The organism is Rhizobium sp. WSM409, assembly GCF_057653825.1.
Window position 1 is genome coordinate 624,422 of the sequence record NZ_JBYGKP010000002.1, and the last position, 55,776, is coordinate 680,197.

The 55,776-nt window shown below is 62.1% G+C and carries 54 protein-coding genes and 1 pseudogene (2 of these 55 only partly in view); 23 read left to right on the forward strand and 32 right to left on the reverse strand.

Features of this window, described 5'->3' with window-relative positions:
- A protein-coding gene (locus tag AC25BC_RS26500; protein WP_128439875.1) for a type II toxin-antitoxin system RelB/DinJ family antitoxin crosses the window boundary here: on the forward strand, positions 1-53 show its final stretch. 256 nt of this gene lie to the left of the window's left edge; 53 of the gene's 309 nt are visible here — the last part of the coding sequence; its start codon lies off the left edge, out of view; its stop codon occupies positions 51-53.
- The gene (locus tag AC25BC_RS26505) at positions 50-343 is read left to right on the forward strand and encodes a type II toxin-antitoxin system RelE/ParE family toxin (protein WP_128439754.1); all 294 of its coding nucleotides are present in this window, start codon (positions 50-52) and stop codon (positions 341-343) included. Before AC25BC_RS26500 ends, AC25BC_RS26505 begins: the two co-directional genes overlap by 4 nt.
- 192 nt (positions 344-535) lie before the next feature.
- Here AC25BC_RS26505 and AC25BC_RS26510 read toward each other — a convergent pair whose 3' ends face one another.
- Positions 536-796 carry a helix-turn-helix domain-containing protein gene (locus tag AC25BC_RS26510; RefSeq protein ID WP_128439753.1) on the reverse strand — a complete coding sequence of 87 codons (261 nt, stop codon included), beginning with the start codon at positions 794-796 and terminating at the stop codon, positions 536-538.
- Positions 797-914: 118 nt separating this feature from the next.
- On the opposite strand from AC25BC_RS26510, the gene AC25BC_RS26515 reads away from it, so the two are divergent.
- Together AC25BC_RS26515 and AC25BC_RS26520 are read left to right on the forward strand one after the other, a co-directional pair.
- Positions 915-1,805, forward strand: a complete 891-nt coding sequence (locus tag AC25BC_RS26515; protein WP_128439752.1) for a LysR family transcriptional regulator — start codon at positions 915-917, stop codon at positions 1,803-1,805.
- 269 nt (positions 1,806-2,074) lie between these two features.
- Positions 2,075-2,995 carry an ArdC family protein gene (locus tag AC25BC_RS26520; protein ID WP_128439751.1) on the forward strand — a complete coding sequence of 307 codons (921 nt, stop codon included), beginning with the start codon at positions 2,075-2,077 and terminating at the stop codon, positions 2,993-2,995.
- 63 nt (positions 2,996-3,058) lie between these two features.
- Here the strand turns inward: AC25BC_RS26520 and AC25BC_RS26525 are convergent, their stop codons facing one another.
- From AC25BC_RS26525 to AC25BC_RS26535, 3 genes are all read right to left on the reverse strand, one after another.
- Entirely contained in the window at positions 3,059-3,304 is a 246-nt protein-coding gene (locus tag AC25BC_RS26525) for a WGR domain-containing protein (protein ID WP_128439750.1), read from the reverse strand.
- Positions 3,305-3,400: 96 nt separating this feature from the next.
- Positions 3,401-5,098: a type IV secretory system conjugative DNA transfer family protein gene (locus AC25BC_RS26530; RefSeq protein WP_128439874.1), complete on the reverse strand. Its 1,698-nt coding sequence runs from the start codon at positions 5,096-5,098 to the stop codon at positions 3,401-3,403.
- Complete coding sequence (locus AC25BC_RS26535) at positions 5,098-5,403, reverse strand: mobilization protein (protein ID WP_487778566.1); 306 nt, start codon at positions 5,401-5,403, stop codon at positions 5,098-5,100. Before AC25BC_RS26535 ends, AC25BC_RS26530 begins: the two co-directional genes overlap by 1 nt.
- 278 nt (positions 5,404-5,681) lie before the next feature.
- On the opposite strand from AC25BC_RS26535, the gene traA reads away from it, so the two are divergent.
- Complete coding sequence (gene traA, locus AC25BC_RS26540) at positions 5,682-8,978, forward strand: Ti-type conjugative transfer relaxase TraA (protein ID WP_487778567.1); 3,297 nt, start codon at positions 5,682-5,684, stop codon at positions 8,976-8,978.
- Between the two features lie 264 nt (positions 8,979-9,242).
- Positions 9,243-9,578: pseudogene (locus AC25BC_RS26545) on the forward strand (methyl-accepting chemotaxis protein); the annotation flags it as partial.
- Positions 9,579-9,748: 170 nt separating this feature from the next.
- On the opposite strand, the gene AC25BC_RS26550 reads toward AC25BC_RS26545, so the two are convergent.
- Entirely contained in the window at positions 9,749-10,600 is an 852-nt protein-coding gene (locus tag AC25BC_RS26550; protein ID WP_128439664.1) for a sugar phosphate isomerase/epimerase family protein, read from the reverse strand.
- 345 nt (positions 10,601-10,945) lie between these two features.
- Between AC25BC_RS26550 and AC25BC_RS26555 the strand changes: the two genes are divergently transcribed.
- The 4 genes from AC25BC_RS26555 to AC25BC_RS26570 are packed head-to-tail and all read left to right on the forward strand — an operon-like array spanning position 10,946 to position 14,754.
- On the forward strand, positions 10,946-11,833 hold the full coding sequence (locus AC25BC_RS26555; protein WP_012755374.1) for a sugar phosphate isomerase/epimerase family protein: 888 nt from the start codon (positions 10,946-10,948) through the stop codon (positions 11,831-11,833).
- A gap of 59 nt (positions 11,834-11,892) precedes the next feature.
- The gene (locus AC25BC_RS26560; protein ID WP_003562969.1) at positions 11,893-13,062 is read left to right on the forward strand and encodes a mandelate racemase/muconate lactonizing enzyme family protein; all 1,170 of its coding nucleotides are present in this window, start codon (positions 11,893-11,895) and stop codon (positions 13,060-13,062) included.
- Between the two features lie 2 nt (positions 13,063-13,064).
- Positions 13,065-13,754, forward strand: a complete 690-nt coding sequence (locus AC25BC_RS26565; protein ID WP_003562968.1) for a FadR/GntR family transcriptional regulator — start codon at positions 13,065-13,067, stop codon at positions 13,752-13,754.
- A 25-nt stretch (positions 13,755-13,779) separates the two neighbouring features.
- Positions 13,780-14,754 (forward strand): hydroxyacid dehydrogenase, encoded by a 975-nt coding sequence (locus tag AC25BC_RS26570; protein WP_128439665.1) that lies wholly within the window; start codon positions 13,780-13,782, stop codon positions 14,752-14,754.
- A gap of 79 nt (positions 14,755-14,833) precedes the next feature.
- Here AC25BC_RS26570 and AC25BC_RS26575 read toward each other — a convergent pair whose 3' ends face one another.
- The 7 genes from AC25BC_RS26575 to AC25BC_RS26605 form a co-directional block, all read right to left on the reverse strand.
- A complete protein-coding gene (locus AC25BC_RS26575; protein WP_017996410.1) occupies positions 14,834-15,910 on the reverse strand; it encodes an ABC transporter ATP-binding protein in 1,077 nt (358 codons plus the stop codon).
- Entirely contained in the window at positions 15,910-17,019 is a 1,110-nt protein-coding gene (locus AC25BC_RS26580) for an ABC transporter ATP-binding protein (protein WP_012755377.1), read from the reverse strand. The genes AC25BC_RS26575 and AC25BC_RS26580 overlap by 1 nt, the downstream gene beginning before the upstream one ends.
- On the reverse strand, positions 17,016-17,219 hold the full coding sequence (locus AC25BC_RS26585; RefSeq protein WP_003562960.1) for a hypothetical protein: 204 nt from the start codon (positions 17,217-17,219) through the stop codon (positions 17,016-17,018). The genes AC25BC_RS26580 and AC25BC_RS26585 overlap by 4 nt, the downstream gene beginning before the upstream one ends.
- Complete coding sequence (locus AC25BC_RS26590; RefSeq protein WP_003562958.1) at positions 17,216-18,175, reverse strand: carbohydrate ABC transporter permease; 960 nt, start codon at positions 18,173-18,175, stop codon at positions 17,216-17,218. The genes AC25BC_RS26585 and AC25BC_RS26590 overlap by 4 nt, the downstream gene beginning before the upstream one ends.
- Before the next feature lies 1 nt (position 18,176).
- A complete protein-coding gene (locus AC25BC_RS26595; protein ID WP_003562956.1) occupies positions 18,177-19,082 on the reverse strand; it encodes a carbohydrate ABC transporter permease in 906 nt (301 codons plus the stop codon).
- Between the two features lie 155 nt (positions 19,083-19,237).
- The gene (locus AC25BC_RS26600) at positions 19,238-20,548 is read right to left on the reverse strand and encodes an ABC transporter substrate-binding protein (protein WP_003562954.1); all 1,311 of its coding nucleotides are present in this window, start codon (positions 20,546-20,548) and stop codon (positions 19,238-19,240) included.
- Positions 20,549-20,916: 368 nt separating this feature from the next.
- A complete protein-coding gene (locus AC25BC_RS26605) occupies positions 20,917-21,555 on the reverse strand; it encodes a TetR/AcrR family transcriptional regulator (protein ID WP_017996408.1) in 639 nt (212 codons plus the stop codon).
- A gap of 99 nt (positions 21,556-21,654) precedes the next feature.
- Here AC25BC_RS26605 and AC25BC_RS26610 point away from each other — a divergent pair, with 99 nt between their 5' ends.
- Genes AC25BC_RS26610 through AC25BC_RS26625 form a run of 4 tightly spaced genes read left to right on the forward strand, consistent with a single transcriptional unit; the run spans position 21,655 to position 25,366 of the window.
- Positions 21,655-22,851: a Tm-1-like ATP-binding domain-containing protein gene (locus tag AC25BC_RS26610; RefSeq protein WP_128439667.1), complete on the forward strand. Its 1,197-nt coding sequence runs from the start codon at positions 21,655-21,657 to the stop codon at positions 22,849-22,851.
- An 11-nt stretch (positions 22,852-22,862) separates the two neighbouring features.
- Positions 22,863-23,705, forward strand: coding sequence for a phosphoenolpyruvate hydrolase family protein (locus AC25BC_RS26615; protein WP_003562947.1), 843 nt, complete (start codon positions 22,863-22,865; stop codon positions 23,703-23,705).
- A 24-nt stretch (positions 23,706-23,729) separates the two neighbouring features.
- Positions 23,730-24,143 (forward strand): cupin domain-containing protein, encoded by a 414-nt coding sequence (locus AC25BC_RS26620; protein WP_128439668.1) that lies wholly within the window; start codon positions 23,730-23,732, stop codon positions 24,141-24,143.
- 32 nt (positions 24,144-24,175) lie between these two features.
- The gene (locus AC25BC_RS26625) at positions 24,176-25,366 is read left to right on the forward strand and encodes a M24 family metallopeptidase (RefSeq protein WP_003562945.1); all 1,191 of its coding nucleotides are present in this window, start codon (positions 24,176-24,178) and stop codon (positions 25,364-25,366) included.
- A gap of 71 nt (positions 25,367-25,437) precedes the next feature.
- Here AC25BC_RS26625 and AC25BC_RS26630 read toward each other — a convergent pair whose 3' ends face one another.
- On the reverse strand, positions 25,438-26,031 hold the full coding sequence (locus AC25BC_RS26630; protein ID WP_003562944.1) for a DJ-1/PfpI family protein: 594 nt from the start codon (positions 26,029-26,031) through the stop codon (positions 25,438-25,440).
- Positions 26,032-26,087: 56 nt separating this feature from the next.
- A complete protein-coding gene (locus AC25BC_RS26635) occupies positions 26,088-26,786 on the reverse strand; it encodes a GntR family transcriptional regulator (RefSeq protein ID WP_003562942.1) in 699 nt (232 codons plus the stop codon).
- Positions 26,787-26,882: 96 nt separating this feature from the next.
- Here AC25BC_RS26635 and AC25BC_RS26640 point away from each other — a divergent pair, with 96 nt between their 5' ends.
- Genes AC25BC_RS26640 through AC25BC_RS26655 form a run of 4 tightly spaced genes read left to right on the forward strand, consistent with a single transcriptional unit; the run spans position 26,883 to position 31,505 of the window.
- Positions 26,883-27,917 carry an Ldh family oxidoreductase gene (locus AC25BC_RS26640; RefSeq protein WP_128439669.1) on the forward strand — a complete coding sequence of 345 codons (1,035 nt, stop codon included), beginning with the start codon at positions 26,883-26,885 and terminating at the stop codon, positions 27,915-27,917.
- A complete protein-coding gene (locus AC25BC_RS26645; RefSeq protein ID WP_128439670.1) occupies positions 27,914-29,143 on the forward strand; it encodes an iron-containing alcohol dehydrogenase in 1,230 nt (409 codons plus the stop codon). Before AC25BC_RS26640 ends, AC25BC_RS26645 begins: the two co-directional genes overlap by 4 nt.
- A 14-nt stretch (positions 29,144-29,157) precedes the next feature.
- Complete coding sequence (locus AC25BC_RS26650) at positions 29,158-30,645, forward strand: NAD-dependent succinate-semialdehyde dehydrogenase (RefSeq protein WP_128439671.1); 1,488 nt, start codon at positions 29,158-29,160, stop codon at positions 30,643-30,645.
- 11 nt (positions 30,646-30,656) lie between these two features.
- The gene (locus AC25BC_RS26655; protein WP_003562935.1) at positions 30,657-31,505 is read left to right on the forward strand and encodes an alpha/beta hydrolase; all 849 of its coding nucleotides are present in this window, start codon (positions 30,657-30,659) and stop codon (positions 31,503-31,505) included.
- Positions 31,506-31,618: 113 nt separating this feature from the next.
- On the opposite strand, the gene AC25BC_RS26660 is transcribed toward AC25BC_RS26655, so the two are convergent.
- Positions 31,619-32,944, reverse strand: a complete 1,326-nt coding sequence (locus tag AC25BC_RS26660) for an NAD(P)/FAD-dependent oxidoreductase (RefSeq protein WP_128439672.1) — start codon at positions 32,942-32,944, stop codon at positions 31,619-31,621.
- A 233-nt stretch (positions 32,945-33,177) separates the two neighbouring features.
- On the opposite strand from AC25BC_RS26660, the gene AC25BC_RS26665 reads away from it, so the two are divergent.
- Complete coding sequence (locus AC25BC_RS26665) at positions 33,178-33,654, forward strand: Lrp/AsnC family transcriptional regulator (protein WP_003562931.1); 477 nt, start codon at positions 33,178-33,180, stop codon at positions 33,652-33,654.
- Positions 33,655-33,988: 334 nt separating this feature from the next.
- On the opposite strand, the gene AC25BC_RS26670 is transcribed toward AC25BC_RS26665, so the two are convergent.
- The 10 genes from AC25BC_RS26670 to ltnD all read right to left on the reverse strand — a co-directional run bounded on the left by AC25BC_RS26670 (position 33,989) and on the right by ltnD (position 45,546).
- The gene (locus AC25BC_RS26670; RefSeq protein ID WP_128439673.1) at positions 33,989-35,644 is read right to left on the reverse strand and encodes an ABC transporter ATP-binding protein; all 1,656 of its coding nucleotides are present in this window, start codon (positions 35,642-35,644) and stop codon (positions 33,989-33,991) included.
- The gene (locus AC25BC_RS26675; RefSeq protein ID WP_003562928.1) at positions 35,641-36,507 is read right to left on the reverse strand and encodes an ABC transporter permease; all 867 of its coding nucleotides are present in this window, start codon (positions 36,505-36,507) and stop codon (positions 35,641-35,643) included. The genes AC25BC_RS26670 and AC25BC_RS26675 overlap by 4 nt, the downstream gene beginning before the upstream one ends.
- Positions 36,504-37,454: an ABC transporter permease gene (locus tag AC25BC_RS26680; protein WP_012755388.1), complete on the reverse strand. Its 951-nt coding sequence runs from the start codon at positions 37,452-37,454 to the stop codon at positions 36,504-36,506. Before AC25BC_RS26680 ends, AC25BC_RS26675 begins: the two co-directional genes overlap by 4 nt.
- Before the next feature lie 89 nt (positions 37,455-37,543).
- Positions 37,544-39,154 (reverse strand): ABC transporter substrate-binding protein, encoded by a 1,611-nt coding sequence (locus AC25BC_RS26685; protein ID WP_003562925.1) that lies wholly within the window; start codon positions 39,152-39,154, stop codon positions 37,544-37,546.
- A gap of 63 nt (positions 39,155-39,217) precedes the next feature.
- Entirely contained in the window at positions 39,218-39,931 is a 714-nt protein-coding gene (locus AC25BC_RS26690; protein WP_003562924.1) for an HAD-IA family hydrolase, read from the reverse strand.
- Between the two features lie 213 nt (positions 39,932-40,144).
- Complete coding sequence (locus AC25BC_RS26695; protein WP_487778568.1) at positions 40,145-41,521, reverse strand: aminotransferase class III-fold pyridoxal phosphate-dependent enzyme; 1,377 nt, start codon at positions 41,519-41,521, stop codon at positions 40,145-40,147.
- A 13-nt stretch (positions 41,522-41,534) separates the two neighbouring features.
- Entirely contained in the window at positions 41,535-42,371 is an 837-nt protein-coding gene (locus AC25BC_RS26700; protein WP_003562921.1) for a GNAT family N-acetyltransferase, read from the reverse strand.
- A 155-nt stretch (positions 42,372-42,526) separates the two neighbouring features.
- Positions 42,527-43,807 carry a 3-oxo-tetronate kinase gene (gene otnK, locus AC25BC_RS26705; RefSeq protein ID WP_017996398.1) on the reverse strand — a complete coding sequence of 427 codons (1,281 nt, stop codon included), beginning with the start codon at positions 43,805-43,807 and terminating at the stop codon, positions 42,527-42,529.
- A gap of 3 nt (positions 43,808-43,810) precedes the next feature.
- Positions 43,811-44,587, reverse strand: a complete 777-nt coding sequence (gene otnI, locus AC25BC_RS26710; RefSeq protein WP_128439675.1) for a 2-oxo-tetronate isomerase — start codon at positions 44,585-44,587, stop codon at positions 43,811-43,813.
- Positions 44,588-44,601: 14 nt separating this feature from the next.
- A complete protein-coding gene (ltnD, locus tag AC25BC_RS26715; protein ID WP_128439676.1) occupies positions 44,602-45,546 on the reverse strand; it encodes an L-threonate dehydrogenase in 945 nt (314 codons plus the stop codon).
- Between the two features lie 254 nt (positions 45,547-45,800).
- Between ltnD and AC25BC_RS26720 the strand changes: the two genes are divergently transcribed.
- From AC25BC_RS26720 to AC25BC_RS26735, 4 genes are all read left to right on the forward strand, one after another.
- Positions 45,801-46,799: a LacI family DNA-binding transcriptional regulator gene (locus AC25BC_RS26720; protein WP_012755396.1), complete on the forward strand. Its 999-nt coding sequence runs from the start codon at positions 45,801-45,803 to the stop codon at positions 46,797-46,799.
- Positions 46,800-46,815: 16 nt separating this feature from the next.
- Positions 46,816-47,490 carry a 3-oxo-tetronate 4-phosphate decarboxylase gene (gene otnC, locus AC25BC_RS26725; RefSeq protein WP_003562910.1) on the forward strand — a complete coding sequence of 225 codons (675 nt, stop codon included), beginning with the start codon at positions 46,816-46,818 and terminating at the stop codon, positions 47,488-47,490.
- A 171-nt stretch (positions 47,491-47,661) separates the two neighbouring features.
- On the forward strand, positions 47,662-48,330 hold the full coding sequence (locus AC25BC_RS26730; RefSeq protein WP_128439677.1) for a haloacid dehalogenase type II: 669 nt from the start codon (positions 47,662-47,664) through the stop codon (positions 48,328-48,330).
- A 13-nt stretch (positions 48,331-48,343) separates the two neighbouring features.
- On the forward strand, positions 48,344-49,618 hold the full coding sequence (locus AC25BC_RS26735) for an NAD(P)/FAD-dependent oxidoreductase (protein ID WP_003562907.1): 1,275 nt from the start codon (positions 48,344-48,346) through the stop codon (positions 49,616-49,618).
- Between the two features lie 63 nt (positions 49,619-49,681).
- On the opposite strand, the gene AC25BC_RS26740 is transcribed toward AC25BC_RS26735, so the two are convergent.
- From AC25BC_RS26740 to AC25BC_RS26770, 7 genes are all read right to left on the reverse strand, one after another.
- Entirely contained in the window at positions 49,682-49,987 is a 306-nt protein-coding gene (locus AC25BC_RS26740; protein ID WP_003562905.1) for a DUF982 domain-containing protein, read from the reverse strand.
- Between the two features lie 77 nt (positions 49,988-50,064).
- A complete protein-coding gene (locus AC25BC_RS26745) occupies positions 50,065-50,313 on the reverse strand; it encodes a hypothetical protein (protein ID WP_003562903.1) in 249 nt (82 codons plus the stop codon).
- 9 nt (positions 50,314-50,322) lie between these two features.
- Positions 50,323-51,075 (reverse strand): ThiF family adenylyltransferase, encoded by a 753-nt coding sequence (locus AC25BC_RS26750; protein WP_260686088.1) that lies wholly within the window; start codon positions 51,073-51,075, stop codon positions 50,323-50,325.
- Positions 51,076-51,266: 191 nt separating this feature from the next.
- Complete coding sequence (locus AC25BC_RS26755; RefSeq protein WP_128439679.1) at positions 51,267-52,850, reverse strand: aKG-HExxH-type peptide beta-hydroxylase; 1,584 nt, start codon at positions 52,848-52,850, stop codon at positions 51,267-51,269.
- Positions 52,851-52,954: 104 nt separating this feature from the next.
- Entirely contained in the window at positions 52,955-54,649 is a 1,695-nt protein-coding gene (locus tag AC25BC_RS26760; protein WP_017996392.1) for a S8 family serine peptidase, read from the reverse strand.
- Positions 54,650-54,682: 33 nt separating this feature from the next.
- Entirely contained in the window at positions 54,683-55,711 is a 1,029-nt protein-coding gene (locus AC25BC_RS26765; protein WP_128439680.1) for a phosphatase PAP2 family protein, read from the reverse strand.
- A 41-nt stretch (positions 55,712-55,752) separates the two neighbouring features.
- Positions 55,753-55,776 carry the 3' portion of an SARP family transcriptional regulator gene (locus tag AC25BC_RS26770; protein WP_128439681.1) on the reverse strand. 1,935 nt of this gene lie beyond the right edge of the window, so the window shows 24 of its 1,959 coding nt (coding positions 1,936-1,959); the start codon falls outside the window, past its right edge; its stop codon occupies positions 55,753-55,755.

The window sequence follows — 55,776 nt, forward strand, 5'->3', positions numbered from 1 at the left end:
TCGCGGAGCGCCGGGCGACAGCGCGCGTCAAAGCGGGTGCCGCCAAGTCGTGAAGCTAACATGGTCTGCGTTCGCGCTGTCGGATCGCGACGCCATATTCACCTATATTGAGGCAGACAATCCTTCAGCCGCTATCATGATCGACGAACGGATCATGGCCGCCACGCGCCGCTTGGTCGATTTTCCAGCAAGCGGTCGCGTTGGAAGAATTACTGGGACACGCGAACTGGTGATCAACGGAACGCCATATATCGCTGCATATGCCGTTACCGAAACAGCAGTTCGTGTCCTGCGCGTCCTTCATGGTGCGCAGGAATGGCCAGAGACCTTGCCCAGCAGCTAAGTTTCCGGGCTACGCGCCAGGCTACGTCTGAGACAATTGCCGGCTTCACCCCAAACTACAGTGCGGCCAACGAGACCACACTGGGTCCGAGCCGTGTAACCGTAGTCGCTAAGTCGTGCTGAAAAATCAAGGCTTAATGCTCGGAAAGCGACGAGTCGGCGGTTCGAGTTGGTTCAAGGCGGCCATATGTGCTCAGGCCCGGGAACGTCGCCCGCTCTTAAGTGGCTTAATTGAAATGCCATCGGGCAGCGGCGCCAAAAGCTCCGAAACATCGCAGGCCAATGCCGTCGCGAGCTTCTCGAGAGTTGTGACGGTCGGATTTTTTCCGCCGCGCTCCAGATGGCCGGCGTACGAGCGCTCTATGTTTGCCGCGAGCGCGAGATCGTCCTGCGAGATTCCCTTCGAAACCCGCAAACGTCTCAAATTCAGTGCTACTCGCTGCCGTGCGTCCATCGCCGGAAACACAACATTTGACAAATTATGAAACCACGTATTATAGAACTATGAAAGGAATCTAGGTCGGAATAATGCTGGGGCATCCGACTTTGCGCCTGATAATCGGATGGCCCTCATGGAATTACGCCAGCTCTCCTACTTCGTCGCCGTGGCCGAGGAACTGCATTTCGGTCGGGCGGCCGCCAAGGTGCGCATCGCCCAGCCTGCGTTGTCCAACCACGTGCAGGCGCTTGAACGGGAGCTCGGCTGCGCGCTGTTCATCCGCTCGACCAGACGGGTGGAATTGACCAGGGCAGGGGAGATCTTCCACGAGCGCTGCGTCGGGATCCTCAGCGAGGTCGATCTGAGTGCCGAGATCACCAGGGCGGTGGCCGGCAAGACGATCCGGCAGATCAGGATCGGCACCGTCTATCCGGCGACCACCGGCGTGCTGCCGGCGTTCCTTTCAAAGATCGCCCGCAAGTACCCGGATATCCGCATTCATATCTCAAGCGGCAATACCGGCGACATCATCCGCGGCCTGGAGAACGGCCAGATCAATCTCGGCTTCATCCGGCCGGTGGAAAACATCGGCTCCTTGCGCTTCTCCTCGATCGCCCATGAACGTTATCTGCTGGCGGTGGCCAGGACCAACCCACTGGCGGAGCAGGCCGAGATTGGCATCGACGATCTGCGCGGGGAGAAGATCATCGCCTTCAATCGCAAGAACCTCTCCTACACCGAGCGGTACTTCAACGAGAAGTTCGAGGAATACGATCTGACCCGCAACATCGCCTATAGCTGCGACGACACCTATTCGCTGGTGTCGTTGGTCTCGGCCGGCCTTGGCATCGGCTTTGCGCCGGAATGGACCGAGGGCCTGCCGAACCGGGCCTTCGAGCTGAAAGCGGTGAGGGGCATCGACTTCCGGATCGGGCTTGGGGTTGCCTGGAGCAAGGACGACCCAACCGCCTCGCGCGACGACATCGTCGATATCGCCCGCTCGCTGGCACGGCCGGCCAGGTAAACGATCTGCGCTTCGGTCAGCTGTGACGTGAGCGGCGTGACGCCGTCTCGCGGATTTGCTACGTCCGCCTGCGTCAAAACCTCCCACCTAGACTTCGGCCATCGCGTCCTGCCCCGGCTTTGGGTCCTGCCAGGCTCGCGTCGCCGGCAACGGCTTTGCCGTCCTCCACTGCGTTGCGGCCCCGCGGGGTGCAGGCAGCGCTTGCAGCCCGGCTTTCGGACCGCCGTAGCAGGTCGCGATGGCCGCGACCTCGAAACGGAGGTTTAGACATGAGCAGGCAGCAATCCAACCAACGAACCGATATCCACAGCCGCATCACCAACACGATCATCGCCGATCTCGAAGGCGGCGTGCGGCCATGGACCAAACCCTGGACGACGGGACATGCGGCAAGTGAGGTCGGCCGGCCACTGCGCCACAACGGCCAGCCCTATTCCGGGATCAACGTCCTGCTGCTGTGGTCCGAAGCTATCGCCCGTGGCTTTGCCTCATCACGCTGGATGACGTTTCGCCAGGCCATCGAACTCGGTGGCGCGGTGCGCAAGGGCGAAACCGGCACGACCGTGGTCTTTGCCAGTTCGTTCATCCGCACCGAGGCGACAGACACGGGCAGCGAGATCGAACAGGATGTTCCATTCCTCAAGGCCTACACGGTGTTCAACACCGATCAGATCGCCGGTCTTAACGGCCGCTTTGACGACATCGCACCTCACCAGGATCCGATGAGCCGCATCGGCGATGCCGGCCGCTTCTTTGCCAATACCGGCGCACTGATCCGCCACGGAGGATCGGCTGCCTATTATGCCGCTCAGCGTGATTACATCCAGATGCCATGCCTGGATGCCTTCAGGGACGATGCCGCCTATGTCGCCGTCCTCAGCCACGAGATCACGCACTGGACCGCCGCACCGCGACGCCTTGATCGCGATCTCAGCCGCTACGCGAAAGACCGGAGCGAACGCGCCCGCGAAGAGCTGATTGCCGAACTCGGCAGCGCGTTTCTCTGCGCCGATCTCGGCATCGTTCCCGAGCTCGAACCACGCCCCGACCACGCCAGCTATCTCGATGGCTGGCTCAAGGTTCTCGACCACGACAAGCGCGCCATCTTCTCGGCGGCAGCACATGCGCAGCGCGCCGTCGACTATCTGCATTCCTTGCAGCCGGAGCTCGATGAGGAGGAGGCGGCGTGAGCCGTCTCTTCCTTCACTCAACTGTCTCTTCCTTCGCTCAGGCATGAGAGACGCGGATGCCGATCACCGCAGGACCCGATAGCCTCTCGACCGCTTCCTGCGCAAAAGGCTGAGCAGGAGATCGACGGCTTTTGCCTCGCTGTCGAAGACATGGATCTTCTGCTGCCCGCGACTGCCGATGCGTCCCCAGCTGCGCACCAGCGAGGTCTCGCCGAAGAGGTTCGGCTCGATCGACAGCGCATAAAAGCGGGCCATGTTCTTCGATGGATCGATGCGTTCGATGTAGAGACGATAGGGCTGAACTGTCATGCGGGCAGAATTGCAAAGAACGGTTCACTGCGTCCAACGACATTTGTGAATTGATGAGGCCCAATCGATTTATCGGAGTGATGTGAACCGCCTGGTTCATCTCTCCTGCCTTACTCTGTCCTGCTTGCCAAACAATCCGGCAAATTCCGGATCGGCATAATAGCGCAACTTGGTCGCAACGATCGGCCGCTGGCCGGCGATGAAGAGCAGCTCGGTCCCGGCATGCAGGTTGCGCACTTCGTCGGGCGTCAGCAGCGGGCGGCCGACATGCTGCTCGGCAAAGGAGAGGCCGGTCTTTTCCGAATCGAGTGCACGTGCCGCGGTGTTGAACACCACGGTCTCCTGGCCAAGCAGATCGGAGACCAGACGGGCGCTGTCGTGATCGTTGACGCCGAACACCTGCAGCACGCCGGCGTTGGACAGAAACGTGCCGGCACGCTGGCGATAGGTGGCGCGCAGCTGATGAATGTCCTGGACGATCGGCCAGAGCTGCACACCGTAACCGGCCATCAATCCCATGGCCCGTTCGATCGGCGCCAGATGACCAAGGGCGGCGAACTCGTCGAGCAGATAGAGAACCGGTGGCGCAGATGGTTGCGGCGAGGGTGGCGTTCGTGCCATCTCGGTCAGGCTCTGGGCCACCAGCAAACGCAGCCAACGCGAATAGGCCGCAAGCCTGTCTGGCGGCAAGACCAGAAACACGGTCGCCTTGTTTGCCTTGAGGTCACCGAACCGAAAATCCGATCGTGACAGCACCCCGGTCATGCGCGGACTGTCGAGGAAATGCGTGTGTCGCTGCGCAGCCGACAATACGCCGCTGGCTTCGCGATCCGACTTGCCGAGATGGCGATTGGCGGCCCGCGCGATCAGTCCGTTCACCGCGTCGCTTCTCTGCATCTCGCCCAGCACGACACGGAAGGCTTCCGGTGCCAACGTCAGCAAATGCCTGAGCGTGGTCAGCGTGCGCCTGTCGCCTGGCTGGCTGGCGATCACGTGAAGCAGCAATCCAGCGATCAGTGCCTTTGCTTCCTCGTTCCAATGCGCATCACCTGACAAGCCTGGTTCGTCGAACACCAGTGCGTCGGCAAGTGTCGTTGCATCCTCGGCGACATCGACGTTGTTTGGATCAACGCCGTCCATCGGATTGAAGGCTGCCGTTGGTTTGCCGGTGATGCCGAACGGATCGAGGATATGAACCGGCCCGAACTTCTGCCGTGCATCACCGGCGATCTTCGCGTTCTCGCCCTTCGGATCGATGCAGATGATCGAGCGGTCGGCGGTCAAAAGGTTCGGGATGATGGTGCCGACACCCTTGCCGCTGCGCGTCGGCGCCATGGTGAGCAGATGAGCCGGTCCGCTGTAGCGAAGAAGCCGGCCAGAATTGTTCGCACGGCCGATCAGCAAACCGCCTTCCGCCTTTGTCAGCGGCGCGATCTCTCGTGTACCTGCGAACCGAGCCGTGCCGTGCGTGTCGTCCGCCGCCGATCCAAAATGCGTGATCAACGGTACCGACAACAGCCGAATGAGCAGCACGATGGCAAAGGCCATCACCACCCAATCGCCGACATGCCAGATGACGTCACCCCTGTGGCCGCCGAGCATCACGCGTCTGAGGTAGTCGATCCCGAAGTAGACGGTGAACACGACAAGCAAATAGCCAAATGCACCCATGACAAACGACTTGGCATATCGCAGCGGAAAGGTGATGAACGCGACGATCGCCCAGAGCGGATCGCGGGCCGCCATGCGCATCATGTTTGCGAAGGCAATCTTGATCTGGTTGGCATGGATCATCATACTGCACTCCCGCTGCCGACACTGCCGATATTTGCCCGCGGCTTCAGCAGATCGTCGAACAGGTCCCGGTCGCCATCGCGGGTGAGAAACTTTGGCAGTTCCGATCTGAGCCAGGCTGCCAGTCCGCCGCCGATCTGCACATCGCGATCACTCTCCAGCCGATGCAGCACAAGTGCGCCGATCAACACCTTGCGGCGCGTATCGATGGCGCGCTCCTGCTTGCCGAGACGGATCTGCAATGTCTTTCGCTGGGCTTCCAGCTGCGCCAGCCGTTCGCCGATGGTTTTGCGTGCCACTGTCATTGTCTCCCTGTTCCACAATCAGCGATCGGCCGAACGGCATCAGGACAATGACCGCACACGATCGCATGCGCGGATGCTGCGACGATGGGTGGCATGTCGGCTACCCGCAAATCTGCGCGTGGAAGCGACCGGCTGAACGGCTTACGAGGTCATCGGGCGATTGCCGCGTGCTCCCACCAGTGCCCGAAGGCGCGAAGCGACGAAGGCACAAGGGCGCACTTACGAGTTGCTGGGCAACTCAAAGCGCGGGCCGGCAGCCCGCTAACAAAGGGATGGCGATGGCGATCTATCATCTCAGCATGAAGCCGATCGCCCGCAGCGCTGGCCGTAGCGCTGTCGCGTCCGCCGCCTATCGTGCGGCTGAGCGGCTGACCAACGAGCGTGATGGGCTAACCCATGATTTTAGCAACAGGAAAGGTGTCGAGCATGCCGAGATCGTCTTGCCGGTTCGCTCTTCTGCCTATTGGGCGATGAAGCGATCGGCCTTGTGGAATGCCGCCGAGCGTGCCGAGAAGCGAAGTGACGCCCGGATTGCCCGGGAATTCGAAGTCGCCCTGCCACACGAATTGAGTTCCGACCAGCGACTGGCGCTGACGCGGGCCTTTGCCGAAGATCTGGCCAATCGCTATGGCGCTGCCGTCGACTTCGCGATCCATCGGCCGGGTGAGGGAAGCGATATCCGCAACAGCCATGCGCATCTGATGATGACGACGCGTGAGGTGAGGGAAACCGGTCTTGGCGACAAGACGCTGCTCGAGCGGGAAAACAGATGGCTTCTCGCCAATCACCTGCCGCCATCGCAACTGCAGCTGAAGGATCTCAGACAGGCGTGGGAGCATCTGGCCAACACGCACCTTGAGAGGGCCGGCCTCGATATCCGTATCGACAACCGTTCGCATCTGGAAGCCGGGATCACGATCGAGCCGAGCGAACATGTCGGGGTCCATGCCACTGAGATCAATCGGCAGGGTGGGGCAGTCTCGCGCGTCCGCATCTCACCGCAATCGGCCGATCGCAATGCCGAGATCATTCGCCGGCGACCCGAAGAGATATTGAAGCTGATTACCAACGAGAAAAGCGTCTTTAACCGTTATGACATTGCCAGGGCTCTGCATCGCACTATCAATGACGATCCGCAGACCTTCCAGAACGCCTTTGCATCGGTGATGGCGTCAAAAGCCCTCGTCGAGCTGAGGCCCGACAGTTCGAGTGTTCGCGGCCGCGATGGAGAGGCACGCTATTCGACGGTCGAGATGGTGGCGATCGAGGGTGCGATGGCAACAGCCACTGTTGCGATGAAGACGCGCCAAAACCACGGTGTGGCGAAGCGCAATGTCGATGCGGCCATCGCCGATCAGGACAGATCGATCCAGGCGGGAAATCCTTCACCGGGGCAGGGGCTGTCGGCGGAACAGCGCCAGGCGATCGAGCATGTCACGGGTCCCGGTCAGATCGCCGTGGTGATCGGCTTTGCCGGTGCCGGCAAGAGCACGATGCTGGCGGCTGCCCGCCAGGCCTGGGAAGCGCAAGGTTATCGCGTTCATGGCGCGGCGTTGGCCGGCAAGGCCGCGGAAGGCCTGGAGCAATCGTCCGGCATATCGAGCCGCACATTGGCGTCCTGGGAATACAGCTGGCAGGCCGATCGCGGTCGGCTGAATGCTCGTGACGTGTTCGTCATCGACGAGGGCGGCATGGTCGGCAGCCGGCAGCTCGCCCGCTTCGTCGACGAGGTCAAACGGGCCGGCGCCAAGCTCGTCCTGGTCGGCGATCATGAACAGCTTCAGGCGATCGGAGCGGGCGCGCCGTTCCGGGCGATTGCCGAAGCCGTCGGTCACGCGCAACTGTCGGAAGTGCGCCGGCAAAAAGCCGATTGGCAAAAGCAGGCCTCGATCGACTTCGCCTCGCATCGGACTGCCGACGGGCTTGCTGCCTACCAAGCACATGGCAACATCCAGCTGAAAGCAAACCGCGACGACGTGCTGAAGGCGATCATTGCCGATTACGTCGCTGACCGATCGGCCAATCCCAACGACACGCGCATTGCCATGGCCCATCGGCGTGACGACGTCCGTGCCATCAATGCCGGCATTCGTGCTCGGTTGCAGGAGCGCGGTGAGCTGGCAAAGGGTAGCCACCAGCCTGGTGATAAAGGTGAGGAACTCACCTACCAGACCAGCAATGGGAAGCGATCCTTTGCGCGCGGCGACCGCATCGTCTTCCTGGAGAACGATCGTGATCTCGGCGTCAAGAATGGCATGCTGGGCGAGGTGATCGCCGTCCAACCGGACGCAATACAGGTTCGGCTTGACGGCAAGGCGCAGACGCAAGATGGGCAACGCCAGGTGACCGTACCGGTCAATCGTTACCAAGCCTTTGATCACGGCTACGCCACGACGATCCACAAGACGCAAGGCGCTACCGTCGACCGGAGTTTTGTTCTCGCGTCGACGACGATGGACCGGCATCTGACCTACGTGGCGATGACCCGTCATCGCGAGGCGGTACAGCTCTATGCGGGGCTGGATGCGTTCAAGACGGAGCGATCCCTGACAGAGGCACTGAGCCGCTCAGGCGTCAAGGAGACGACGCTCGACTATACCCATGACTTCGCCAATCGGCGCGGCATGGAGGATCGCCGGGGGCAGGGCGAAGGTGAGGTCGCACCTGCGGTAATCACCAAGGAGGCGGAGCGCATCGCGGACACGACGGTTCCCAAGCCAATGCAAGAACCACGGCCGCCGACACCGCTCGCGGCCCGCAGCATCGCCGATGGCGGCTCTTCGCACCAGGACCCCAATGTCGATGAACGTCGCGATGAACGCCGCGTGCTCGTTGCGGCGGTTAAGACCTATGCGATGAGCGTCGAAGCGGTCGGACGGTCAAAGGCGATGCCGGCATTCGAACGAGATTGGGCCGCGGCAAAGCAGCTTGCGCCGCAGGTGTTCAAAGACGCGCCAGCGGCCATGGACGTGTTGCGCGGCCGCATCCTGGATGAGAATGCAGATCCGGTCGCGCTCGCCAGTCAACTCAGCACTTCGCCCGAGACGATCGGTGCGCTCGCCGGCAAAACGGGCCTGTTCGGAGACAACGCTGAACGCAAACACGCGCTTTTGCGGATCGATGCGCTGGCTTCACATGTTCGCCAATCCGCCAACAGCTGGCAGCGTCGCCTTGCGGCTGAATGCGGCTCGGAGCGCTGGAAGCGGGAAAAGCAGGACGTCGTCGAGGTTCTGGGGCCGAGCCGCCGGAGCGAGGCGCTGCTGCGCCAGCTCGACGATCTTCCCTATAGCGACAAGGCCAAGTTCGTCGAGCAATTGGCGGGAACACCGGAGGGTCGTCGAGCGCTTGCCGAGGCGAATGACATCGTCAGCGCGATCGAAACGCGCTTCGGTCGCGCCGATCCCGCAGATCTCGCGGATCAGCTGAAGCGAGTGGGACCGGATCGGGATGGTGACGTCGAGCGTATCCGCCAGGTTGCCCGCCTTGCCGATCGCAGTCATCGCGCGGAGCTCACCCAGCAGATGGAGTTGAAGCGGTCGCTGAAGCGCGGCAAGTCCTTGGGCCTTGGGATGTAGGGCGTTGGCTCAAACCAGGGATTTCGAGGAGGCTCAGGCTACCTCTTAGAGACTCTGGGCTTACATCCTGAGCGTTGGGGTTTGAGCTTCATCGCTCACCTGCCAGAGCGCTTCTGCTGGTCCACACCGCGACGTCCGAGGAATTGGCGGGCGATCCCGAAGCCTATTGCTTGAATTGGCTGCTGGAGGAGGTGTCGACGTCGAGCAACATGGTGGCTGCCCGCGGCAATGCAAGCCTTATAGCCATCAGCTGAGTGACAAGACGCATCGCAGGTCGGCACAGGCGTCCAGCTCGTCGAGGAGACCGGCCAGGCGCTTTCATCCATCATGGAACACTTCACCTCGATCAATGGGCTGGTGCACGTCATCTCGTCTTCGACGACCATGCAATACAAGGGGATCGACGAGGTCAACAATGCCGTTCGTGATGTCGAACACATCACCCAGCACAATGCCGCCATGGTGGAGGAAAACACCGCGGAGATTCATCGGCTCCGGCATCAGGTGGAAGTGTTGAACGAAAGAATCTCCCACTTTCAGACCACCGATATCCGCAAGGCATCGCCCGCCGCCCGCCCGCCGATGTCCCTGGTTTCCTGACGGGATGTCTCCTGAGCGGGCGCCTTCGGAAATCTCTTCGATGTGCAAGGGAATCGGAGCGCTCGATGAGAGCAGGCAGAAGGTGATTGCTCAGGCGTAAGGCGTGGCCTGCCAGTGCAGCGTTCAGCCCGATGGTTCCCTGATCGACCGCGGCGAGAATCGGTTGGTATTCATGCCGCCGCGTGCCATCCATCGCGGATATGGCGGTAGCCTTCGCGATAGACCGCTTCCGGTGTCTCGGAAAAGTCGCGCCAGACCTTTGTCGCGGCGGCGAGTTCCTTGAGCGCCCGACCGAAGGCCTCGATTGTCAGCCACCCATCATAGCCGCTCGCGCGTAGCGCCTGGAACGTCTCCGCCCAGGGGATGTTGCCGCGCCCGGGTACGCCGCGGTCGTTCTCCGAAATGTGGACATGCACGATGCGGTTACTGTTACGCATGAACGCGCTAATGGGATCGGCTTCTTCGATATTGCTGTGGAACGTGTCGTACATGGCGCGGATATGCGGATGTCCGACCGCGTCGATATGGGCCGCAAGATCGTCCATCGTGTTGAACAGGTAGCATTCGAAGCGGTTCAGCGCCTCAAGCCCGATCGTGATGCCATGCTTTGCCGCATGATCGCCGATCGCGCGTTGCGAGGAAACCGAGCGCTTGAGTTCGGCCCCGCTCGGCCCGCTTCCCGAAAATTTGCCGAGCGTCGAATGTAGCGGGCCGCTCAGCATCGTCGCGCCGAGCGCATCGCTGCAGTCGATGGCCCATTTCATGTAGTCGATGCCGCGCCTGCGGGTCGCGCTGTCGGCGGCGATCAGGTTCATCTGCGGATCGCCCATGGCGGAAACGGCGGTCCGTTCCAGGCCGATCCGGTCAAGTATGTCCGCCAGCCGATGGTAGTCGTCGGGTGTGCCCGAAAAGATCGGGATCTCGACACCGTCAAACCCCGTGTCCTTGATATCGCGTAACAGTGCCTCGTGTTTCCGGCCGACACTTGTCGTCCAGAGGAACATGCACATGCCGATCTTCATCTCCCCTCCACTTGGCCTGCGGCCACTCCGAGATGCTTTCAACGTCCTATCACTTTTCCAGATCTGGTCATACCAAATCTTCGAATCTGGTCAAGCCAGTTTATTACGCGCTTGGGGTGCCGGATTTGTACGTAAGCGAGAAATTCGAGATTAAATACCGACCGGCTAAAGAAATATCGACCTTCTGGCTCCGTCTTGCAGAGGTTCAAGAATTGAGCTAGAGCTTTAAAATAACGAGAATTGGCCAAACCAGATTGCCGAGGATGGCGAGAGCGGCCAACGATAACACAACATTTTGCCGCCCGATTGGCGGTGGACCGTGCTGCAACTGTCTGGGAGGACCTCATGCATCTTTCGACACATAACTGGATGCGGGCCGAGCCGCTCGCCGTCACGCTGAAGCGCATCAAGAAATATGGCTACGAAAGCATCGAGATATCCGGCGAGCCGGCGCAGTACGACGTCAACGAGACGCGGGCGCTGCTGAAAGAGCATGGCATCCGCTGCTGGGGCGCCGTTACGCTGACGCTCGGCGAGCGCAATCTTGCCGCCAGGGATGAAGGCCAGCGCGCCAGGTCGGTGGACTATGTCAAGAGCGTCATCACCATGGTCAGCGAACTCGAGGGCGAGATCGTCACCCTAGTGCCGGCGACCGTCGGCAAGGTGGTGCCGGATGGCACCGAGGAGGAAGAGTGGACATGGGTGGTGGACGCTACCAAGGAATGTTTTGCCCATGCTCAGAAGAGGGGCGTGCGCATTGCCGTCGAGCCACTCAACCGTTTCGAGACCTATTTCTTCAACCGTGCCGCCCAAGCGCTGGCGCTCGCCGATGCCGTCAGCCCCGAATGCGGGGTTTGCCTTGATGCCTTCCACCTGAACATCGAGGAGGAAGACATGTATGAAGCGATCCGGCTCGCTGGAAAGCGCCTGTTCGATTTCCACGTCGCCGATAACAATCGTTTTGCCGCCGGCCTCGGACAGCTCGACTGGCCGAAGATCATCGGCACGCTGAAGGAGATCGGGTACGACGGCGCCGTCACCAACGAATTCGTCGCTCCGGTCGACCGCACGCCGGCCTCAAAATATCCGGACATGGTCGAGCGCAACCCCGTCGATATTCCCCCGGAGCAACTGAAATTTATCCAGGACCACGGCTCGAGTCTTCTCACTGAGAAGTTCTACGACGATCAGATGCGGATCACCGCCGAGACGATCCTGCCGCTGATCAAGTAACGAACGGAAAGACAAATGCCCTGCGGCTCGCGGGCCGTGAGGGGCAGGGGATCCGAGACATGCGCATCAAGACCGTAGAGGCCTGGTGGATTAAAATTCCCATCGAGGCGAGCCGTCAGCACCGCAGCGACTTCGGCCGTCTGACGACCTTCGATAGTGCGATCCTGCGGATCGAAACGGACGACGGCATCGTTGGCTGGGGAGAGGGCAAGAATGCCGCGGGCAGTTCGGGCACCTATGGCACGCTGGTCCACATGCTCAATCACGAGATTGGGCCGAAGCTCATCGACCGCGATCCCGCCGACATCTCCACCATTTGGGAGATGCTCTATAACGGCGTACGCCACGAGACGGCGGCGAGTTCGGGTCACGCCATGCCCGAGATCGCGCGGCGCGGCCTTTCCGTCGCGGCGATCAGCGCGGTCGACATAGCGCTCTGGGACATTCTCGGCAAGTCGCTCGGCGTCCCCGTCTGGAAGCTGCTGGGTGGGCGCAAGGCGGACAGGTTGCCCGCCTATGCCTCGGGCGGTTGGGAGAGCGTGGACCGGATCGGCGAACAGCTCCGGTCCTATGTCGCGGCCGGTGGTTTCAAGTCGGTCAAGATGCGTGTCGGTGCGATGGATCGTGCGCTGCATGTCTCGGCATCGCGCGTGCGGGCGGCTCGCAAGGCAATCGGCCCCGACGTCGACCTGATGGTCGATGCGCACGGCACCTATACTGTTGCGGAGGCAAAGCGCTTCATCCAGATGGTCGCCGATTGCGACCTCGCCTGGTTCGAGGAGCCGGTGATAGCGGATGACAAGCCGGGCATGGCGGAGGTGCGCGCGGCTGGGAACGTGCCGATCGCTGCGGGCGAGAGCGAGGCGACGCGTTTCGCTTTCCGAGATCTTGCCATGCTTCGGGCCGCCGACATATTCCAGCCGGATCCCGCCTTCTGCGGCGGCATTACGGAGGCGATGCGCATCAGTTCGCTCGCCAGCGCCTTCAACCTCCGTTTCGCGCCGCATCTTTGGGCCGGCGCGCCCTGCTTCTTCTCCGGCCTGCACTTGTGCGCGGCCTCCCCGGCAAGCTTCATCATCGAATATTCGCTCGGCGCCAATCCGATGATCCACGATCTTGTCGAGGACACTGTGTCGGTGAAGGACGGTATGGTAGAGATCCCGGACAGGCCTGGCCTGGGCTTCACGATCAATCAGCGGGTCCTGGAGACTCACGCGCAAAGACAGTGACGATGAAAGAAAACTCCCTCCTCTCCGATCTCGCAGCCCACCTGTTCTCGAACTCGAGCGGCAACGGCCGTACGCCTTCGGAGCGAGAGCTTGCGGAGCATTTCGGCGTCAGCCGGGGCCAGGTTCGCGAGGCACTGGCCATTCTTGAGGCAATGCGCATCGTCGAGCGCCGGGCCAAGTCGGGTATTTATCTGACGACCACGGAGGCGAGCGTGGAGGCAATGGCACTCTTTGCCCGCGCCGGCGTGCCACTTGACCCTATCCTGATCTACGAGACCGTGGAGCTTCGCAAGATCCATGAGATCAAGGCCGCGGAACTCGCATGCAATCGGGCGACGGAGGAGAATTACCAGCACTTGCGCGATATCCTCGCCGCGTCGGAGGCGAAGCTGGCCGCCGGCGAGGGGCTGGCGCGCGAGGACCGGGATTTTCATTTGGAGATCGTCCGGGCCACCAAAAATAGCGTCTTCCATCGGGTGTGCAGCGTCTATTACGTCATGGGCGAGCACCGCCTGCCGATCTATTTTGCCGACGCCGCCCGCAGCCGGCGCTCGCATGAGGAGCATATCCGCATCTACGAGGCGCTGCTTGCCCGAGACGGCAATCTCGCCCAGGCGCTGATGAGCGCGCATCTTCAAGGTGCGGAAAGCTATTGGAAGGGCCTTATCGGCGGTCCAGCGACGGCAGCTTGATAGGCGTAACCGGCGGGGAGGGCCGATAAGCTTCATCTTTTCCACACATCCCCTGCACCCTGCGGCCAGGTCCATGCTCGAGGCTGCGGGTGATCTGCGCGTCGCTTCCGCGCCCGATCCCGAAACATTGCTGCGAGAAGGCCGCGGCGCGGGCATCCTCGTCATACGAGCGCCGATCCCGCCGGCCTTCTTCGAGGATGCGCCGGCGCTTCGCGCGGCGATCCGCCATGGTGCCGGGCTCGACATGGTGCCGATGGATGCAGCGACCCGCGCCGGCGTGCTTGTCGCCAATGTCCCGGGCGCCAATGCCTCGACTGTCGCCGAGCACGTCTTCCTTGTGACACTGGCCCTGCTTCGGCGCTTCCGCCTGATGGACCGCGAACTGCGTCAGAACGGCTGGGTGGCGGGCCGCGCCCGATCGGACGCGGCCGTCGACCTCGCCGGCCGCACCATCGGCATCGTCGGCATGGGCAATGTCGGCAAGGCGATCTTCAAGATCGCGAAGTTCGGCTTCGGCTTGGAGGTGGTGGCCACGAGCCGGTCGCCGGAAAGCGTGCCGGACGGCGTGCGTTTCCTGACGATCGATGAGCTTGTAGCGACGGCCGACATCGTGGTGCTCTGCTGCCCGCTGACGCCGGAGACGACCGGCTTGCTCAACGCCGGTCGCATCGGGCGCATGAAGCCCGCGGCCATTCTGGTCAACGTCTCGCGCGGCCCGGTGATCGATGATGCGGCGTTGGTCGAGGCGCTGCGCGATGGTCGCGTCGGCGGAGCCGCGCTCGACGTCTTCGCAACGCAGCCGCTGCCGCTCGACCATCCCTATTTCGGCTTTGACAACGTCATCGTCACGCCGCATCTGGCTGGTCTGACGGAAGAGAGCATGATGCGCATGGGAACAGGCGCGGCGAGCGAAGCCCTGCGCGTCATCAAGGGCGACTTGCCCGTCAATTTGTGCAATCCCGAAGTGGTAGAACACTACCGCCGGCGCTTTCCCGCATAGCGCCTCGTCGCGACAACTCGAAACGCTCGCTGCCCCTGCCGTGCCGCCGAGGCCGCTGGCATCCTTCGGACCGATCAGGTCAGCCCGCGTGCCGCAGGCTTACACCGCTTCCGGCGTCAAACAGCACGACCTTTTCCGGATTCCACGAAAAGCGAACCTCATCCTCGATCCGAAGCGCCGTCTGTGTCGGCACGGTCGCGTGGATGAACCTCTCGCCGGTGCGCAGCGTCACGATCTTTTCGACACCGTGATTTTCCACGTCGTGGACCCGTGCTTCGCCGGGCGCGCCGCTGTCGAGAAAAATGTCCTCGGGACGGATGCCGAAGGTGAGCGGGCGACCGTCTGTCGCGATCCCGTGTCCTTTCCCGAGGGGCAGCCGGTAGCCCTCGCTCGCCACTGCTTCGCCGCCGGCAAGCGTGCCGGCGATCAGGTTCATCGGCGGCGAGCCGACCGCGCGCGCGACGAAGGTGTTGACCGGGTTTCCGTAGATCTCCTGCGGCGTACCCGTCTGCACCAGTTGGCCATTGTTCAGGACGCCGATCTTGTCGCCCATCGACATGGCCTCTATCTGGTCGTGAGTGACGAAGAGGAAGGTCGCGCCGAGGTTCATCTGCAGGTTTTTCAGCTCGGTGCGAAGTGCTTCGCGAAGCTTCGCGTCGAGCGCCGAAAGCGGTTCGTCCATCAAGAAGACCCGCGGTTTGCGCACGATGGCCCGGCCGATCGATACGCGCTGCATCTCGCCTCCCGACAGCCGGTCCGTCTTGCGGTCGAGCAGATGCTCGATGCGCAGGGTCTTTGCAACGCGGTCGACGCGCTCCTTGATTTCTCCGGGCTCAACGCGACGGATACGGGATTTCAATGGAAATTCCAGGTTCTCCCGTACCGTATAGCGCGGGTAAAGTGAATATTGCTGGAGCACAAGGGCCACATCGCGCTCCGCGGCACCCCAGTCGGCAACGTCCTGCCCGTCGATGAAGACCTGGCCTGCGGTCGGCTTTTCGAGACCGGCGATCAGGCGCAGCGTCGTCGTCTTGCCGGCGCCGGTCTGCCCGAGCAGCACGAAGAACTCGCCGTCAGCAATGTCGATGTTCAGGTTTTTCAGCGCCGTGTGGTTGCCGAAGGTCTTGGTGATGCCCTTGAGTTCGATATGCGCCATCAGAGTCTGATCCCCAGCGACGAGCCGGTCGCGGTGTTGAAGAAATGTGCCTGGGCGGGGTCGATGCGCGCCCAGACGGCTTCGCCGGGACCAGGCACGAAACCGCTCTTGGTGCGTGCCCTGATCATCTGGCGACCGACCTTCAGGTCCACGATGTCGTGCGAGCCGAGAGGCTCGATGATATGCGCCTCGACCGGCATGAAGCCCTCGCGGGCCTCCCGTGAAACAAGCACGCCCTCGGGCCGGACCCCGAGTGTCAGCTTGCCGTTCTCGGCTCTTGCGTCAGAGAGGCGGTTGGCCAGCACGGCGGGGAACTCGAAGCCAGTCGTCCCGTCGCCAATCTGCACGCTGGTATGGCTGCCCGTTTCGCTTATAGTCGCCGGCGCCATGTTCATGACCGGGCTTCCGACGAACTGGGCGACGAACGTGTTGGCGGGTTGCGCGTAAACCTCTTCCGGCGTGCCGACCTGCTGAAGGATGCCCTCGTGCATGATGACGATGCGGTCGGCGAGCGACATGGCCTCCACCTGGTCATGCGTCACGTAGATGGTGGTTGAACCCTGCTTGATATGCAAACGCTTGATTTCCGCCCGCATCTCCTCGCGCAGCTTCGCGTCGAGCGCACCGATCGGCTCGTCCATCAGCATGGCCTTTGGCCGCCGCACCAGCGCACGGCCGATTGCGACCCGCTGCATGTCGCCGCCTGACAGCGCCGAAGGCTTGCGGGCCAGCAGACCGGCGATGCGCAGCACACCGGCGATCTCGCGGACCGACGCATCGACATCGGCACGGCTCATCCGGGTAGCGCGGAGCGGGAAGGCGATGTTCTCGTAGACCGTCATGTGCGGATAGAGCGAGAAGGATTGGAACACCATGGCGATGTCCCTGCCGGACGCCTTGATATGCTGCACCGGCTGCCCGTCGATCAGAATGTCGCCTTCGTCGATCGTTTCCAGCCCCGCGACGGCGCGCAATGTCGTCGTCTTTCCGCAGCCCGATTGTCCAAGGAGCACGATGAATTCATTGTCGGCGATGGCGAGATTAAGGTCTTTGATGACCTGGACGGCACCGAAATATTTCTGAATTCCGCGAAGTTCGATCTGCGTCATGAATGGTTGCCTTCGTCTGGTTGCGCGTCCCGCGGGATTTTGGTCGTCACCATGAAGGCGATCAGTCCGACGAGCGTCATCGTCATGCCGTAGCGATGCAGAAACAGGTTCCAGGGCTGGCAGAGCGCGATAATGCCGAGGATCATCAGATACTGTGAAGCGGGTTCGAGATATTTCTGGTTCAAGGCGCGGAAAGTCATTTGCGGATCGCTCCGAAGCTCATGCCGCGCAGGAGATGGTTCCTGAGCAGGAAGGTGAAGATGGCGACCGGTAGCAGGAACAGGAACGTGCCGGCCGCAATGACCGTCCAATCCGGCAGGCCTGAGCCGACCTGGCTCGGGATGAAGGGTGGAGCCGTTTGCGCGCGTCGGTTGGTCATAATTAGCGCAAATGCATATTCGTTCCAGGCCGTGATGAAGCAGAAGACCGCGGTCGCGGCGATTCCGGTCGCTGCTTCCGGGATGACGATCTTGAAAAAGGCCTCCATCCGCGTGTAGCCGTCGACGAGCGCGGCCTCCTCGTATTCCTTCGGGATCTCGTCGATGAAGCCCTTCATCAGCCAGACGGAAAAGGAAAGGTTGAAGGCGGTGTAGAGGATGATGAGGCCCCAATGCGTGTCGTTGAGGCCGACGACGCGGTACATGAGGAACATCGGGATTGCCACGACGACGGGCGGCAGCATGCGCGTCGACAGGATGAAGAAGAGAAGGTCTGCCTCCCCCTTCACTTTGAAGCGCGAGAAGCCGTAGGCTGTGAAGGTTCCCATGCCGACGGCCAGCACCGTGGACGTGATGGCGACGATCAGCGAGTTCATGAAGCGGTTCGGATAGCCGGAGGGCTGCACCTCGCCGCGGCCGGAGCGAACGATCTTCTCGCCGCCGTCGAACACCATCCGCTCCCACCAGGGGGCGGCGGCATATTCTTCAGGGCTCGGCGCCCCGCGCAGTTGCGAGCGCTTGGTGAAGAGCTTCACGAAGGGCGAGAGTTCCGGCTCGAAGAGCACCGTCGGCGGAATGGTGGTGGCAAGGTTGCGCGGCTTGAAGGCCGTCGAGGTGATCCAATAGATCGGCGCCAGGAAGATCAGCGTGATGACCAGTACGGCGGCGATCGCCACCCGGTTCAGCGCGCGTTCGGAGCGGGTTTGGACGGCAGCCATCTCAGCGCTCCTTCACTTTGTTGAGGTACTTGACGTAGATGTTGGTGATGGCGAGAACCATGATCAGGACGATGTAGGCGAGTGCGCAGGAGCGCCCAGTCTGCCATTCCTGGAAGGCCATCTTGTAGAGCCGGATGGAGATCACCTCGGTCGTCGGTTGGCTGGTCAGGATGTACGCGAGGTCGAAGGTCTTGAAGGCCTCCATCGTGCGGAAGATGATTGCGATCATCAGGATCGGCGCCACCAGCGGCAGCGTGATGCGGAAGAATGTATAAAACGGCCCCGCCCGGTCGATCGCCGCTGCCTCGTAGAGATGCTTTGGCACGGCCGAAAGGCCGGCAAGCGACAGCAGCATCACGAAGGGCGACCACATCCAGATGTCCGTGATTGCGACCGCATAGAGCGCCATGTCCGGATTCGACAGCCACTCGAAGGAGCCGAGGCCGAGTGCGTAGTTGATGATGCCGAAGGACGGGTCGTAGAGCAGCTTCCAGAAGAGGCCGACCACTGCCATCGAGAGCATCATCGGCAGCAACAGCAGCGTCGTCAAAAGACCCTTCAGCGGGATATCGCGGTTGAGCAGCATCGCGGTGCCGAAGCCGACGATCACCTGCCCCGTCACAGAGACGATCACATATTTCGCGGTGATGGCGAAATTCGACCAGATGAAAGGATCGTTCAGCAACTCGCGGTAGTTCTGCAGGCCGACGAAGTTGGCCGGCGCGTTCGACGAAGCGCGAAAGTCGGTGAAGGAATAGCCGAGCGAATAGATCAGCGGAAAGATGTTGAAGACGATCAGGAACAGGATCGTCGGAATGATGAAGAGATTGCGAATCCGGATGTCGCTCATGCCGCGGGATGCGGCACGCGATTTCGTGTCCAGCGATGTCATGACTGCGGTGGCCAATCCTCTCCTCCTCCGAGAGTTCGGCGCCGGATGCCGGAACGGCATCACGATGCGCGAAGTGAATTCCGGGCGCCGCGCCCTCTTGAGCCGGGCCTTCAACGCGGAGATGCAGAATGAAATGGGAGGGGCCGCGGCCCCTCCGCTGAGCGCGCTTGCTACTTGTGGCGTCCGTATTTCGCGAACGTCGCGTTCCAGTCCGCTGCCAGGGATTCGAGCGCTTCCTTCGCCGTGCCTTGGCCGGCAGTGACGAAGGGATAAATGCGCTGGTTCATCTGGATCAGCAGTTCGGCATATTCAGGCGTTGCCCAGAAGTCCTTCACCTTGAACATCGTCTCGTAGAAGGCCTTGTTATAGGGTGTCGCGTTCTGAAACTCCGGCGATTCAAGCACCTTGGCGCTTGCCGTATAGCCGCCGAGTTCGGCCCAGCGCTTCTGGGTCTCGTCCTTGATGAACCATTCGAGGAATTTCATCGCCTCTTCCTGGTTTTTTGAGTAGGAGATGACCGATATGCCTTGGCCGCCGAGCGCTGCGAATTGCTCGCCGTTCGGGCCCGCCGGATTGGCAAAGAAGCCGGTAACCTTGGCGTTCGGGTTGGACGCCTCGTTCACCAGGGCCGGGAAGAAGGCGAAGTAGTTCATGCTCATCGCCGCCAGGTTCTCAGTGATCGCCTGGTTGTTCTCGACGAAGAAGGACTTGGCCCAGCCCGGTGGCGTAAAGCCGTAGAGCTCGCGATAAAGCTCGAGCGCCTTGACGTTCTTCTCGGAATTGATGATGCCGTCGACCTTGTAGCTCTGGTAGTCGCCGAGTTCGCCTCCAAACGAGAAGATCGCGTTCTCGACACCCATGACGAGACCGTCATAAGAGTTGTCGGTGTAGATGGCGATTCCGTATCGCTTCTGGTCTGGACGGTGGAAGAACTCGGCGATGTCACGCATCTCGGCCCATGTCTTCGGCGGTGCGAGATCGTAGCCGTATTTGGCCTTGAACGCCTCCATCTCCTTGGGGTCTTCGAACCAGTCCTTGCGGTAGGACCAGCCGACGGCGTCGCCTTCGGCCGGAACCGACCAGTACTTTTTCGAGTTCGACGGATATTCGGCGTAGTATTTCACCGTTGCCGGGGCCATCACCTGGGTCAGATTGTGCTTGGTGAAGAAGTCGGTCAGATCGACGTAATGGCCGGCTTCTGACGCTGCCCCGATCCACTGACTGTCGCCGACGACCATGTCATAGGCTGAACCCTTGGCGTTGAACTCGGTGAAGGCCTTGGTCTGGAAGTCGGCCCACGGCGTGGTCTCGACCGTGACCTTGACGCCGGTTTGAGCCTCGTATTCGTTGACGAGTTCCTGAAGGTAGTTTGCCGGATCCCACTCGGCCCAGAAGATGGTCAGTTCCTGGGCCTGTGCGGATGTTCCGCACGCCCACATCAATCCGACACCGGCCAACAGACCGGTCATAGTTTTGCGCATAACGTTTCCTCCCATTTATGCACGCCTCCCGCTTCATCGCGGGCCTCCCGATCTGGCTTCCCGATCCTCCTGGGTGGTGTTCGTGCTGGGGGTCCTCCTCGACCCCTAGCTCGTTTCAGATCTCAAGCCTGAATGTCATTAACTTGATCTGGTATTACCAAATGCCATTATCGTCAAGCGCAACCTGGGAGACCTCTCGTCAAAGGCTCGTCTTCAGGCTTTCGCTGTCATTCCCCTGTAATTCCGGGCCTGCCGACGCAGTCGTGGCGGGCCGCCTCACATTCATCATCGCCGATCCGGACCACAATACAAGAACATATTACTGCCACTGGTCTAACCAGTTGTGCGCCAAGTCTGGGCGCGCCACGTTATGCCCCGCTCTCTGCCTGCCGTAATGCGGTATCGACAAGAGCCCTGGCGGCCCACTCGGCAACAGACTGCGCGCCTTCCGAGGTCAGGCCCCATATATCCTTCAATACGATCAGCACCTCGACGCCGAAGACAAGCGAAAGCGCCTGTGCAAGGCGTTCCCGGGATTCGGGCGGCACAGTGCCCTGCAGGGGGGCCGTGACGCTCTTCAGCAGGTCGACCCGGTGGCCGCGCTTGAACAGCGGCTCGTTGCCGAGCGTGCCCGCCTGGCGCTGCGCCCACTGGTCCAGCGAAAGTTTCAGCGCCGCCTTGAAGGTGGCCTCGAACTCGTCGATGCGCGGCATTGCAGTCGCCAAGAGGTCGGCAACGCGAGTGCGTGCGTCCGGACTATCCGATGACCAACTGAGTATCGGCCCCAGAGCCTCATCCACCACGGCATGCACGAGCACGGCCTGGCTCGGAAAGTAACGGTAGGCCGTCGCACGCGAGACTTCGGCTGCCTCGGCGACTTCACTTACCGACGGCGTGATGCCGGACTGCATGAGCCGCGTAGCCGTTTCAAGCATCAGTTTTCGCGTTCGGGCACGCGGGCCTCGCTCGGTCCTGGCTGTTTCGTTCTGTTGACGTGAGACATCCATGTCTTTATGATACGCACGTCTCACAAATTTGCAAGGGCCCGTCGCTTTGTCCCAACGTGAGATATGCCGGGAGGAAATCCACCCGGTCTCGGAGGGGAAATGAAGCAGATCTACGTGGTCGGCACGGCCGACACGAAGGGCGAGGAGCTTGCCTATCTTGCCGCTTGCATCGAAGCGGCGGGCGGCGGTGTTGTCCGCGTTGACGTCGGCATAGGCGAGCCTGCGACCGCCGTCGATGTGAAGGCCGACGCAGTGGCGGCGTGCCATCCTGACGGGGCGGAAGCCGTTCTTGCCAGCGGGGACCGCGGAAGGGCGGTCGAGGCGATGGGCATTGCCTTCGCGCGTTTCCTTGTGGAGCGCCAGGATATCGCCGGCGTCATCGGTATAGGTGGAGGCGGGGGCACTTCGATCATTACCGCAGGCATGCGCCAATTGCCGCTCGGTCTGCCAAAGATCATGGTCTCGACGCTCGCATCCGGCGATGTGGCTCCCTTTGTCGATGTTTCAGACATCGTGATGATGCCCTCGGTCACGGACATGGCGGGCCTGAACCGGCTGAGCCGCGTCATCCTTCACAACGCCGCCCAGGCGATCACCGCCATGGCCCGCCGCCCGGCTGAGGTGTCTGCATCCAAACCGGCCCTCGGGCTTACCATGTTCGGCGTTACCACACCTGCCGTATCCGCCATGGTCGAGCGCCTCCGAGCAGATTATGATTGCCTGGTCTTCCACGCCACAGGCACGGGCGGGCGGGCGATGGAGAAGCTTGCCGACAGCGAGCTCATCTCTGGCGTGCTCGACATCACGACGACCGAGGTCTGCGACCTGCTTTTCGGCGGCGTCCTGCCGGCCACCTCGGACCGTTTCGGCGCCATTGCTCGCAAAGGCTTGCCCTATATCGGTTCGGTTGGTGCGCTCGACATGGTGAACTTCTGGGCGCCGGCGACCGTACCGGAGCGTTATTCCGGTCGGCTGTTTTACCAGCACAACCCGAACGTCACCTTGATGCGCACGACGCTGGCCGAATGCGCGCAGATTGGTCGCTGGATCGGCGACAAGCTCAATCTCTGCCACGGCCCCCTACGCTTCCTCATTCCCGAAAAGGGTGTTTCGGCCCTCGACATCGAAGGCGGTGCGTTCTTCGATCCGCAAGCCGACGCCGCGCTTTTCGCCGCGCTCGAGGCGACGGTGAAGCCGACGGCGTCGCGACGTATTATTCGCCTGCCGCTCCATATCAACGACCCAGATTTCGCCGAGGCCGCCGTCGCGGCCTATCGTGACATCGCCAACCCCTGAGAGACAAATCGATGCCAGTCATACCGCGCAACACCATCCTCGAAAAATTTCACGGCATGATCGCAGCCGGCGTGCCGATCGTCGGGGGCGGGGCCGGCACGGGCATCTCCGCCAAGGCCGAGGAGGCAGGCGGCATCGATCTCATCATTATCTACAATTCCGGGCGCTACCGCATGGCGGGGCGCGGTTCGGCCGCCGGACTGCTCGCCTATGGCAATGCCAACGAGATCGTCAAGGACATGGCGCTCGAAGTGTTGCCGGTCGTGAAAAAGACCCCGGTACTCGCCGGCGTCAATGGCACGGACCCCTTCGTGCTGATGCCGCGCTTCCTCGCCGACCTCAAGGCAATGGGCTTTTCCGGCGTACAGAACTTCCCCACAATCGGTCTCTTCGACGGCCGGATGCGGCAGAGTTTCGAGGAGACAGGCATGAGCTACAATCTGGAGGTCGAGATGATCGCCACCGCCCACGGGCTCGACCTGCTGACGACACCCTATGTCTTCAACGAGAGCGAGGCTGTCGCCATGACGGTCGCCGGCGCCGACATCATTGTGGCGCATATGGGCGTGACAACCGGCGGCACGATCGGGGCCACCTCCGGCAAGTCGCTCGATGACTGCATCGATGAGATCACCGCGATCGCCAAGGCAGCGCGTTCCGTGCGCGACGATGTCATTGTGCTCTGCCATGGCGGGCCGATCTCGATGCCGGAGGATGCGCGCTACGTTCTCGAGCGTTGCCCTGGCTGCCACGGCTTTTATGGCGCAAGCTCGATGGAGCGCCTGCCGGCAGAGGCGGCAATTCGTAAGCAGACGGAAGATTTCAAGGCGCTCGCCATCGGCGCGGTCGTCTGAGCAAGGACGTGGAGGAGCCGTTTCATGGTAAAGGACAAGTACTTCATCTATCCTAAGGATGTGAGCGCCTTCGGCTTCGACTGGGGCAAGCTGTCGCTGACCGTGGCGCCCGAGGTCAACGGCGCCAGTCGCTTTTCGGGCGGTGTCGTCGAACTGCCAAGCGGCGAAGGCCATTCCCGCCACAATCATCCTGGCGCGGAGGAAATCATTTTTGTGATTTCCGGCGAGGGCGAGCAAATGGTCGAGGACGAGACGGGTAATCCGATCACGCGGACGGTCGCCAGCGGCTGCACGATCTATGTTCCCGAAAGTCGCTTCCATTCGACGAAGAACACTGGCGGCGGGCCAATGCTCCTCTTCGTGGTCTACTCACCGGCGGGGCCGGAGCTTGCGCTTCGCGACTTGCCGGACTTCCGCCTGCTGCCGCCGGGCTTTTGAGGCGTCGCATCCATTTTCTGGGAGGAAAGACAATGAACGACAATGCAGGGCAAACAAGGCAGGCCGCCGTGACGCCGTTCGATACGGCCAAGCTCGACCGTCTCATGGAGGTAGCCGGTATCGACGTCATCGTCGCCACCTCCAAACACAACACGCAATATCTCATGGGCGGCTACAAGTTCATCTTCTTCGCGGCCATGGATGCGATCGGGCATAGCCGGTATCTGCCGATGGTGATTTATGAGAAAGGCGCGCCCGATCACTCCGCCTATGTGGGCAACCGCATGGAGGGCGCAGAACACCAGAATAATCCGTTCTGGACGCCTGCCGTGCATACGGCGAGCTGGGGCACGCAGGATGCCGCCGGGCTCGCCGTCGAGCACCTGAAGAAAATCGGCAAGACCGGTGGGCGCATTGGCATCGAGCCAGCCTTCCTGCCATCCGACGCCCGCGACCTGCTTGCCGATCGGCTGGATGGCGCCCGATTTGTCGATGCCACGCATGTGTTGGAGCGGTTAAGGGCGGTCAAGACGCCAGATGAACTGGCAAAGCTGAGACGCGCCTCCGAACTGATCACCGACTCGATGCTGGCGACGGTCGCGGCGGCCCGCGCCGGTTCGACGAAGATGGAGATCATCGAGCAGCTGCGCCGGGAGGAAACGAACCGCGGCCTGCACTTCGAATATTGCCTGCTGACGCTCGGCTCCAGCCACAACCGCGCGGGCTCGCCGCAAGCTTGGGTCGAGGGTGAGATCCTGTCGATCGATTCCGGCGGCAACTATCACGGATATATCGGTGACCTGTGCCGCATGGGTGTGCTCGGCGAGCCGGATGCGGAGCTGGAGGATCTTCTGGCCGAAGTCGAATGCATCCAGCAAGCGGCCTTCGCCAATGTCAGGGCAGGGGCTGCGGGCAGGGAGATGATCGTGGCAGCGGAGGCCGAGCTCAAGGCCTCGCCGTCAGCGGCCTTCACCGACTTTTTCTGCCATGGCATGGGCCTCATCGCCCACGAAGCGCCATTCCTCATGACGAACCACCCCGTCACCTATGATGGCATCGATGCCGACAAGCCGCTGGAAGCCGGGAGCGTGATCTCGGTCGAGACGACGATGCTTCACCCAAAGCGCGGATTCATCAAGTTGGAGGATACGCTCGCCATCACCGATGGCGGCTATGAAATGTTCGGCGAGCGTGGCCGCGGCTGGAACCGCGGCGGAGCGTGAATGCTGGCCCAACCGCAAACAAGGCCCGGCAGATGTCACCTGCCGGGCCTTCTGTTATTTGGTCCGTCGTCTCAGGTGTGGTGAATCTCCGTTCCCAGCACCTTCAGGCATTCGCGGATAAAGGCGGCGAGCGCCGTCCAGCCCTTGGCCGAAACCATCGTGCCATCGACATAGGCTTCGGTTGGCGAGAGGTCGATATAGGTCCCGCCCGCCAGGGTGACTTCGGGTTCGCAGGCCCCAAGTGCACCCACCTTCTTGCCGCGAACGACACCGTCGACCGCGATCAGGATCTGAACCCCGTGGCAGATGGTGAAGATCGGCTTCTTCTGCTCGTGGAAATGACGCACCATTGCCTGCACCCGCTTGTCGGTGCGGATATATTCCGGTCCGCGCCCGCCGGCGCAGTAGACGGCATGATACTGGTCGAGCTGGTTCTCGGCCTCGGAAAACGTCTTGTTGATGGTGACGTTGTGCCCGAGTTTTTCGGTGTAGGTCTGGTCTCCCTCGAAATCGTGCAGCGACGTCCTGAGGATGTCGCCGGCCTTCTTGTCCGGGCACACGACGTGCACCGTGTGGCCGACCGCCTCCATCGCCTGCTGATAGACGAAGATTTCGTACTCCTCGGTGAAATCGCCGGTGAGCATCAGGATTTTCTTGCCTGGCATGGGTTCTCCTCCTCGTTGTCAGGTCGGGCAGGCTCGTCCTTGCCCGGCGCGGTTGCTCAGACTTCGTCGAATGCCGGCAACAGCCGGTCGCGCGAATGTTCGATATGAATGCGCATTGCGTTCGCAGCCGCGCCCGGGTCGCGCGCCGCAAAGGCATCGAGCAGCGTCTGATGCTCGGCGAGCGCCTCCTCGGTGACGCGGCGATGAAACATCAGGCGGAAGATGTGGAAATGCGTGTGCTGGAATGTCAGCATCTCGCGGATCAACTCGTTGCCGGCAAATTCCATGATCCGGTCGTGAAAGATGGCGTCCTGGCGCGCGAAGGCCGAATAGTTCGCTCGTTCGTCCCTGTTGTCGCTGCGTGTCATCACGCCCGCGGCCTCGGTGAGAATGGCCAGCTTTTCGTCGTTCATCGCCTCGGCTGCCTTCGCAGCGCCGGCAGGTTCCAACAGCAGACGCAGTTCATAGAGCTCGTCGAAACGGTGGCGCGTGATCTGCGGCGCGGCACGATAGCCAACGAGATGCTGCTTGACGACGAGGCCTTCGCCTTCAAGCCGCCCGAGGGCTTCACGGATCGGCGTATGGGAGACGTTGAACTCCTTGACCAGGTTGTCGACCGTGATGCGCGTCCCCGGCGCAATCTTCAACGACATGAGCTGGTTGAAAATTGCCTCGTAGACGTCGCCCGCCAGGCTGTTGGCGCGCGGTATCTGGGTTGTGCCCGTTGAGGGTTCCTTCGGTCTCGTCGAAATCATCCGCTGCCTTGCCTCTTGACAGGTCCAATCGCTAGCACGATGCTGCGGCCAAGACAATCCTATATCCTATACGATTTAATATAGGGAGGAAAAATCATGCGTCTATCCGAAGCGGCAGCGCTTGCGCTTGCCACCCGACTGCTCGAAGAGCATGGCGCACCGCGTGACCATGCGGCCCTGCAGGCTCGCGTCCTGGTGACGGCGGAGATGAAGGGGCACCCGTCGCATGGCCTGTACCGGCTTCCGCGGCTGGTCGAACGGATCGAGGCCGGGGTCATTGACCCGCAGACGAAAGGCACACAGCGCTGGCGCGCGGACGCGGTGCTGGAGGTGGAGGGGGCGTCGGGACTTGGCCCCGTCGTCGCCATGGCCGCGATCGAGCGGCTATCGCCTCACATTGCGGATCTTGGCATCGGCCTTGTCGCCGTGCGCAACGCCAACCATCTCGGCATGCTCGCGCATTATGTGGAGGCCATCGCCGCAATGGGTTTCGTCGGCATCGCGCTCTCGTCGAGCGAGGCGCTGGTCCATCCCTTCGGCGGTACCCGGGCCATGCTCGGCACCAATCCCATCGCTATCGCCGTGCCGACGGCCGAGGAACCGCTCGTGCTCGACCTGGCCACCAGCCTCGTGCCGATGGGCAGCATCCATCATCACGCGGCGACCGGCAGGCCCATTCCCGAGGGATGGGCGCGCGATGCGGCCGGTAACCCGACGACCGATCCGGGGCGTGCGAAGGCCGGCGCGATTGCGCCCTTCGGCGACGCGAAGGGTTACGGGCTCGGCATCGCCATGGAGCTGCTGGTGGCAGCTCTTGCCGGCTCGGCGCTCGCGCCGGATGCGCGCGGCACGCTCGACAGCCAGTCGCCATGCAACAAGGGCGACGTCTTCATCTTGATCGAGCCCAGTCTGGCGCCGGGACTGCCGGCGCGACTGTCGACCTATCTCGATGCCGTGCGCGCTTCACCACCCGCCGGCGCCGGCGAACCGGTTCTCGTCCCGGGCGACCGTGCCCGCCGGCGGCAGGTGGCGGCGAGCCGCAACGGTTTCGAGATCGACCAGCGCCTCTGGGAAGACCTCAACGCGCTTTCGCGCCCCCGGATTCTGGCCTTCGAGGGACAAGGATCATGAGCCTGTTTGCCGCCTTGAGGCTGCCGCGGGAAATTCTGTTTGGCGTCGGCCAGCGCCATGCGCTCGCGAGCGTCGCCAGCAGAACCGGCCGGCGCGCACTCGTCTGCACGGATGCGCGTTTTTCCGCAACACCGGTCTTCGCGGAAATGATCGCCGCGCTTGAAGCAGCCGGCATTGTCGTGCTGGTTCATGACCAGACGCTGCCGGACGTGCCGCAAGAAACTGTCGCGGTTTGCGTTGAGGCCGCGCGCGGCTTTGAGCCCGATATGGTGATCGGCATCGGTGGCGGCAGCTGCCTCGACATGGCGAAATGCGCTTCGCTCCTGCTCGCTCACGGCGGCGTGCTCGCCGATTATTACGGTGAGTTCAAGGTGCCGGCGCCCGTCCTGCCGGTCATCGCCGTGCCGACGACGGCAGGCACAGGCTCAGAGGCGACGCCGGTCGCGGTTGTTTCCGATCCTGACCGTACCCTGAAGGTTGGCATTTCCAGCCCTTATCTCATCGCCGCAGCGGCGATCTGCGACCCGGAACTGACCTTGTCCTGCCCGCCCGGGCTCACGGCGATTGCCGGCGCGGATGCGTTGACGCATGCCATCGAAGCCTTCACGGCCATGCGCCGCCCCGGCGATCCTGAACTCGCGCAGCAGCATGTCTTCATCGGCAAGAGCGATCTCTCCGACCAGTTCGCGCTGCATGCCATCCGGCTCCTCAGCCGGAGCCTGGAAAAGGCCTTCGTCGACGGCTCCGACATCGATGCGCGCGCCGATGTGATGATGGGTGCGCTCGCAGCCGGCTGCGCCTTCGGAACGGCGGGTACCGCTGCGGCCCATGCGGTGCAATATCCGGTCGGTGCCTTGACCCATACGCCGCACGGCCTCGGGGTTGCGACCATGCTGCCCTATGTGATGACATATAATCGCCGCGTCGCGGGCGCGGACATCGCCATTGTCGGTAGGGCGCTCGGCCTCGATCCGACCGGAGTGGAGGACGACGAGACGCTTGCCGATGCCGCGATCGGCGAGGTGAGCCGCCTCTTCGCCGCGATCGGCATCTCGCCGACGCTTGCCGGGCTCGGCCTTCCGGAAGACCGGATCGACTGGGCCGCAGAGCAGGCGCTCGGCATCGGCCGGCTGATCAAGAATAACCCCCGCTCCTTCGATGCGGCCGCCATGCGCGGCCTGGTGCGCGCCGCCTATGACGGCGACCTGGCCGCTTCCGCCCTCTGACCTGGGAAACCATCATGAACGTCAACCAGCATTCTTCGCATCCAGACCACGATCCCTTCGGGCTCCACTCGTTCTCCCGCGGCCTCTATATTGGCGGCGCCTGGCGGCCTGCGGCGGGCGAGGGTCGGATCGAGGTGATCGACCCCTCGACCGAGGCGGTCATTGCCGCCGTGCCGGATGCGACCCTTGCGGATGCGGCAGCGGCCGTGGAGGCCGCCGCAAGCGCCGCGGAAAGCTGGCGCGAGACGCCGCCTAGAAAGCGTTCCGAGATCCTGCGCCGCTGCTTCGAACTTATGGTGGAGCGCTCCGAAACGCTTGCCCGGCTCATTTCGCTCGAGAACGGGAAGGCGTTGCGCGACGCGCGCGGCGAGGTGGCCTATGCGGCGGAGTTCTTTCGTTGGAACGCCGAGGAGGCGGTGCGGATCTCTGGTGAGTTCGGCCTTGCCCCGGCCGGCGGAAACCGCATCGTCGTCGATTACCAGCCTATCGGCATCTGCGTTCTCATCACACCGTGGAATTTCCCGGCCGCGATGGCGACCCGCAAGATCGCGCCTGCCCTTGCGGCAGGCTGCACCGTCATCTTGAAGCCGGCGAGCGAGACGCCGCTGACGGCCTATGCACTTGCGGCTCTCTACGAGGAGGCTGGCGTGCCGCCGGGCGTCGTGAACGTGATGACAACATCGACGCCGGGCCCCGTCATCGCCGCCATGCTGGCCGACCCGCGGGTGCGAAAACTCTCCTTCACAGGCTCGACGGGTGTCGGCCGTACCCTTCTGGCGGAAGCGGCGAAAAATGTCATCTCCTGTTCCATGGAACTCGGGGGCAACGCCCCGTTCGTTGTTTTCGACGATGCGGACATTGACGCGGCGATCGAGGGTCTGATGGTCGCGAAAATGCGCAATGCGGGTGAGGCCTGCACGGCGGCAAACCGCATTTATATCCAGTCCGGTATCCACGATGCCTTCGCCGAAAAATTTACCCAACGCATGGCCGCCCTCAACGTAGGCTCGGGTGTGGATGCGGATACGGAATGCGGTCCGATGATCACGCGCAAGGCGGTGGAGAAGATCGAGCGCCTTGTTGAGGACGCCATTTCGCGCGGCGCGCGTGTCCTCTGCGGCGGACGATCATTGGCAGGCCGCGGCTTTTTTTATCGGCCGACGGTGCTTGTCGATGTTTCCCCGGCCTCCGATATGGGCTGCGAGGAGATTTTCGGTCCCGTCGCGCCGCTCTACCGTTTCGAGAGCGAGGCAGAAGTCATCGCTGCCGCCAACGATACGGAATATGGCCTCGCCGCCTACATCTATACCCGCGACATTGGCCGCGGCATGCGCGTCGCCTCCAAGATCGAGGCCGGCATGATCGCGCTCAATCGTGGACTGGTCTCCGATCCCGCTGCCCCCTTTGGCGGTGTGAAACAGAGCGGCCTTGGACGTGAAGGAGGGCAGCATCACGGTATCGCCGAGTTCATGGAAGCCAAGTACATTGCGACAAGTTTCTGAGGGAGGAACCTGTGGCCGCCGATCCGTTCCGCATTCGTGACCATGTCGCAGATTTCGACGCGATCGTTGACGATATCCGAGCTCGCAGCCTTGCAACGCGGCGCACTGTCGCCATGGAGGCCAACATCGCCTACGGGGATAGGCCTGGCGAGACGCTCGATATCTTCCTGCCAAACAGCGCCGGCTCGGACATGCCGATCCACATGTTCATCCATGGCGGCTATTGGCGGATGTTTTCCAAGGAGGACTATTCCTGCGTCGCTGAAACGATCACCGGCGCCGGCGCGGTCGCAGCCATCGTCGATTATTCGTTGATGCCCACGGCGAGAATGGACGCCCTGGTTGGTCAGGTCCTGAAGGCCAAGGCTTTTCTGCTGGCGCATGCCGATCGTTTTGGCGCCACGTCAAAGCGGTTTTCCGTCAGCGGCCACTCCGCCGGTGCACATCTTGCAACCTTTCTCTTTCATCGCTCAGCGCCTTCGGGGGTCGTCGCTGCTTTCCTGCTTGGCGGGCTATACGATCTGGAACCCCTGCAGACGTCTTTCCTGCGGGACGAGATCGCCCTGAGCGACGAGGAGGTGCGACGGTTTACGCCCATGCGTCATGAGCACGATCCTGCAACGCGTGTCGCCATCATGACCGGCGAACAGGAAACTGGTCCGTTCAAAATTCAGGCAAATGCCTTCAGGGGCATTCTTGCCGCCCAAGGGCTTGACGTGCGGGCATCGCAGGTCGCAGACGGCAATCACATGAGCACGGTGCGCGATCTCGCTGTCCTCGGCACGCCTGTGGCGGCAGCATTGCGCGCCTTGATTGCCAATAATGCCAGTGAGGAACCGAAGCGACACACCTTCCCTTGACCGCCGGTTTTTCGTGATCGTGGCGATCGAAGCGCGACGCATCGGCTCCTATGGCCGGTACCAAAGTCGTGCCGATCCGCGTCGTCGAACGCCGCGCAAAGGCCGACCGTGTCCTAAAAATCGGCCACTTTGCCCCAGGCGGATCCACCGAAGCGGTCGGGGTGGTAGGGTCTCGGATCAACGATCGGCTCATCGCCGGTGACGATATCGGCAATCAGATGACCGGCGCCAGGCCCGATGCCGAAGCCGTGGCCGCTGAAGCCGGCAGCGAGGATGAAACCGGGCAAGGTGGCGATCTCGCCGATCCCTGGTACGCCGTCGGGCGTGCTGTCGACATAGCCGGCCCAAGTCGCGCTGATGGCGGTTTTCTTCAAGGCAGGGAGAAGCTCGAGCGCCCGCGCACGCGTAAGCGCGATGGTGGCCTCGTCGACCGTCGGGTCGAGGATTCGCATGCGCTCCATTGGCGTCGGTCTGTCGAGCCGCCAGCGGGCCAGAGATTCGTGGCCGGAGCGAAAGCCCTCCAGCCCGCCTGGTGCGAGACTGCGCCAGCGCCGGGCGAACATCGGCAGGAATTGCCGCGCGAAGCGGAACTGCTGTGGCGTCGGATCGACACGGGCGCGGCCGCTGATCGCGAGCGTGTGACCACCATCGCGGCGCCGCGTTACCGAAACGGCTGATGTATGCAGCGCATCCGGCAGGCCGCTCGCGCCTGGAGATACGGCGAGGATCGAGGAGCGTATCGAGGCTTGCGGAAATCGAATGCCGAGCTGACGACAGAAGGAGGAGGCCCAGGCACCACCGGCGAGGACGGCGATCTTTGTCCGGATCGTGCCATGCTCGGTGACGACGCCCGAGAGCCTGCCGCCTTCGACGTCGAGGCCTCTGGCCGCGCAGGACTGATGCACCGTGCCGCCGAGTTTCAGGATCGCACGCGCGACGGCCGGCGCAGCGCTCGCCGGATCGGCGGTGCCGTCGGTCGGCGAAAACACCCCGCCTTTCCATGAAGTGCCGGTGGCATGCCCGCGTTCGGTTGCCTCGGCGCTGTTCAGCATATGCGTCGTGACGCCGACCGAGCGGGCGAAATCGCGCCAGCGGGCCCAACCGGACAGTTCCTCGTCGCTATTGCTGAGATAGAAGAGGCCGCAACGATGGAAGCCGGTGTCCTCCCCGGTCTCAGTGGCGAAGCGCTCCCACAGGTCGAGGCTCTTCGTCGACATCGGCAGTTCGCGGGCGTCGCGGTTCTGCTGGCGGCACCAGCCCCAGTTGCGGCTCGATTGTTCGGCGCCGATCAGACCCTTCTCGACGAGGGCCACCTTCAATCCGCGCCGGGTGAGATAATAGGCCGTGAAAACGCCGACGATGCCGCCGCCGATGACCACGACATCAGCGGTGGAAGGCAGTTCCGGCGTGGTGTCGACGCGATTGAGCGGTGCGGGCATGGGAGAGTCTCCGTTTTAAGCGTAGTGTAGCGCATCCGACGCCACGGCTTTGCCGGAGATCGGTTGGTGGCAGCAGAAGATTCCGTGTCGGGAGCATGCCAGCAGTCGTTTGTGCTTCGGCCTGTCCTGCAACGCGATCGACAGGCCAACGTCATGTGTTAAGGTTGGTGCCGGCAAGCAGCAGCATAATCTGCTGCGTGATTGGCGATCTCGAGCAAATGAGGGCGTGTGAGATGAAACTCGACCGGATCGACGTAAAAATTCTCTACGAACTGCAGAAGAACGGCCGCGTCACCAATGTGGAACTCGCCGAACTGGTCAATCTTTCGCCAAGCCCCTGCCTGATGCGGGTGAAGAAGCTGCAGTCGGAGGGATATATCGAAGGTTATTCGGCTCAGATCAACGTCAGCAAACTGGGGCAGACGCTGACCGTGTTCACCGAGATCACCCTGAAAAACCACCGGCAGATCGACTTCGCCCGCTTCCTGGCGGCGATCGAGAAGGTCGACCAGGTGATCGAATGCCATCTGGTTTCGGGCGGCTACGATTATATGCTGAAATTCGTCACTGCCGGGATAGACGAATACCAGACGATCATGGAGCGGCTGACCGACCTGGACGTCGGCATCGACAAATATTTCAGCTTCGTTGTCCTGAAATCGCCGATTATCAAGGCCCACATGCCGCTGACCACCCTATTTCCGCATTAGAGCTATTTCAGCAAAACTGCGCATTTTTTTCGCGTCTCTCACCAGTCCTGCGCGGATACAGGTTCTCTCTGTCGTAGGTTGTTCTCCCTATAACTATCAGCTTCTACTGGTTGGAAGGACTTGCGACAAAATTTTCGGCCTTACCTTCCAAAGCCATGTTCGCTGCCACTTGCCGGGCTCCTGCCGTGGAGTCGAGGCTTTCCAGCACGACCCTGACCCGGTGCGCGCTTGATCGAGTAAGCGCCCAACTCTTGGTTCGAGGAGGGGAGTGCAGTTTGCCGCACAATTTCTTGAAGCAAATCCGACCCGAGAAATTTTGCAGTGGAATCGGCGCTCAATGCCGGCAATAAGCCCGCACCAGTTCCGGATCCTGCTGGAGCCCGTCGAGCCAGGCCGGATCGAGCGTCGGCACCGATGAGAAGAGCAGTTGCGAATAGGGGTGTTGCGGCGCCTTCACCGTCAGGGATGTGATTTCCTCGACCTTGCGGCCGCCATACATCACGACGATCTCGTCGCAGATCGCCTCCACCACCGAGAGGTCATGGCTGATGAAGATGTAGGAAAGGCCGAGTTCGCGCTGCAATTCTTTGAGCAGGTCGATGACCGCGGCGGCGACCACCGTGTCGAGCGCTGAGGTGATCTCGTCGCAGAGGATCAGCTTCGGATCGGCGGCGAGTGCCCGGGCGAAGTTGACGCGCTGCTTCTGCCCGCCCGAGAGTTCGCCCGGCCGGCGATGGCGCAGGTTGCGGGGCAGACGTACCATGTCAAGCAGCTGATCGATCCGGGCGTTCCGCGCCTTTCGATCCATGCGGTGGTAAAAGACCAAAGGTCTGTCGAGGATGTCCTCTACCGATTTTGCCGGGTTGAGTGCGGTATCGGCATATTGGAAGACGATCTGCATCTCGCGCAACTCATCACGCGAGCGCTCGCGCGCGTTGCGATGCAGTTCCGTGCCGTCGAAGACAATCTTGCCGACGGCGGCCGGCAGGATGCCGGCGATTGTGCGGGCGAGCGTCGACTTGCCGCAACCGGATTCGCCGATAATGCCGAGATTGCGGCCTCTTTCCACCTTCAGGCTCACATGCTCGACCGCGCGAACGAGCGGCAGGCCATCCGCCTGGCGCTGCCCATAGCCCGCGACAAGACCTTCGATGCTCAGCAGGGGAGCCGTCGCGGGTTCGGCGGGGCCTATTGCGCCGCGCGGTTTCGGTTCGAAGGCCGCGAGCAGCTCCCTGGTATAGGGATGCTTGGCATTGTTGAGGATTTCGTCGGTGGTGCCGGTTTCCTGGGTCTCTCCGCCTTTCAAGACCACGATGCGGTCGGCGATCTGGGCGACGACGGCAAGGTCGTGCGAGACATAAACGCCAGCGATGCCGCCCTTTTTCATGACCGATTTGAAAGCTCGCAGCACTTCGATCTGGGTCGTGACGTCGAGCGCCGTCGTCGGCTCGTCGAAGATGACGAGGGTCGGGTCGCCGATCAGCGCCATGGCGGCCGCCAGACGTTGCAGCTGGCCGCCGGAAACCTGGTGCGGGTAACGGCTGCCGATCGTCTCGGGTTCCGGCAGGGACAGCGCCCGGAAGAGCTCGACGGCCCGGGCCCGCGCATCGTCCGGCGACATCAGCTGGTGAATACGCGTGACTTCGATCACCTGGTCCATGATCGATGTGGCCGGGTTGAAGGCGGCAGCCGCTGATTGCGGGACATAGGCGACTTCGGTGCCACGCACCTTGGCGCGCTGCTTCTCGCTCAGCGTGACCATGTCCTTGCCGCCGACCGAAACGCTGCCGCCGGAGATACGACAGCCCGCACGGGTGTGGCCCATCAGGGTCAGGGCGATGGTAGTCTTGCCCGAGCCGCTCTCGCCGATCAGCGCGACGATCTCGCCCTCGGCAACATCGAGGCTGACACCTTTGATGATTTCGACACGCCGGCCGGAATCGGTGGTGGCTTCGACCTTCAGGTCACGGATTTCGATGAAATTGCTCATGACGTGCTCCGGTCGCGAATTTTCTGCGGCAGGTTGTCGATCAGCAGGTTGACGCTGATCGTCAGGCTGGCGATGGCAAGCGAGGGAAACATCACCGCCGGCGCACCGAATGGCAGGCCGCCGATGTTCTCACGTACGAGCGCACCCCAATCGGCATAGGGCGGCTGGACGCCGAGACCGAGGAAGGAAAGCCCGGAGAGCAGCAGAACGATGAAGACGAAGCGGATGCCGAGATCGGCAAGCACCGGCCCGACGATGTTGGGCAGGATTTCCGAGCGAATGAGATAGAGAGTGCTTTCACCGCGGATGCGCGCAACCGTGATGAAATCCATCGCGTTGATGTTGACGGCGAGCGCCCGGGCGAAGCGATAAGCGCCTGGGATATAGATCACCGACAGCGTCATGATCAGCACCGGGACCGAGGAGCCGACGGCAGCGACGACCACCAGGCCGAACAGCTTGCTCGGGATGGAGTTGAGGGCGTCGAGGAAGCGGCTGAGGATCGTGTCCAGCCAGCCGCCGGCGACCGCTGCGATCATGCCGAGCACGACGCCGCTGAAGCAGGCGATCGTGACCGCAGCGAGCGAGATACCGACTGTATACCGGGCGCCCATCAGAATCCGCGAGAGCATGTCGCGGCCGAGATAATCGGAGCCGAGCCAGAGTTCCCGACTCATCGGGCCGAAATAGTCGAGATCGATAATCTCGCCGACGGGGTAGGGGATGACCCATGGCGCGAAGATCGCAACGAGCGCCCATGAGAGGATCACAGTGAAGCCAATCGCGCCGACGATGTTGAAGCGATAGCCAAACCGGGTTCCGGACAGCCGGCCGGAGGTGGTTTCGGAACTGGTCATGGTCATCGGAGCCTCGGATTGGAAAGGATGGCGATGATATCGGCGATGGTGATCAGGAGCAGATAACCCAGGCAGAAAATCATCGCGCAGCTCTGGATCAGCGGCAGGTCGCGGGTGGCGACGGCATCCAGCATCAGCTTGGCGATACCGGGATAGTTGAAAATGGTCTCGACGATGATGACGCCTCCAAGCAGATAGGACAGCGAAAGCGCAACGGCATTGACGATCGGGCCGAGCGCATTCGGCAGTGCATGGCGAAAAACGATGCGCGGGCGGGACGCGCCCTTGAGCAATGCCATCTCGACATAGGGTGTGTTGAGCGTCTCGATGACAGCTGCGCGCGTCATGCGGATCATCTGGGCCGAGACCACGAAGGTGAGGGTGATCACCGGCATGGCATAGACGCGCAACAGATCGGTCAGACTGTGGACCTCATTGGCGAAAGACAGCGCCGGCAGCCATTTCAGATAGACGGCGAAGATGAGCGCGGCGGAGGTCGCGACCATGAACTCCGGCACGGAGATGACGCCGATGGTGATCACGGTGACGATCCGGTCGTAAAGTGTGCCGCGCAGCATCGCCGCGGTGATCCCGAGCGTCAGCGCAATCGGCACGGAGAACAGCGCGGTGACGCCGGCAAGTTTTAGCGTATTGACGAAGCGGCCCGCAATGAGAGCGGCGACCGGCATTTCGTTGGCATAGGACGTGCCGAGATCGCCCTGCAGCAATCCGACGATCCAGCGCAGGAAACGAAAGAGCGCCGGTTCGTCGAGATGCATGGCCTTGCGCAGGCCTTCGACGGCTTCCGGCGTGGCGGCTTGGCCGAGCAGGATCGTCGCCGTATCTCCCGGCAACAGCGTTGTCGCAAAGAAGACGGCGAAGGAGACGATCACCAGGGTGATCACGGCGACGAACAATCTGCTCAGTACAAGGGATAAGACCTGGCGGTTCACGGGCGTCTTCCCTTTGCGTTCGAGTTAAGTTCCATCAATGCAGATGGAGGAACTGGGGCGCGGCTGCAGCCCCAGTCTCCTTTGCCGTATCAGGCTTCAAGCCAGACATATTCCGCGAAAGCATATCCCATCTGGCCGCCGAGCGGGTTGGCTTCCAGGCCCTTGAGCTTGGCGGTCGTGGCGTCGACGTTCGAGATATAGGCGGGAATGATAGTACCAGCTTCCTGGGCGACCATGCCCTGCATCTCGTTGTAGATCGTCTTGCGCTTGTCTTGATCGAGAGAGCCGCGCGCCTCGATCAGCATCTTGTCGAACTTCTCCGACTTGTAGTGGCTTTCGTTCCATGGAGCGTCCGAGGTGTAGAGCAGGGAGAAGAGGATATCGGGTGTCGGCCGCGGGTTGATATTGCCGAAGTGGATCGGCGCCTTGAGCCAGTAATTGTCCCAATAACCATCGGATGGCACTCGCTGCACATCGAGCTTCATGCCGATTTCGGCGCCGGCCGCCTGGATGATCATGGCCATGTCGATCGACGAGCTCGCCGCATCGGAAGCGATGATCGGAATGGATTGGCCAAGCACGCCGGCCTTGTCGAAGTGGAACTTCGCCTTCTCAGGATCGAAGGCTCGCGCTTTCAGCTCTGTGTCATGATAGAAGTTCGCCGGCGAAACGGGTTGATCGTTGCCAACTTCGCCGAGACCGCGCAGCGCCGCTTTGACGATCTGTTCGCGGTTGACGAGATACTTCATGCCCTCGACGAAATCCCGCTTGTTGCCGGGCTCCATATCCAGTCGCATGTTGAGATTGGTGTAGTTGCCGGAGGTGGTCTTCGACAAGGTGAAGCCGTCGCCCTGGGTCTCGACGAGGCGCATCGAGCGCGGATTGATCGAGGCTGCGAGGTGGATGTCGCCCGAAAGCAGCGCGTTAACGCGGGCATTGTCGTCGCTGATGGCGAAATATTCGAAGGAATCGACGTTCGGGCCGGATTTCCAGTAATTCTTGTTCTTGATCCCGACCGAGCGAACGCCCGGCTCGAAGACTTCCTTGACGAAGGCGCCGGTGCCGTTGGCCTTGGTGAAATCGGTCGTGCCGTCGGCGACGATCATGAAGTGATGCATCGACAGAATGGTCGGCAGGTCGGCATTCGGGCTGGCGAGCGTGATCTCGACGGTTTGTTTGTCGACCGCCTTGAAGCCGGTCATCTGGGCGGCGATCTTGGCGACCTTCGAGCCGACGGATGGGTCGAGATGGCGCTTCAGCGAGAAAACCACGTCATCGGCGGTCAGCGGCTTGCCGTCATGGAAAGTAACGCCGTTCTTCAGCTTGACCGTCCAGGTCTTCGCATCCTTGGACTCGATCGCGTCGGCAAGCTCCATCTGCGGCGTGCCTGATTTGTCGAGGAAGGTGAGGCGGTTATAGAAGGAGCAGCACCGGACATAGTCGGTGGAGAGCGACGCCTTGGCGGGGTCGAGTGTATCGGCCGTGGAGGACGACCAGCCGGCCGCCTTGAGCGAGCCGCCGGAAACGGGTGTAGCGGCGAGCGCCTTGCCGGCGCGGCCAAGCACGAGCCCGCCAGCAGACAGGGCCACGCCGCCCGCAAGCATCATATGCAGCAACTCACGACGAGTGGCGCCACGGCGGATGGCGCTTTCGATCCTGGCGTCGTCGGATCTGGTCCAATTGGTGATCTTGTCGTTCATCTCATTCCCCTTTTCTTGTGTGGCGGGCTGCCCGTTGCGGGCAGGCCCGATCTGCTTTCAAAGTCAGGCGCGCGCGGCAGCCGCGGCATCGGCAAGGCCGGCCATGGAGGTGAAATGGTAATCGGGTTTGGTGAACTCGGCCGGTTCGATCGTGCCGCCGTAACCCTTCTCAGCATGTCGCCGCTCGATCCAGCAATTGGTCAGCCCGAGTTTCCGGGAAATCCCGATGTCGTGGTACTGGCTCTGGGCGACATGCAGGATGTCTTCCTTTGAATGTCCTTGCGAGACGACGTAGTCGAATACCTTCTCGAAGAAGGCGGGATCGGGTTTCTCGGTCCCGGTATCATCCGCGGTGAAGGCGGCATAAAAGGGATTGCCGAGTTCCTTCTCGAAGAAATCGAATGCCCAGCGGCGGGCGTTGGTCATCGCAACGAGGCGGTAATCCCTAGCAAGACTTGCCAGCGCCGCGGCGCTGTCTGCAAAACCCTTCCAGCTCATCGCCGAATCCCGCAGCCGTTCGCCATATTTTTGCTCAGTGGGCAGGCCGAGCTTCGGCGCGATCGAGAGGTAGACGCGCACGAGGTCGTCGGGAAAAAGGTCGGCATCCTTGGAGTAGCGGGCTGCGCGGTAAAGGCTAAGCGCCTGCTCGCCGTCGACTGTGCTTCCGACCTCGGCCGCGATCTCGGCGAGGCAGGTCTTGAGGCCGCCTTCGAAGTCGATCAGCGTGCCGACGACGTCGAAGGTCATGTATTTGAATTCCGAAAGGCTCTTGCTCACGTGAATTCCCCAGTGTTCGGCTCCTGTCGGAGCGCGGCTTCTCGAAGAAGAAAATTCTGTTCCGCTGGCGGGGTCTTTGTCCCGCTCTTTTGAAGGCTGGCATCTGCCGGGGCCTTTCGTTGTTTTCAGTGTGTCACCTGCACCGTGCCGGATTCGCCGAATAGGCATCATGAGGCGGCACAAAATACCGAATCTGACCGTTTCGCGATATTCTCAGGCCTGCAACGCCCGCCGCACGTCCGGGTCCTCCAGCGTCTCGTCCAGGGTGATGCGGGTGCGCTCGACGATCGCGTCTATCTCCGTTTCGGTGCAGCAGAGCGGCGGAGCATAGCCAAGCACACCATTGCCGAAGGCGCGGATGACGAGGCCGTTCTCCCAGGCGCGATCGAAGATGCGGCGGGCGGGTTCGGCGGATGCCGGCAACGGCGTCTTGTTCACCTTGTCGACCACGAGTTCGACGGCGGCGAGCATGCCGCGGCCGCGGACATCGCCGACGAGCGGATGATCCCTCAGCGACTCCAGTCCCCGCATCAGCCGCGCGCCGGCCCTGACGCCATTTTCGAGAAGGCCATTTTCGTAAAGCCTCAGGACTTCGAGGCCGACCGCGGCGCTGACGGGATGGGCCGAATAGGTGTAGCCATGGCCGATGGCGGCAGCACCGGCGCCCTCGGCAATCGTTTGATAGACGTGATCGGCCATCAAGGCAGCGCCCATGGGGACGTAGCCGGAGGTGAGGCCCTTGGCGGTCGTCATGAAATCGGGCACGATCTCATCCTCGGTGCAGGCAAAAAGCGGGCCGGTGCGGCCAAAGCCGGTGATCACTTCGTCCGCGACGAAAAGGATGTCGTGCGCGCGGCAGAATTCGCGCATGGCTTTCATCCAGCCTTTCGGCGGCACCAGAACGCCGCCCGAGCCCTGGATCGGCTCGACATAGAAGGCGGCAACGCGTTCCGGCCCGATCGCCTCGACCTTGCTTTTCAGCGCAGCAAGCGAGGCGTTGATGATCGTCTGCGGATTGTCGCCCACCGGGTTGCGATAGGCGTAGTGAGACGGAATCTTATGCTGCCAATCGAATGGAACGCCGAAGCCGGCATGGAAGGCAGGCAGCGCGGTCAGACCCGCGCCGACCGTCGAGGAACCATGATAGCCCTGTTCGACGGAGATGAACTGATCGCGCTGAGGCTGTCCACGGGCATGCCAATAGTAGCGGATGAAGCGGACCGTGCTGTCCACCGCATCGGAGCCGCCGAGCGTGAAATAGACATGGTTGAGATCGCCAGGCGCGCGGTCGGCGAGTTCGCCGGCAAGCCGGATCGCGGGCTCGGAGCCGAGGCCGAAATAGGCCGTCGCATAGGGAAGCTCGCGCATCTGCCGGGCCGCTGCCTCGACGATGCTCTCGTGGCCGTAACCGGCATTGACGCACCAGAGGCCGGCGAAGCCGTCGATCAGCTGCTTGCCAGAGGCGTCGGTGACCGTCGCGCCCTTGGCCGAGGCCAGCACGCGCACGCCGAGCTTTTCGTGGCCGCGGTAGGAGGCGACCGGATGGATGAGGTGAGCGCGATCGAGTTCGATGAGGGAATTGCTGTACATGGAGATCTCCGGATCAGCCGAGCGCCTGGCTGGCGAGGGCAAAGGTGGTGACGGCCGGGTCGGCAGCTTGGCGAACCAACGGCTTTTCCATCGTGATTCCGCCGCCGACATGAGCGAGCCCCTGTTCGGCGAGCCATGGAGAAAGCCCGGTCTCATCAGTGGTGTCGACCCTGAGGAACCGTCCGGACCGTCTGGCGATGAAATGTTCGATGAGTTTTCGGGCCTCGCCGAGGTTGGCGGCCACGACGGGTCCGATCACTTCGCCGCGGCCGAAGGGACGCAGGCACGCAAAGCCGGAAACGCGGCCATCGCGGCGAATGACGGCGAATGCGCCGATCCCGGCGAAATAAGAGAGCAGCCCTTCGCGATCGGCGCCGAAGGCACGGCGATCGAGTGCCGCGATAGCAGCGAGGTCGGCGTCGGTGGCGGCTTGCGTTTCCGCCGGCACGGCGATGTCTCCGGCAAGGCCCTGATGTTGCGCCACGGTTCCCGTCTCGTGGAAACCAAGCTTCTGGTAGAGCGGCAGGCCTGCCGTCGTCGCCACCAGCCTCAGCGGCCGGTCTCCGGCGGCCAGCAATGCGGCGTCCATGAGCTTGCGGCCGAGACCCCTGCCGCGCATCGTCTCGTCGACGATGACCATGTTGATCGTCGCACAATCTCTCTTGTAAGGCGTGACGAGGACGGTGCCGACGACCTTGCCGTCCTCGACCGCAACCATCCCGTTGCTCAAGGCGAGCGCCAGCTGCCAGTCTTCGGTCCGATGCGGCCAGCCCGCCTGCCTTGAGAGCGCAACGGCGGCTTCCAGATGGTCGGGGCCGAACGGGACGATTTCGATCTGACTTGTTTGCATGGCGGCGTCCTTCATGTCGTGCCCGCCAGTCTGCCGGAGCGCCGGCGGGCAGATCGTCTGAAGGCCGTGGTTCAAGCAGTATCTTATGGCTTTGCTATCATCGGCGGCCGCATCTTATGCTAGAACCGACCGATATTCGTCGGATCCCGGGTCTGTCAATGCATCATCGCCAGCGCTGCCGTAAAGAAATCCTCGCCTCCGAAGTTTCCTGATTTCAACGCCAGCAGCATGTCGCCCTGGGCATTGCCGACTGTGCGCAGCACCGGAACACCGGGCGCAATCTCCGGGCCGATCAGAAAAGCCGGAATGGCGAGCCGGTCGACGGCCGCGCCCGAGGTTTCGCCGCCGGCGACCACAAGGCGCCGCACGCCTCTCTCCACCAGTTCGGCTGTGATGATCGATGTCGCGGTCTCGATCGCGTGGCCGGATGCCTCTCGTCCATGGAGCGATTGCAGCCGAGACACGGTTGCAGGCGCAGCACTCGCGGCGATGACGACGGGGCCGGCGGAGATGCGGTCTCCGGCCCAGGTAATCGCCGCGGCGATCTCATCCGGACCGGCAAGCAGCCGCTCCGGGTCGAGCCGCAGGACGGGCATCGATCGTTCGGCGATGTCGAGCTGGCGGAGCGTCGCCTTCGAGCAGCTGCCGGCAACGATCGCGGAAAGCCCGCCCACCGGGCGAATGGCGTCCTCCGTCGTTGCGCCGCCGGAGGAAATCCGACCGGAGCGGACGAGCGCGCGGGCAAGGCCGAGGCCGAGGCCGGACGCACCGGTGGACACCGGCATTTCCAACGCAATCTCGCCGAGCGTTTCCAGATCGCGTTCGAAAATCGCATCGGCGATAACAGCGGTGACGCCTGCGGTGCGAAAGGAATCGAGCCTCATTTTGACGGCGCCGGGTCCGGCGCCGATGGTCGTGAGATCGACCAGCCCGACAGCATTGCGCGATTGTCGGGTGAGCACCCGAACGAGATTGGCGTCATGCATCGGATTGAGGGGGTGATCCTTGAGCGGGCTTTCATTCAGCGGCTGTCCGCCGACGAAGAGATGGCCAAGATAGACGGTGCGTCCCGTTTCCGGAAAGGCGGGCGTCACCAGCACGACGCCGCCGCCCGCCGCCTCCCTCAAGGCTTCGGTGACCGGACCGATATTGCCGGCATCGGTGGAATCGAATGTCGAGCAGATCTTGTAGAGCACATGGCCGGCACCCCGCTGGCGCAGCCATCGCTCAGCGCTGATGGCAGCCGTCACGGCGTCCGAGGCCGAGACGGAGCGGATCTTCAGGGAAACGACCACGGCGTCGACATCCGGTAGTGCCAGCGACGGGTCGGGAATGCCGACCGTCTGTACCGTGCGCAGACCGTTCTTGGTCAGGGTGTTGGCGAGGTCGGAGGCGCCCGTATAGTCGTCAGCGATTGATCCGAGGAAAATAGCCATCGTCTAGCTCCGTGCAAAAGGTTTGAACCAGCCAAGACCGTCGAGAGTGTGGTCGCGCGGAATGTATTCGCAGCCGACGAAACCGTCGTAAGCCAGGCGGTCGATTTCGCCGAACAGATAGGGATAGTTCAACTCCTCCCCATCCGGCTCATTGCGTGACGGCACACTGGCGATCTGGATATGGCCGGTGATCGGCAGCAGGCGTCGCAATGCCATGGTGACGTCGCCATGGATGATCTGACGGTGATAGATGTCGAACTGCAGCTTCAGGTTCGGCAGACCGGATTCGGCAATCAGCCGTTCGGCGGCGCCGAAGTCGTTGAGGAAATATCCAGGCATGTTTCGCCCGTTGATCGGCTCGAGCAGCAGATCGATGCCTTTTTCCGCAAGCCGCCCGGCAGCATAAGTGACGGAGCGCCGATAACAGGAGGAGGCGCCTTCGTCATGATGGTCGGCGATGCCTGCCATCAGGTGCAACCGTCTGACCCCGGTCGCCTCCGCATAGTCCAATGCCCGCTCGACATCGGCTTTCAGCGCATCGAAGCGTCCGGGAAGGGCCGCGATGCCCCGCTCGCCGGATGCCCAGTCGCCTGGCGGCAGATTGAAGAGGGCCTGCTGCAGATTGTTGCGGTCAAGCCGTTCGGCGATCGCCTCCGGCGTGGCTTCATAGGGAAAGAGGTATTCGACGGCGGCAAAGCCTGCATCGGCTGCGGCGTCGAAGCGGTCGAGGAACGCCCATTCGTTGAACATCATCGTCAGGTTGGCGGCAAAAACCGGCATGTCGAGCGTTCCTTTTACAGGCTCTGCGGCTCTTTGGTGGAACCGGGCAATTCAGCGCCCGAAAGCTTGGCGTAGAGCCGCGCGAGCGAGGAATCGTCGTCACGGCCCATGCCCGCCCCGGAGGCGGCAAGATACATCTGCAAGGCTGCCGCCGCGAGCGGTACCGGGTAACGCTCGGAGCGGGCCATGTCTTGGACGATACCGAGATCCTTGACGAAAATCTCGATGCTGCTGAGCGGAGTATAGTCTCCGGCCAGCACATGCGGCACGCGGTTTTCGAACATCCAGGAATTGCCGGCCGACGCGGTGATCACCTCATAGACCTTGTCGAGGTCGAGGCCCTGCTTGGCGGCAAAGGTTATCGCCTCGCAGGCGGCCGCGATGTGGACGCCGGCGAGAAGCTGGTTGATCATCTTGAAGGCAGCACCTTTTCCGGCCTCGTCGCCAAGCTCGTAGACCTTGGCGGCCATGGCGTCGAGACCCGGACGCGCGGTGTCGAAGGCCTGTCTGGAGCCGGAGGCCATGATGGTCAGTTCGCCCCGCGCCGCCTTGGCCGTGCCGCCTGAAATCGGGGCGTCAAGATAATGCCGGCCAAGAGCCTCCGTCCGCTGCGCCAGATCGCGCGCGACGGCGGGATCCATGGTGGCCGACGAGATGAAAACGGCGCCGGGCTTCATTGACCTTGCAACGCCCGCAGGGCCGAACAGCACGGCCTCTGTCTGCGCGCCGTTGACGACCACTGAGACGACAATGTCGGCGTCCTTTGCCGCAGCGGCAGGGGTCGCCGCCCCACGTCCGCCATCGGCGATGAAGCGGTCTACTGCCGCCGGCGTGATGTCATATCCAACGACGTCGAGACCGGCGCGCTTCATCGACCGGGCCATTCCAAGCCCCATGGAGCCAAGACCAATGATGGCTGCGACAACGGCCGAGCCCGAGTTTTCAGCAAGCGGTGGCATGAGCAGGTTCTCCAGTCTTGTGAGAAAGGTCTGCGCCCTCCGGGTGTTAGGTTTGGGAGGGCAGAAGGTACGTCAGCCGCACGTTGGCAGCGCTGCCAATTTCATTAGAGCATTTTGGCAGCGTTGCCAACTCGAAATGGTAGCGCTGCCAAAAAAGTCTTGCTTCTTGTCGGGAGCGATGAAACAGGTGATGGGGAAGTGGCCATCGGCGGACAGGCCGGGCAACCAGGCCGCAAGCTGGGTCAGACGTAGTGATGGAATTCAAACATCAGCCGACGGTAACGCTTGCCGAAGTCGCGGAAACCGCCGGTGTCGGCGAGAGCACGGTGTCGCGCGTGCTGCGCAACCATGGTTCGTTTTCCGACAAGACGCGCGAGCGGGTGATGGCCGCCGTCGAGCAGCTGGGCTATGTGCCGAACCGGATCGCGGGAACGCTTGCCTCCACCGGTTCGCGTCTTGTCGCCTTCGTCATTCCCTCTTTGTCCAACATCGTCTTTCCCGATGTGCTGCGCGGTGCCAGTGCCGTTCTGGAGGAAAACCGGTATCAGGCGGTTTTCTCGGTGACCGACTATGATCCGGGCAAGGAAGAAGCGCTCGCCGCTGCGATGCTTGCCTGGCGGCCGGCGGCGGTCATGCTGGCGGGGTGCGAGCATAGCGAGGGCACGGTGAAGATGCTGCGCGCCAGCGGGTGCCGGGTCGTCGAACTGCTGGATCTGGACGGTGATGCTCTCGATATCGCCGTCGGCTTCTCGAACCGCGCGGCCGGGCGGGAGAGCGCTGCCTTCCTGCTCAAGCGGGGGTATCGCCGGATCGGCTATGTCGGTCATGACCTGAACCGCGATACCCGTGCCGGCAAGCGTTTTTCCAGCTTTTGCGAAACGCTCGGCGCGCATGACGCCCCGCTCGTCGCCCGTGAAATTCTCGCCGGCGCTTCATCCGTGGAAAACGGCAGGCTGGGGCTGGAGCGGCTGCTTGCCCGGACGAGGGATCTCGATGCGGTTTATTTCTCCAACGACGACATGGCGCTGGGCGGCTATTTTCATTGTCTGGCCGAGGGGATAGCGATCCCCTCGAAGCTCGCCATTTTCGGCTATAACGGCCTCGATATCGGCCGGGCAACACCGCAACCCTTATCGACCATCCGAACGCCGCGTGTCGCGACCGGACAGATGGCCGCGCAGTTGGTCGTCACGAATGCGCCGCCGCAGGCCGTCGATCTCGGCTTTGAACTGATCGAAGGGGCAACCGCGTAATATTGGAGGAACTGTCATGTCCGACGCGCGCCTGCGTGAGGAAATCTGCCGATACGGCCGCTCGCTGTTCGAGCGCGGGCTGACGCCTGGTTCATCGGGCAACATATCGTTGCGGCTGGAGGATGGCGGCTGGCTGGTCACGCCGACCAACGCCTCGCTCGGCTTTCTCGACCCGGCACGGATCTCCAGGCTCGATGCCGAAGGCAGGCTCCTGTCCGGCGACAAGCCGACCAAGGAGATCCCGCTACACACTGCCCTCTATGATACGCGCGGCAGTGCCCGCGCCATCGTCCATCTTCACTCCACCCACGCGGTGGCACTGACCATGCTGCCGGAGATCGATCCGCGCGCCGCCCTGCCGCCGATGACGCCGTATTATCTGATGCGCGCCGGCGAAACCGCGCTGGTGCCCTATTATCGTCCCGGCGATCCGGCGGTGGCCGACGCGATCCGCGGACTGGCGGGCAAGTATTCGTCAGTGCTTCTGGCCAATCACGGACCTGTTGTTGCCGGCGACAGCCTGGAAGCGGCGGTCTTTGCGACCGAGGAACTGGAGGAAACGGCGAAGCTCTATCTGCTGTTGCGCAACCTCAATCCGCGTTTCCTCAGCCCGGCGCAGGTGGCCGATCTCGTCAACACCTTCGGCCTCGACCTTCCGTCGCATCACGATGATGATCACGACGGCGATTGAAGGCGTCACTCCGCCGGCCGTTGACGGCGGGCAGGCGCACAACCTTCTGCCAAACCCTGCTTTCGATACGATAGATTCTGCTTCCGATGGCGGCAATTCAGGCGAGCTGTGGGTGAAGCGGTCCCTATGATTGTGACACGTCCCCAGTTCCGATCGCTCAAGGATACTCAAATGACGACGTTCCGTCCGAAATACATCACCTTCGACTGCTACGGCACGCTGACCAACTTTCAGATGGCGGAGGCGGCACGCGATCTCTACGGCGAAGAGCTCGACGAGCCACGCATGGCGGAGTTCATCAAGAATTTCGCTGCCTATCGCCTCGACGAGATCATGGGCGACTGGAAACCCTATGCCGAGGTGGTGCACAATTCGCTCGAGCGGACATGCAAGCGCAACGGCGTGACATTTCGCGACGAAGCCGCCTGGATGGTCTATGAGCGGGTTCCGACCTGGGGGCCACATTCAGACGTCCCGGCCGGTCTCGCCAAGGTCGCCAAGGAAATCCCCTTGGTCATCCTCTCCAACGCCATGAATTCGCAGATCATGTCGAACGTTGAAAAACTGGGCGCGCCCTTCCACGCGGTCTATACCGCCGAGCAGGCGCAGTCCTACAAGCCACGCTTCAAGGGCTTCGAATATATGCTCGATATGCTGGGCTGCGGGCCGGAAGACGTGCTGCATTGCTCGTCCTCCTTCCGCTATGACCTGATGTCGGCCCACGACCTCGGCATCAAGAACAAGGTTTGGGTCAATCGTGGCCACGAGCCGGCCAATCCCTATTACGGCTATGTCGAAATTCCCGATATCTCGGGCCTGCCTGGCGTCGTCGGGCTCTGACGGAGAGACGCGGATGTGGTTCGAATCCTACTGGCACGACACGGCACCAGCCTTTGCCGGCGGCGCTCAGGGCCCCGTCGAAGGACATTATGACGTCGCCATCATCGGCGCCGGCTTCACCGGGCTTGCCGCGGCGCGCCAGCTTGCAAAGGCCGGCGTCAAGGTCGTCGTGCTGGAGGCTGAACGGGTCGGCTGGGGGGCATCGGGGCGCAATGGCGGCCATCTCAACAACGGGCTCGCCCACAGTTTCCTGTCTGCCAAATCAGCACTCGGCGTGGAGCGGGCCGTCGCCCTCTACAAGGCGTTCGACGATTCCATCGACACGATCGAGGCGATTATCGCCGAAGAGGAGATCGACTGCAGTTTCCGCCGCGCCGGCAAGCTGAAGCTTGCCTCCAAGCCGCAGCATTTCGACGCCATTGCCCGCAATTTCGAGGCTGTTCACAGAGAAGTCGATCCCGACACGGCACTTCTGACGGCGAGTGACCTGAAAAGCGAGGTTGGGTCGCCCTTCCATGGCGCCATGCTCTCGAAGAAAAGCGCGATGATGCATATGGGCTGCTATGTCGTGGGGCTCGCCACGGCGGCCGCGCGTCACGGCGCGACCATCTTCGAAAAGGCGGCCGTGACCGCCCACCGGCAGGGCAACGGCCGCCACAGCCTGACGACGGCACGCGGTACCGTCACCGCAGACCACGTGCTGGTCGCGACAGGCGCCTATACGCCGTCGCTCTTTAATTATTTCCGCCGCCGGATTATTTCCGTCGGCAGCTTTCTGATCGCCACCCGTCCGCTGACCGACGCCGAAATCGCCGCTACGATGCCGGGCAACCGGACCTGCGTGACGTCGATGAACATCGGTAATTATTTCCGGCTATCGCCGGACAAACGGCTGATCTTCGGCGGCCGTGCGCGATTTTCCGCCACGTCGGATCAGCGCTCGGACGCAAGGAGCGGCGATATTCTGCGCGCCAGCCTTGCTGAAATCTTCCCGCAGCTTGCCGGCGTCGAAATCGACTATTGCTGGGGCGGGCTCGTCGACATGACGAAGGACCGCTATCCGCGCGCCGGCTATGTCGACGGTGTCTGGTATGCCATGGGCTATTCCGGCCACGGCGCCCAGCTCTCCACCCATCTCGGCATGATCATGGCCGACGCCATCCTCGGCAAGGCCGACCTTAATCCGATCAAGGGGCTCGACTGGCCCGCCGTCCCCGGCCATTTCGGCAAGCCGTGGTTCCTGCCGCTCGTCGGGCTCTATTACAAGACGCTCGATCGCTTCCAGTAACGGGCCGGATCAGTCCGATTGCCACTGTTCTAGGATTGCGATGAGCGCCCGCGCGGCGGTTAACTACCTGGCCTCGCTGACGGGATAAATCCTGAAAATCCCAAGGCGGTTATCAGTCGTGATCGCTGCAATACCCGCCTCATATGCGGCGCGGACGATTGCCTCATGCAATTTCTCAGGCTCGCTCTCTCCGGTAAGGACCTCCAAACAGATGCTCACCGCCGTGAGAAATTCCTCACCGTCGTCGGTGGGCCATTCCTTCAGCAACAGTTGGGCAGCCTCGCGAGCGGTATGGATCACCTTGCGATCTTTCCCTTCCGCAAAAACCAGAATTATCGTTGGGAAACTTTTGAACATATCGAATCTCATTGCCCCCTGAACTCCGCGGGACGGCCAGTGCCAATGCCGGGCCATGGTTTCGGACCGGGATTGGCCACACATGCTCGTCAACCATCTTCGGTGTCGTTTCGACAATCACGTCGCCTTTCTTCCCTTTGGTGGGAAGCAAGCTTGGCTTTTAGCTCGCGGGCTGCCGCCTCAAGAAGTCGCTTGAATTCTTCGGAGGTTACGCCATCCGCGCGCATCACCATGGCGATCAGTGGATCACCAAGAGCTTCGGTTATCGTCAGCTCATCGTTCTTTCCGGCAGTTGCCCCAACGGAGCAATGATATTCCGAGGAAAATAGCGCGATCATGGACATACCTTACATTCGGGTTCTTTGGAGAGAGCGCAGCTTGGCCTGGTCGCCTTTGAGGTCCAATATCCATTGGCGTCCCCGGGCGAGCGAGTGTCTCGAAAGGCATTTTTGGACAATCTGCGACACGGCAAGGCCGGCGACCAATGGGCTGTCGACGGTAGCCTGCGGCGCGCGTAAGCCGTCGTCGGCCGTGACTTGGGTAGCGCAATGGCAGACGGAACATGCGTCCTCATGCACCAAGGCCAAAGGCCCTGCCATGCAATAGTTTGCAGAGCGGCCCAGATGCAGATGAGGCGGCAGGCCGGCTTCCAATGCCAGGCAGGCTGACAGGAGATCTTGGGTTGGACGAGAATCGCCGCCGGCGAGGATGAGGAACGGGTTATTGGCGTAGTTTGCGATTAACCGCAGCGCCGAGGCGCCTTCCGCAAATTCCGGCAGGGCGAAGACAGTGGCCGAGAAACCCGCGGCCAGATGGGTCGCCAGCCTGTCCGTCTTCAGCCGGCCGAGATCAGCCTCGCATGCCCATGGGAGATGGTTCAAGTCGTTCTCATCGATACGATCCGCATCCACGAGAAGGAAACGACGCGCGCCGAGGGCCGCGAGCTGGATGGCGATCTGCGAGCCCAAGCCGCCGCATCCGATGATGACGAAGTCGATGTCGCCAAACAGTGCGATGTCGCGTTGCCGATGGCAAAGAGGCGCCAGGAAGGGGTCGTGATGATCGACTGCGGCGGGATCATATTCGTCCGTCGCCGGCATATCTGGAGCCTCCAACGAGACGACGAATGCAGGCCTGGTAACATGGGGGCTCTGTTCCTCGACAGAATCGGCACTATTGCCGGTGAACAGAGCCCCCCGGCCGCCCCGCCCCAGGCTGTGGGTGACAAGCTTCGGGAAGTCGACGGATACGCTGGCAGCCGCCGATAATCGTTTGGACCGATAATTGACCATCACATCGCCTCCATCTCGCGGGGCGCAACTCCGCGGATCGTCGCGGCGTAGTGACCGTAATCCTCGCCCATCGCATAATCGGGTGTCTTCACAATCACGTGGAATTTGCCGTCGTACCACAGGCTGACATTGTCGCCGCTGTCATCGATCTCTCGCCGGCCCATCCGAGGATCGATCGGCTCCTTGCCGCGCAGCAGCATCTGTCCGATATCCCAGGCTTGGCGATCGAGAACTCGCTGGCGCTCGGCAAGATGCGCCTGCCGGTGCGCAATGGGTTCTTCGGCAAGCAACTGGCTGACGAGGAACAAGATCCGACTACTCCAGGAAGGAATGGCGGCGATGTCTGGGAGGTCGAGGAGGACATCGCCGCCGAGACGTTCGATCCCTTTCCGAGCGATGTCGATAAGCGGGACTTGCCGCGCGGCATAGGCGATTATGAATGCCGCTTTCCGGGAGCGGCGCTTAGGATCCGCCTCGGTGGATAGGCATGCCATGCGCAAGGCGCACTCCCAGGGAATGGTGTAGGCCGTATGCAGGATGCTCTCGAGCGTCTGTAGGTCCTTCTTGTATGGGGAAACATATTGGAACTCGCCGGGCAGGGATGCCGCCGCCGAGGTCGTATAGAACCCGAGCAGGATATTCCCCGCCTCATGAAGCAGTTGGGCCGCTGTCGCGGCATGATCGCCGGCGCGTAATCTCTCGCTGGAAAGGACGATGAGCGCGCTGCCCGGCAATTCGTTCGAACTCGAAAAGGAGCACTGCGGTTCGCGCCGCACGCCAACGTAAAGCGTGTGCAGGCCGGCGATCAGACGCTGATGGCCATACTCGTCCAAGTCCGCGATCAATGCGAAGGCCTTCTCCAGATGGTCGGCGATTCGATCCAATTGCGCATCGTCGGAGATCGGAAAGCCGGGCCGGGGATAGTCCGGCATGCATCGGCGCAGGAGGGCTTGCATGATACGGCTACGCGCCGGACTTTCGATGTGCATGAGGCCGATGCCGCAAGAGAGCCGGCACGCTGTCTGACGTTCGAGTTCAAGATCCGATGCGATCAGATCCGGCTGCAGATAGCGGCCGACAACCTGCACATCGGGGCGGGCTGCCTGCCATTCCAGACTGCGCGCGAGCGCATCCATCCAGGCCGCAAGTACGGATGAACGGTAAGGGTCGGCGCGGACCGGTCCGGCAACCGCTGGCGGAAGCTCCGGCAGGCGAGTGTATCGGCCATCTGCAAGGTCGGGGAAATAGCCTGACAGTGCCTCTACCCCAGCCGAACAACCGGCGAGCTTCGAAGCCGCCGCAAGCGTGCGGCCATATTGGAAGCGTCGCTTCAAAAGGTTGCGTGTTGCCACGCGCTGGAGGGAGACGGAACTTGCCATCAGGGGATTGCGCTTGAGCAGGAGGCGCGCCTCATCTGCCAACTGTTGTATGCGGGACGCGGACATCGGCAGCCTCCGAGAGTTTGTCTTCGGGCGGATCAAGGTTGCATCTCGGGCAAAAATGCCGGAGTTCGGGACGGCTTTGCCCGGCATCGGAACGTTGCGCGTCGTCGGTTGAGAGGCACTATTCCCCAAGGGCGTCATTGGCCCGCCAGTTTGGCGTTAAAAATCCGTAAAAATGACGTAAACAAAGAAAAAGCCTCCAAGATCGAGGAGGCTTAGAATTCTGGATAACGCAGCCGCAGCAGTCAGATCGCCAGAGCGGCCTCAACCGCCGCCCGCGCATTCGGCAGGCCCGACCCGAAGAAATAGACCGCGTCGAGAGCGTCCTCGCTTTCGGCGTTCATGCAATCTGCCGTCAGTTGTCTCGTTCCGGGTGCGACAATGGCGTCCAGGCGAGAGGCGGCTTTCAGAATTGACTTGACTTGAGGCCCCGAGAGGCGGTCACCGGGATTGTGGCGGCTTTTGTGGGCCCGCTGTATCAGAGCGCATAACCCGCCCACCTGCGCCGACGCGCCTGATGTGCCCCCGAAGGGGGTGTAGTATCCGCCCCCGATGCCCGGATTGGTACCGAACGGCACGATGGCCGACCACGGATCGGAGCCATGATTATAACCGAAAATCCCCGGCAGGTCCGTCGTCAGCAGCGAGAAGTGCGAATAGTAGTATTCCCGCGTTCGAAAAGCGCTGTAGTCGTGCTGCGCGGCAAATGGAGAAAGCCGGTCGAGGCGCAACTGATGCCTGTTGAAGACCTCCCCGTCGTCAGAGGGGGAGACAACCGTCAATCCTTCGCCGTAATTGCTGTAGCCCGAACGGAAACCTTCGACGGTAACGGCTCCAACTGCAATGATGCCGTTGTTGTCGGCGGCAAGACTAGCCGGATAGATCAGCTGGCTCTCGCCACTGTTTCCTGCGGCGCAGACGATCGGGATGTGCCGGCTGATGGCGAGGATGAGTTGTTTGAGGACATGCCATGGGCGATCCGGATTAGAGCCTTTCTGCGCTGCCTTCGGCTCCAGTTCAGGCCCACCCTGATCCGCAACGGCAATGCGCGTGAACAGATTGGCGGCATCCTGGTTTTTCCATAATTCCAGGTCGGCCTTCAGTTCGTTCTTCGGGTCAACGATACTGTGTTTCGGGTCAGGCAGACCGCGCGGCAAGACGATCACGTCTGCTTTCTGAAGATAGGCATAAAGGAAGGCAGCAATGAACTGCCTGACATCGTCTTCGAAGGAGGTTCTGATCGAGATGAGCCTTGAGAAAGGATCAACGCCGAAATAGGGGATGACGTTGCGATTGCCGCTCGTGCGCAGCTCGTCGCCATTCCCGTAGAAGGCTCCTTCCGGCGGAAGGCTTGGCGTGCCTTCTTCCGCAACAACGGCGGGTTCGCCGACGATCAGCCCAGCGCAACAAGTACCATGCGACGCAAACAGCGATTCCGGATTGTAGAGCCGCCGGAGAACACCCTCCGACGCGGCGTATTCGGCAACCAGATCACCGAGATAGTCCCGGTCGTCGTTCGAAAGGCCGATATTGCCGAGCGGAGCGATGTCGAGCCCGGCAAAGAAGGCATGCCTTTCCTCGCGGTCGAAGGATGTGGTCGTCTCGAGAATTTCGAGCACGCGTGCGCCGTAACGATGGGTCGTCAAATCGATTGACGCCTCCCGGTCAAGCCGGGTTGCCAGATTGGGATGATCCGGAGATACGCCGACATCGATCAGCGCGACCCGCGCGGGTCGCAGCGGGCCGGCGGAAGCGATGGCATCCCAGACCGTGCCGGTGATGAGGGGATCGGAGAGCGCGCGTGCGGAGCTCGCATCGGGCGCTGGAGGCGCCGGTGGAGCCGATCCGTATTCCGCGTCGACTACGCCAAGAGCAGTCAGGTGCCAGAGGTAATAGTAGTTGATCGGCGAGGGCTCAGGCATTTGTGTTTGATCCGTCATGGTTGTCACCCTGTTGAGCAGCAGCTGGAGAATTCAGACCCATTCGTCGTGTACGGCCGCGAACAAAGGACCGAACGCGTCGTGGAGGTAGGGAGCGAAGCGTCGGGCGAGATCTCGCCCCGCCTGCGTGTCGCTCGGATAGTGCAGGCCGGCCCATTCGCGATTTTCGGCGACGTTCTGGGCGATGCGGGCAAGCTCGTCGGTGGCCGGATGTTCCGGCAGGATTGTTGAGAACGCGAAGGCGATCGAAAAGCACTGGAACGAATGGTTGCTGGGATAGGACTCGTGGACGGGCACGGCCAGCAACGGCCGCAGCAGGGGCTCGAACTGGTTTGGCCGCTGCCGGTTGAACTGGCTCTTGTAGATCAGTCCGACATATTCGCAGGCCGTCAGGATCGCCTGGAAAAGGCCCTCCGTCTGCTCGAAACCGCCGAGATCCTCGATATACAATGCGCGGGTGAATTCCCCCACGGAGATGGTCGACTCGATTTGAATATCGGGCAGGCGCCGCATGCGTTCGCGGTCGCGGCGTTGCATAGAGAGCAGTACCGTCGTTTCGAGGCGGGTATAATCCGGGCCGGGTGGCGGAAGTATATCCAGCATTTCCCAGGTGAAGCGCAGCGCCGCGGTATAGGCGTTGCGTGACGGCTGCTGGTGCAGCCTGCGCAGCTCGAAGGAGGGGATAAGCTGCGACACGCCGAGGCTGCCGCCGTCCATCGTCGACTTGTTCTTGTTCTTGTTCTTATTTTTGTTCTTGTTTTTGTTCAGCGACGCCTTGTTGAGCACCGACTTGTTCGCCACGCTCTTGTTGAGAACCGAGGCTACGGCCATCGTCGCCATCATCGGCCCGGCCAGAAGCGCTGCATCTTCACCGGTGCCGGGGAGCAGCGCAGGTTCGGAGGCTGCATCCGGTGCAGCCGGCGACGCACCGGCGAGAGGATCAGCACCGGTATCGTCCCTGGGGTCGCATGGAAGGACCGTATCCGGCTCAATCCTGAATTTATAACTGTTTAGAAATAAAACTAATTTTGATTGCGATTCGTGGGCAGTGTCCGCTTCCATGGCAGCCTCCTTGCGCGATGATGTGAAGAATTGTCCGGGGTTCAGCGCAGCTTGGCGCCGGCCTT

What these genes read in the sequence shown, in the direction of transcription:
- AC25BC_RS26730 (WP_128439677.1), top strand. Translation starts at nt 47,662, where the DNA reads ATGACGACGTTCCGTCCGAAATACATCACCTTCGACTGCTACGGCACG.
- AC25BC_RS26740 (WP_003562905.1), bottom strand. Translation starts at nt 49,987, where the DNA reads ATGAGATTCGATATGTTCAAAAGTTTCCCAACGATAATTCTGGTTTTT.
- AC25BC_RS26600 (WP_003562954.1), bottom strand. Translation starts at nt 20,548, where the DNA reads ATGCGCAAAACTATGACCGGTCTGTTGGCCGGTGTCGGATTGATGTGG.
- AC25BC_RS26575 (WP_017996410.1), bottom strand. Translation starts at nt 15,910, where the DNA reads ATGGCGCATATCGAACTCAAGGGCATCACCAAGACCTTCGGCAACCAC.
- AC25BC_RS26510 (WP_128439753.1), bottom strand. Translation starts at nt 796, where the DNA reads ATGGACGCACGGCAGCGAGTAGCACTGAATTTGAGACGTTTGCGGGTT.
- AC25BC_RS26755 (WP_128439679.1), bottom strand. Translation starts at nt 52,850, where the DNA reads ATGACGCCCTTGGGGAATAGTGCCTCTCAACCGACGACGCGCAACGTT.
- AC25BC_RS26550 (WP_128439664.1), bottom strand. Translation starts at nt 10,600, where the DNA reads ATGAAGATCGGCATGTGCATGTTCCTCTGGACGACAAGTGTCGGCCGG.
- AC25BC_RS26635 (WP_003562942.1), bottom strand. Translation starts at nt 26,786, where the DNA reads ATGATTTCGACGAGACCGAAGGAACCCTCAACGGGCACAACCCAGATA.
- AC25BC_RS26525 (WP_128439750.1), bottom strand. Translation starts at nt 3,304, where the DNA reads ATGACAGTTCAGCCCTATCGTCTCTACATCGAACGCATCGATCCATCG.
- otnK (WP_017996398.1), bottom strand. Translation starts at nt 43,807, where the DNA reads ATGGCTATTTTCCTCGGATCAATCGCTGACGACTATACGGGCGCCTCC.
- otnC (WP_003562910.1), top strand. Translation starts at nt 46,816, where the DNA reads ATGTCCGACGCGCGCCTGCGTGAGGAAATCTGCCGATACGGCCGCTCG.
- AC25BC_RS26605 (WP_017996408.1), bottom strand. Translation starts at nt 21,555, where the DNA reads ATGGATGTCTCACGTCAACAGAACGAAACAGCCAGGACCGAGCGAGGC.
- AC25BC_RS26565 (WP_003562968.1), top strand. Translation starts at nt 13,065, where the DNA reads ATGAAAGAAAACTCCCTCCTCTCCGATCTCGCAGCCCACCTGTTCTCG.
- AC25BC_RS26670 (WP_128439673.1), bottom strand. Translation starts at nt 35,644, where the DNA reads ATGAGCAATTTCATCGAAATCCGTGACCTGAAGGTCGAAGCCACCACC.
- AC25BC_RS26640 (WP_128439669.1), top strand. Translation starts at nt 26,883, where the DNA reads ATGCGTCTATCCGAAGCGGCAGCGCTTGCGCTTGCCACCCGACTGCTC.
- AC25BC_RS26675 (WP_003562928.1), bottom strand. Translation starts at nt 36,507, where the DNA reads ATGACCATGACCAGTTCCGAAACCACCTCCGGCCGGCTGTCCGGAACC.
- traA (WP_487778567.1), top strand. Translation starts at nt 5,682, where the DNA reads ATGGCGATCTATCATCTCAGCATGAAGCCGATCGCCCGCAGCGCTGGC.
- AC25BC_RS26515 (WP_128439752.1), top strand. Translation starts at nt 915, where the DNA reads ATGGAATTACGCCAGCTCTCCTACTTCGTCGCCGTGGCCGAGGAACTG.
- AC25BC_RS26520 (WP_128439751.1), top strand. Translation starts at nt 2,075, where the DNA reads ATGAGCAGGCAGCAATCCAACCAACGAACCGATATCCACAGCCGCATC.
- AC25BC_RS26610 (WP_128439667.1), top strand. Translation starts at nt 21,655, where the DNA reads ATGAAGCAGATCTACGTGGTCGGCACGGCCGACACGAAGGGCGAGGAG.
- AC25BC_RS26660 (WP_128439672.1), bottom strand. Translation starts at nt 32,944, where the DNA reads ATGCCCGCACCGCTCAATCGCGTCGACACCACGCCGGAACTGCCTTCC.
- AC25BC_RS26665 (WP_003562931.1), top strand. Translation starts at nt 33,178, where the DNA reads ATGAAACTCGACCGGATCGACGTAAAAATTCTCTACGAACTGCAGAAG.
- ltnD (WP_128439676.1), bottom strand. Translation starts at nt 45,546, where the DNA reads ATGCCACCGCTTGCTGAAAACTCGGGCTCGGCCGTTGTCGCAGCCATC.
- AC25BC_RS26615 (WP_003562947.1), top strand. Translation starts at nt 22,863, where the DNA reads ATGCCAGTCATACCGCGCAACACCATCCTCGAAAAATTTCACGGCATG.
- AC25BC_RS26625 (WP_003562945.1), top strand. Translation starts at nt 24,176, where the DNA reads ATGAACGACAATGCAGGGCAAACAAGGCAGGCCGCCGTGACGCCGTTC.
- AC25BC_RS26745 (WP_003562903.1), bottom strand. Translation starts at nt 50,313, where the DNA reads ATGATCGCGCTATTTTCCTCGGAATATCATTGCTCCGTTGGGGCAACT.
- AC25BC_RS26590 (WP_003562958.1), bottom strand. Translation starts at nt 18,175, where the DNA reads ATGGCTGCCGTCCAAACCCGCTCCGAACGCGCGCTGAACCGGGTGGCG.
- AC25BC_RS26645 (WP_128439670.1), top strand. Translation starts at nt 27,914, where the DNA reads ATGAGCCTGTTTGCCGCCTTGAGGCTGCCGCGGGAAATTCTGTTTGGC.
- AC25BC_RS26750 (WP_260686088.1), bottom strand. Translation starts at nt 51,075, where the DNA reads ATGCCGGCGACGGACGAATATGATCCCGCCGCAGTCGATCATCACGAC.
- AC25BC_RS26530 (WP_128439874.1), bottom strand. Translation starts at nt 5,098, where the DNA reads ATGATCCATGCCAACCAGATCAAGATTGCCTTCGCAAACATGATGCGC.
- AC25BC_RS26620 (WP_128439668.1), top strand. Translation starts at nt 23,730, where the DNA reads ATGGTAAAGGACAAGTACTTCATCTATCCTAAGGATGTGAGCGCCTTC.
- AC25BC_RS26700 (WP_003562921.1), bottom strand. Translation starts at nt 42,371, where the DNA reads ATGCAAACAAGTCAGATCGAAATCGTCCCGTTCGGCCCCGACCATCTG.
- AC25BC_RS26630 (WP_003562944.1), bottom strand. Translation starts at nt 26,031, where the DNA reads ATGCCAGGCAAGAAAATCCTGATGCTCACCGGCGATTTCACCGAGGAG.
- AC25BC_RS26560 (WP_003562969.1), top strand. Translation starts at nt 11,893, where the DNA reads ATGCGCATCAAGACCGTAGAGGCCTGGTGGATTAAAATTCCCATCGAG.
- AC25BC_RS26535 (WP_487778566.1), bottom strand. Translation starts at nt 5,403, where the DNA reads ATGACAGTGGCACGCAAAACCATCGGCGAACGGCTGGCGCAGCTGGAA.
- AC25BC_RS26585 (WP_003562960.1), bottom strand. Translation starts at nt 17,219, where the DNA reads ATGACTTTCCGCGCCTTGAACCAGAAATATCTCGAACCCGCTTCACAG.
- otnI (WP_128439675.1), bottom strand. Translation starts at nt 44,587, where the DNA reads ATGCCGGTTTTTGCCGCCAACCTGACGATGATGTTCAACGAATGGGCG.
- AC25BC_RS26735 (WP_003562907.1), top strand. Translation starts at nt 48,344, where the DNA reads ATGTGGTTCGAATCCTACTGGCACGACACGGCACCAGCCTTTGCCGGC.
- AC25BC_RS26555 (WP_012755374.1), top strand. Translation starts at nt 10,946, where the DNA reads ATGCATCTTTCGACACATAACTGGATGCGGGCCGAGCCGCTCGCCGTC.
- AC25BC_RS26685 (WP_003562925.1), bottom strand. Translation starts at nt 39,154, where the DNA reads ATGAACGACAAGATCACCAATTGGACCAGATCCGACGACGCCAGGATC.
- AC25BC_RS26720 (WP_012755396.1), top strand. Translation starts at nt 45,801, where the DNA reads ATGGAATTCAAACATCAGCCGACGGTAACGCTTGCCGAAGTCGCGGAA.
- AC25BC_RS26580 (WP_012755377.1), bottom strand. Translation starts at nt 17,019, where the DNA reads ATGACGCAGATCGAACTTCGCGGAATTCAGAAATATTTCGGTGCCGTC.
- AC25BC_RS26650 (WP_128439671.1), top strand. Translation starts at nt 29,158, where the DNA reads ATGAACGTCAACCAGCATTCTTCGCATCCAGACCACGATCCCTTCGGG.
- AC25BC_RS26695 (WP_487778568.1), bottom strand. Translation starts at nt 41,521, where the DNA reads ATGTACAGCAATTCCCTCATCGAACTCGATCGCGCTCACCTCATCCAT.
- AC25BC_RS26765 (WP_128439680.1), bottom strand. Translation starts at nt 55,711, where the DNA reads ATGGAAGCGGACACTGCCCACGAATCGCAATCAAAATTAGTTTTATTT.
- AC25BC_RS26760 (WP_017996392.1), bottom strand. Translation starts at nt 54,649, where the DNA reads ATGACGGATCAAACACAAATGCCTGAGCCCTCGCCGATCAACTACTAT.